52 protein-coding genes (1 of these 52 only partly in view) are annotated in these 56361 nt (G+C 71.0%); 21 read left to right on the forward strand and 31 right to left on the reverse strand.

Features of this window, described 5'->3' with window-relative positions:
- Positions 1–838, reverse strand: partial view of an NAD-dependent epimerase/dehydratase family protein gene (locus tag ABT294_RS12305; RefSeq protein WP_350805439.1) — the 5' portion only. 50 nt of this gene lie to the left of the window's left edge; only the first 838 of its 888 coding nucleotides appear in the window; it begins with the start codon at positions 836–838; its stop codon lies beyond the left edge, outside the window.
- 229 nt (positions 839–1067) lie between these two features.
- On the opposite strand from ABT294_RS12305, the gene ABT294_RS12310 reads away from it, so the two are divergent.
- The 8 genes from ABT294_RS12310 to ABT294_RS12345 all read left to right on the forward strand — a co-directional run bounded on the left by ABT294_RS12310 (position 1068) and on the right by ABT294_RS12345 (position 9562).
- Positions 1068–2039 carry a LacI family DNA-binding transcriptional regulator gene (locus ABT294_RS12310; RefSeq protein ID WP_350805440.1) on the forward strand — a complete coding sequence of 324 codons (972 nt, stop codon included), beginning with the start codon at positions 1068–1070 and terminating at the stop codon, positions 2037–2039.
- Entirely contained in the window at positions 2036–2977 is a 942-nt protein-coding gene (locus ABT294_RS12315; RefSeq protein WP_350805441.1) for an aldose epimerase family protein, read from the forward strand. Before ABT294_RS12310 ends, ABT294_RS12315 begins: the two co-directional genes overlap by 4 nt.
- A 210-nt stretch (positions 2978–3187) precedes the next feature.
- Entirely contained in the window at positions 3188–5560 is a 2373-nt protein-coding gene (locus ABT294_RS12320; RefSeq protein ID WP_502912017.1) for a DNA translocase FtsK, read from the forward strand.
- A gap of 78 nt (positions 5561–5638) precedes the next feature.
- Positions 5639–6385 (forward strand): helix-turn-helix domain-containing protein, encoded by a 747-nt coding sequence (locus ABT294_RS12325; RefSeq protein WP_350805443.1) that lies wholly within the window; start codon positions 5639–5641, stop codon positions 6383–6385.
- Positions 6386–6430: 45 nt separating this feature from the next.
- The gene (gene rimO / locus ABT294_RS12330; protein ID WP_350805444.1) at positions 6431–7840 is read left to right on the forward strand and encodes a 30S ribosomal protein S12 methylthiotransferase RimO; all 1410 of its coding nucleotides are present in this window, start codon (positions 6431–6433) and stop codon (positions 7838–7840) included.
- Positions 7837–8409, forward strand: coding sequence for a CDP-diacylglycerol--glycerol-3-phosphate 3-phosphatidyltransferase (gene pgsA, locus ABT294_RS12335; protein WP_350805445.1), 573 nt, complete (start codon positions 7837–7839; stop codon positions 8407–8409). The genes rimO and pgsA overlap by 4 nt, the downstream gene beginning before the upstream one ends.
- A 3-nt stretch (positions 8410–8412) precedes the next feature.
- The gene (locus ABT294_RS12340) at positions 8413–8904 is read left to right on the forward strand and encodes a CinA family protein (RefSeq protein WP_350805446.1); all 492 of its coding nucleotides are present in this window, start codon (positions 8413–8415) and stop codon (positions 8902–8904) included.
- Positions 8905–9205: 301 nt separating this feature from the next.
- On the forward strand, positions 9206–9562 hold the full coding sequence (locus ABT294_RS12345) for a helix-turn-helix domain-containing protein (RefSeq protein ID WP_350805447.1): 357 nt from the start codon (positions 9206–9208) through the stop codon (positions 9560–9562).
- Here the strand turns inward: ABT294_RS12345 and ABT294_RS12350 are convergent.
- Positions 9559–10338, reverse strand: coding sequence for a DNA-formamidopyrimidine glycosylase family protein (locus ABT294_RS12350; RefSeq protein ID WP_350805448.1), 780 nt, complete (start codon positions 10336–10338; stop codon positions 9559–9561). The genes ABT294_RS12345 and ABT294_RS12350 overlap by 4 nt on opposite strands.
- Before the next feature lie 80 nt (positions 10339–10418).
- Positions 10419–10868, reverse strand: coding sequence for an RrF2 family transcriptional regulator (locus tag ABT294_RS12355; RefSeq protein WP_350805449.1), 450 nt, complete (start codon positions 10866–10868; stop codon positions 10419–10421).
- A 223-nt stretch (positions 10869–11091) separates the two neighbouring features.
- Here ABT294_RS12355 and ABT294_RS12360 point away from each other — a divergent pair, with 223 nt between their 5' ends.
- The gene (locus ABT294_RS12360) at positions 11092–12273 is read left to right on the forward strand and encodes an ROK family transcriptional regulator (RefSeq protein ID WP_350805451.1); all 1182 of its coding nucleotides are present in this window, start codon (positions 11092–11094) and stop codon (positions 12271–12273) included.
- Here the strand turns inward: ABT294_RS12360 and ABT294_RS12365 are convergent.
- Genes ABT294_RS12365 through ABT294_RS12380 form a run of 4 tightly spaced genes read right to left on the reverse strand, consistent with a single transcriptional unit; the run spans position 12263 to position 16921 of the window.
- Positions 12263–13702 (reverse strand): glycoside hydrolase family 3 protein, encoded by a 1440-nt coding sequence (locus tag ABT294_RS12365; protein WP_350805452.1) that lies wholly within the window; start codon positions 13700–13702, stop codon positions 12263–12265. The two genes, ABT294_RS12360 and ABT294_RS12365, sit on opposite strands and share 11 nt — an antisense overlap.
- 23 nt (positions 13703–13725) lie before the next feature.
- The gene (locus ABT294_RS12370; RefSeq protein ID WP_350805453.1) at positions 13726–14577 is read right to left on the reverse strand and encodes a carbohydrate ABC transporter permease; all 852 of its coding nucleotides are present in this window, start codon (positions 14575–14577) and stop codon (positions 13726–13728) included.
- Positions 14577–15584 carry a carbohydrate ABC transporter permease gene (locus ABT294_RS12375; RefSeq protein WP_350805454.1) on the reverse strand — a complete coding sequence of 336 codons (1008 nt, stop codon included), beginning with the start codon at positions 15582–15584 and terminating at the stop codon, positions 14577–14579. Before ABT294_RS12375 ends, ABT294_RS12370 begins: the two co-directional genes overlap by 1 nt.
- Positions 15585–15589: 5 nt before the next feature.
- Positions 15590–16921: an extracellular solute-binding protein gene (locus tag ABT294_RS12380; RefSeq protein WP_350805456.1), complete on the reverse strand. Its 1332-nt coding sequence runs from the start codon at positions 16919–16921 to the stop codon at positions 15590–15592.
- Positions 16922–17056: 135 nt separating this feature from the next.
- On the opposite strand from ABT294_RS12380, the gene ABT294_RS12385 reads away from it, so the two are divergent.
- Together ABT294_RS12385 and ABT294_RS12390 are read left to right on the forward strand one after the other, a co-directional pair.
- The gene (locus tag ABT294_RS12385; RefSeq protein ID WP_350805458.1) at positions 17057–18205 is read left to right on the forward strand and encodes an ROK family transcriptional regulator; all 1149 of its coding nucleotides are present in this window, start codon (positions 17057–17059) and stop codon (positions 18203–18205) included.
- 93 nt (positions 18206–18298) lie between these two features.
- A complete protein-coding gene (locus tag ABT294_RS12390; RefSeq protein WP_350805459.1) occupies positions 18299–18958 on the forward strand; it encodes a M15 family metallopeptidase in 660 nt (219 codons plus the stop codon).
- Here the strand turns inward: ABT294_RS12390 and ABT294_RS12395 are convergent.
- The gene (locus ABT294_RS12395) at positions 18955–19479 is read right to left on the reverse strand and encodes an RDD family protein (RefSeq protein WP_350805460.1); all 525 of its coding nucleotides are present in this window, start codon (positions 19477–19479) and stop codon (positions 18955–18957) included. The two genes, ABT294_RS12390 and ABT294_RS12395, sit on opposite strands and share 4 nt — an antisense overlap.
- Before the next feature lie 105 nt (positions 19480–19584).
- Between ABT294_RS12395 and ABT294_RS12400 the strand changes: the two genes are divergently transcribed.
- Complete coding sequence (locus ABT294_RS12400) at positions 19585–20670, forward strand: carboxylate-amine ligase (RefSeq protein ID WP_350805461.1); 1086 nt, start codon at positions 19585–19587, stop codon at positions 20668–20670.
- Positions 20671–20696: 26 nt separating this feature from the next.
- Here the strand turns inward: ABT294_RS12400 and ABT294_RS12405 are convergent, their stop codons facing one another.
- Genes ABT294_RS12405 through ABT294_RS12415 form a run of 3 tightly spaced genes read right to left on the reverse strand, consistent with a single transcriptional unit; the run spans position 20697 to position 22323 of the window.
- Positions 20697–21143: a hypothetical protein gene (locus ABT294_RS12405; protein WP_350805462.1), complete on the reverse strand. Its 447-nt coding sequence runs from the start codon at positions 21141–21143 to the stop codon at positions 20697–20699.
- Between the two features lie 8 nt (positions 21144–21151).
- Positions 21152–22015: a WXG100 family type VII secretion target gene (locus tag ABT294_RS12410; protein WP_350805463.1), complete on the reverse strand. Its 864-nt coding sequence runs from the start codon at positions 22013–22015 to the stop codon at positions 21152–21154.
- Positions 22006–22323 carry a hypothetical protein gene (locus ABT294_RS12415; RefSeq protein ID WP_350805464.1) on the reverse strand — a complete coding sequence of 106 codons (318 nt, stop codon included), beginning with the start codon at positions 22321–22323 and terminating at the stop codon, positions 22006–22008. Before ABT294_RS12415 ends, ABT294_RS12410 begins: the two co-directional genes overlap by 10 nt.
- A gap of 116 nt (positions 22324–22439) precedes the next feature.
- Here ABT294_RS12415 and ABT294_RS12420 point away from each other — a divergent pair, with 116 nt between their 5' ends.
- Positions 22440–22826 (forward strand): YbaB/EbfC family nucleoid-associated protein, encoded by a 387-nt coding sequence (locus ABT294_RS12420; RefSeq protein ID WP_350805465.1) that lies wholly within the window; start codon positions 22440–22442, stop codon positions 22824–22826.
- Between the two features lie 6 nt (positions 22827–22832).
- Here ABT294_RS12420 and ABT294_RS12425 read toward each other — a convergent pair whose 3' ends face one another.
- The 9 genes from ABT294_RS12425 to ABT294_RS12465 form a co-directional block, all read right to left on the reverse strand.
- Positions 22833–23582 carry a sulfite exporter TauE/SafE family protein gene (locus ABT294_RS12425; RefSeq protein WP_350805466.1) on the reverse strand — a complete coding sequence of 250 codons (750 nt, stop codon included), beginning with the start codon at positions 23580–23582 and terminating at the stop codon, positions 22833–22835.
- Entirely contained in the window at positions 23579–25393 is a 1815-nt protein-coding gene (locus ABT294_RS12430) for a gamma-glutamyltransferase family protein (protein ID WP_350805467.1), read from the reverse strand. The genes ABT294_RS12425 and ABT294_RS12430 overlap by 4 nt, the downstream gene beginning before the upstream one ends.
- Before the next feature lie 16 nt (positions 25394–25409).
- Positions 25410–26375 (reverse strand): ABC transporter ATP-binding protein, encoded by a 966-nt coding sequence (locus ABT294_RS12435; protein ID WP_350805468.1) that lies wholly within the window; start codon positions 26373–26375, stop codon positions 25410–25412.
- A complete protein-coding gene (locus ABT294_RS12440) occupies positions 26372–27337 on the reverse strand; it encodes an ABC transporter ATP-binding protein (RefSeq protein WP_350805470.1) in 966 nt (321 codons plus the stop codon). Before ABT294_RS12440 ends, ABT294_RS12435 begins: the two co-directional genes overlap by 4 nt.
- On the reverse strand, positions 27334–28209 hold the full coding sequence (locus ABT294_RS12445) for an ABC transporter permease (RefSeq protein WP_350805471.1): 876 nt from the start codon (positions 28207–28209) through the stop codon (positions 27334–27336). The genes ABT294_RS12440 and ABT294_RS12445 overlap by 4 nt, the downstream gene beginning before the upstream one ends.
- The gene (locus ABT294_RS12450; RefSeq protein WP_350805473.1) at positions 28202–29161 is read right to left on the reverse strand and encodes an ABC transporter permease; all 960 of its coding nucleotides are present in this window, start codon (positions 29159–29161) and stop codon (positions 28202–28204) included. The genes ABT294_RS12445 and ABT294_RS12450 overlap by 8 nt, the downstream gene beginning before the upstream one ends.
- Positions 29161–30774, reverse strand: coding sequence for an ABC transporter substrate-binding protein (locus ABT294_RS12455; RefSeq protein WP_350805474.1), 1614 nt, complete (start codon positions 30772–30774; stop codon positions 29161–29163). The genes ABT294_RS12450 and ABT294_RS12455 overlap by 1 nt, the downstream gene beginning before the upstream one ends.
- Before the next feature lie 94 nt (positions 30775–30868).
- Entirely contained in the window at positions 30869–31546 is a 678-nt protein-coding gene (locus ABT294_RS12460; RefSeq protein ID WP_350805475.1) for a GntR family transcriptional regulator, read from the reverse strand.
- Between the two features lie 67 nt (positions 31547–31613).
- Positions 31614–36308 (reverse strand): ATP-dependent helicase, encoded by a 4695-nt coding sequence (locus ABT294_RS12465; RefSeq protein ID WP_502912028.1) that lies wholly within the window; start codon positions 36306–36308, stop codon positions 31614–31616.
- Positions 36309–36394: 86 nt separating this feature from the next.
- Between ABT294_RS12465 and ABT294_RS12470 the strand changes: the two genes are divergently transcribed.
- Both ABT294_RS12470 and ABT294_RS12475 read left to right on the forward strand, forming a co-directional pair.
- Positions 36395–36883, forward strand: a complete 489-nt coding sequence (locus tag ABT294_RS12470) for a VOC family protein (protein ID WP_350805478.1) — start codon at positions 36395–36397, stop codon at positions 36881–36883.
- A gap of 249 nt (positions 36884–37132) precedes the next feature.
- Entirely contained in the window at positions 37133–37327 is a 195-nt protein-coding gene (locus tag ABT294_RS12475) for a DUF3046 domain-containing protein (RefSeq protein WP_350805698.1), read from the forward strand.
- Here ABT294_RS12475 and ABT294_RS12480 read toward each other — a convergent pair.
- Entirely contained in the window at positions 37310–37585 is a 276-nt protein-coding gene (locus ABT294_RS12480; RefSeq protein ID WP_350805479.1) for a hypothetical protein, read from the reverse strand. The genes ABT294_RS12475 and ABT294_RS12480 overlap by 18 nt on opposite strands.
- A gap of 429 nt (positions 37586–38014) precedes the next feature.
- Here ABT294_RS12480 and ABT294_RS12485 point away from each other — a divergent pair, with 429 nt between their 5' ends.
- The 3 genes from ABT294_RS12485 to ABT294_RS12495 all read left to right on the forward strand — a co-directional run bounded on the left by ABT294_RS12485 (position 38015) and on the right by ABT294_RS12495 (position 41842).
- Positions 38015–38389 (forward strand): hypothetical protein, encoded by a 375-nt coding sequence (locus ABT294_RS12485; protein ID WP_350805480.1) that lies wholly within the window; start codon positions 38015–38017, stop codon positions 38387–38389.
- 889 nt (positions 38390–39278) lie between these two features.
- Entirely contained in the window at positions 39279–40373 is a 1095-nt protein-coding gene (gene recA, locus ABT294_RS12490; RefSeq protein WP_350805482.1) for a recombinase RecA, read from the forward strand.
- A gap of 992 nt (positions 40374–41365) precedes the next feature.
- Positions 41366–41842, forward strand: a complete 477-nt coding sequence (locus tag ABT294_RS12495; RefSeq protein WP_502912018.1) for a regulatory protein RecX — start codon at positions 41366–41368, stop codon at positions 41840–41842.
- Positions 41843–41883: 41 nt separating this feature from the next.
- On the opposite strand, the gene ABT294_RS12500 is transcribed toward ABT294_RS12495, so the two are convergent.
- On the reverse strand, positions 41884–42921 hold the full coding sequence (locus tag ABT294_RS12500) for a questin oxidase family protein (protein WP_350805484.1): 1038 nt from the start codon (positions 42919–42921) through the stop codon (positions 41884–41886).
- Positions 42922–43465: 544 nt separating this feature from the next.
- Between ABT294_RS12500 and rny the strand changes: the two genes are divergently transcribed.
- Positions 43466–45082, forward strand: a complete 1617-nt coding sequence (gene rny / locus ABT294_RS12505; RefSeq protein ID WP_350805485.1) for a ribonuclease Y — start codon at positions 43466–43468, stop codon at positions 45080–45082.
- Between the two features lie 7 nt (positions 45083–45089).
- Here the strand turns inward: rny and ABT294_RS12510 are convergent, their stop codons facing one another.
- Both ABT294_RS12510 and ABT294_RS12515 read right to left on the reverse strand, forming a co-directional pair.
- Complete coding sequence (locus ABT294_RS12510; RefSeq protein ID WP_350805486.1) at positions 45090–45308, reverse strand: hypothetical protein; 219 nt, start codon at positions 45306–45308, stop codon at positions 45090–45092.
- Positions 45308–45877, reverse strand: coding sequence for a TetR/AcrR family transcriptional regulator (locus ABT294_RS12515; RefSeq protein WP_502912029.1), 570 nt, complete (start codon positions 45875–45877; stop codon positions 45308–45310). The genes ABT294_RS12510 and ABT294_RS12515 overlap by 1 nt, the downstream gene beginning before the upstream one ends.
- A gap of 193 nt (positions 45878–46070) precedes the next feature.
- Between ABT294_RS12515 and ABT294_RS12520 the strand changes: the two genes are divergently transcribed.
- Complete coding sequence (locus ABT294_RS12520) at positions 46071–47030, forward strand: alpha/beta hydrolase family protein (protein ID WP_350805487.1); 960 nt, start codon at positions 46071–46073, stop codon at positions 47028–47030.
- A 130-nt stretch (positions 47031–47160) separates the two neighbouring features.
- Here the strand turns inward: ABT294_RS12520 and ABT294_RS12525 are convergent, their stop codons facing one another.
- From ABT294_RS12525 to ABT294_RS12550, 6 genes are all read right to left on the reverse strand, one after another.
- Complete coding sequence (locus ABT294_RS12525) at positions 47161–49122, reverse strand: serine/threonine-protein kinase (protein ID WP_350805488.1); 1962 nt, start codon at positions 49120–49122, stop codon at positions 47161–47163.
- Positions 49123–49193: 71 nt separating this feature from the next.
- Positions 49194–51020 (reverse strand): S9 family peptidase, encoded by a 1827-nt coding sequence (locus ABT294_RS12530; protein WP_350805489.1) that lies wholly within the window; start codon positions 51018–51020, stop codon positions 49194–49196.
- Between the two features lie 81 nt (positions 51021–51101).
- On the reverse strand, positions 51102–51989 hold the full coding sequence (locus ABT294_RS12535) for an amino acid ABC transporter permease (protein ID WP_350805491.1): 888 nt from the start codon (positions 51987–51989) through the stop codon (positions 51102–51104).
- Positions 51986–52657, reverse strand: a complete 672-nt coding sequence (locus ABT294_RS12540; protein ID WP_350805492.1) for an amino acid ABC transporter permease — start codon at positions 52655–52657, stop codon at positions 51986–51988. The genes ABT294_RS12535 and ABT294_RS12540 overlap by 4 nt, the downstream gene beginning before the upstream one ends.
- A 58-nt stretch (positions 52658–52715) precedes the next feature.
- On the reverse strand, positions 52716–53573 hold the full coding sequence (locus ABT294_RS12545) for a glutamate ABC transporter substrate-binding protein (protein ID WP_350805493.1): 858 nt from the start codon (positions 53571–53573) through the stop codon (positions 52716–52718).
- Positions 53574–53608: 35 nt separating this feature from the next.
- The gene (locus tag ABT294_RS12550) at positions 53609–54364 is read right to left on the reverse strand and encodes an amino acid ABC transporter ATP-binding protein (protein WP_502912019.1); all 756 of its coding nucleotides are present in this window, start codon (positions 54362–54364) and stop codon (positions 53609–53611) included.
- A gap of 135 nt (positions 54365–54499) precedes the next feature.
- Here ABT294_RS12550 and miaB point away from each other — a divergent pair, with 135 nt between their 5' ends.
- Positions 54500–55990: a tRNA (N6-isopentenyl adenosine(37)-C2)-methylthiotransferase MiaB gene (miaB, locus tag ABT294_RS12555; RefSeq protein ID WP_350805494.1), complete on the forward strand. Its 1491-nt coding sequence runs from the start codon at positions 54500–54502 to the stop codon at positions 55988–55990.
- A gap of 37 nt (positions 55991–56027) precedes the next feature.
- Here the strand turns inward: miaB and ABT294_RS12560 are convergent, their stop codons facing one another.
- Positions 56028–56255, reverse strand: coding sequence for a hypothetical protein (locus ABT294_RS12560; RefSeq protein ID WP_350805495.1), 228 nt, complete (start codon positions 56253–56255; stop codon positions 56028–56030).
- Positions 56256–56361 lie beyond the last annotated feature (106 nt).

Here is a 56361-nt window from a genome sequence, read left to right on the forward strand (position 1 = left end):
TCCGCTGGGCCTTGGCCGAGGTGAAGGCGGGGGAGGGTCCGGTGAGGTTCGAGGCGGTCGCGGCGGTTTCCGGGATGACCTGGGGAAGCAGCTCGGCCAGCGGCCGGCGGGCCAGCGCGTCGGCGGCGCCCGCGAAGAACACCTCGCCGTCGGGCAGCTCGGGGAGCCGTTGGAGGAGGACCGCGATCAGGTCGGAGGCGTCCCTGGCGTCGATGTAGTTGAACAGCGAGACACCGGCGATCTCCGGCCGGTCCAGCCGCTCCGCGACGGTGTGGCCCGACTGGGTGGGCGCGCCCGCCCACTCCTCGGGAGCCACCACGAAGCACGGGCGCACCGCCGCGAACCGGGTGGCGGTGGCTGCACGCGCGAACGCCGCCATCGTCTGCTCGGCCACGAGCTTGGACAGGCTGTAGGCGTTCCACGGCGCGGCTGGGTGCTCCTCGTCGATCGGCAGGTAGCTGGGGGTCCAGCCGCCGGGCGCGCCGTAGCCGATGACGGTGGGACTGCTGGCCACCACCACTCCGCCGACGCCGGTGTTGCCCGCCGCCTCGCACACGTTGAAGGCGAGCTGCGTGTTGGTGCGGAAGGTCACGCCGTCGGTGCGGCTGAACGGGGTCGCGATCGCCGCCAGGTGGACCACGGCGTCGGGACGGAAGCGCGCCATGACGTCGTAGGCCTCGCCCAGGTCCGTCAGGTCGGCGGGCAGCGCCACCGCGGCCTCGGCGGGGGTGCCCGGTACGACGTCGACGCCGATCACCTCGTGGCCGGCGTGCGCCAGCGCGGTGACCACGCTGCGCCCGAGCCTGCCGGCGCTTCCTGTCACCAAGGTACGTGTCATCGGATGTTCATCTCCCAGAGGGTCAGATACAGCAACCGGTTGCAGCAACTATCCCGGCGGTGCTTGGAGAGAGTCAAGCGGGCCGCCGTCTCGTCTCAGACCCCCTCTATCCAGAGGGAACGCGGATCGGGGATGATGGTGGGAGGGGCCCGCCGACGGCGGGGAAACGTTTGACGGCACTACAAACGATTGCACTAAAGTACAGGTAGATGGTCGGAGGAGGCCCAGCGTGGCGGTGACGATTCGCGACGTGGCGGCGGCGTCTGGAGTGCATGTCTCCACGGTGTCGCGCGCGTTCTCCGCGCCCCATCTCGTCAACCCCGAGACCCGCACCCGCGTGCTCGCCGTCGCCGAGGACCTCGGCTACCGGCCCAACCGCGCCGCGCGGGCGCTCACCACGGGCCGCACCCAGAACATCGGCCTCATCGTGGCCGACATCGCCAACCCCTTCTTCCCGCCGCTCATCAAGGCGGCACAGGCGCAGGCCAGGCTCCGCGACTACCACGTGTTCGTGGCCGACACCGACGAGGACCCGCAGGTCGAGGAGGACCTGATCCAGACCCTCAGCAAGCAGGTCGACGGCGTGCTGCTGTGCTCACCCCGCCTGACGAACAGGACGATCGAGCGGCTGAGCGAGGAGGTCCCGTTCGTCGTGGTGAACCGGCGGGTGAAGGGGTTGCCGACCGTGCTCATGGACGCCGGCAGGGGGGCCAGGCTCGCGGTGGAGCACCTCATCGGGCTCGGGCACCGCCGGATCGCGCTGGTGACCGGCCCGAGCGGGTCGTGGACCAGCAAGGAGATGCAGGAGGCGGCGGCCGCGATGGCCGAGGTCGACGTCGTCTTCCTCGGTCCCAATCCGCCGACCGAGCTGGGCGGCCTGGCCGCGGCCACCGACGTGATCGCCTCCGGGGCGACAGGCGTGCTCGCCTACAACGACCTGGTGGCCATCGGCGTCATCGAGGGGCTCGTCGAGCGGGGCGTGTCGGTGCCCGGCGACGTCAGCGTGATCGGCGTCGACGACATCGTGTCGGGGCAGCTGAGCCGTCCGAAGCTGACCACCATCGCGATGCCGACCGCGGCCGCCGGACGCATCGCCGTCGACATGCTGCTCCAGTCGGTCGACTCCGGGGCCACCACCGGCGTCACCATGCTCGAGACCAGCCTGATCGTCCGCGAGTCCACGGGAAGGGCGCATACATGATCTTCGGAACGCTGCCGTCGGGGGAGACCGTCGAGCGGGTGGAGCTGGCGTCGGGGCGGCTGCGCGCGTCCGTCCTCAGCTACGGCGCCGTCCTGCAGTCGCTGGAGGTGTCGGGCGTCAACGTGGTGCTCGGGCTGCCCACCCTCGACGACTACCTGACCCGCAGCCGGTACTTCGGCGCGGTCGTCGGCAGGTACGGCAACCGCATCGCGGGCGGCCGCTTCACCCTCGACGGCGTCGAGTACCGGCTGCCCGTCAACAACGCCCCCAACAGCCTGCACGGCGGTGTCCAGGGCTTCGACAAGAAGGTCTGGACGATCACCGGCCGCACCGCCGACTCCGTGACGCTCACCCTGGTCAGCCCCGACGGCGACCAGGGCTACCCAGGGACGCTGACCGCGTCCGTCACCTACACGCTGGCCGGCGACGCGATCCGCCTGGACTACGCGGCCGAGACCGACGCGCCGACCGTCGTCAACCTGACCAACCACTCCTACTTCAACCTCGCGGGCGGCGGCGACGTGCTCGGCCACGTGGTCGAGATCGCCGCGGAGCACTACCTGCCCGTCGACGACGGCAAGATTCCCACCGGCGAGCCGGCCCCGGTCAAGGGCACCCCGTTCGACTTCACCTCGCCGCACGCCGTCGGCGCCAGAGCCGGGGGCGCCTACGACCACTGTTACGTCCTCGACGGCGGCGTCCGCGTCACCGAGCCCGGGTCCGGCCTCGTCATGGAGGTCACCACCACGGAGCCGGGCGTGCAGTTCTACGCGGGCGGCATGCTCGACGGCGAGGCCACCCCGTACGGGCCCCACGCCGGGCTCTGCCTGGAGACCCAGCACTTCCCCGACTCGCCCAACCAGCCCCACTTCCCCAGCACTGTGCTCAGGCCGGGTGAGCGGCGCACCTCCAGCACCACCTATCGCTTCACCGGCTGACCGCTCGGCGAGCCTCCATGCGTTCGGGGGTGCCTCCGCCGTACCTTTGGCATCATGGCCACCCGTCCGCCGAAAAGCGCATCAAAGGGGCCGGCGAAGCGGTCGGCCTCGTCCCGCTCGACCCCCGCCAAGCGCGGTTCCGCAACGCAGGGGCGAACGTCGCAGGGACGATCGGGGGCCAGCAGGTCCGCGTCGGCGCGTAAGCCGAACATGACCCACCCGGACCCGATCACCTGGGTCTTCACGATGATCGGCAAGCTGGTCGTCGGGCTGTGGATGCTGCTCGCCAACGGCATCGGCAGCACCGCCCGCGCGCTGGGCAAGAACGCCCGCGAGCTCGACCCCGCGCACCGGCGCGACGGGGTGGGGCTGGCGGTGCTCGCGGGTGCGATCGTGGTCGCCGCGATGACCTGGCGCGACGCCAGGTCCGGGGTCTCGCAGATGGTCAACACCGTCGTGCACGGCGTGTTCGGCTCGCTGGCGTGGGCGCTGCCGCTGCTGCTCGGCCTGCTCGCCTGGCGTTACCTGCGCCACCCCGACCAGAACGCCGACACCGGGCGGATGGTGATCGGCTGGAGCGCGCTGCTCGTCGGCGTCCTCGGCGTCATCCACGTCGCCAACGGCACGCCCTACCCGGCGGGCGGCGGCAACAACACCATGGACAGGGTGTCGCAGGCGGGGGGCATCGTCGGGTTCGTCGTGTCGGCGCCGCCGATGAGCATCCTGCCGCCGTGGATCACGATCCCGCTGCTGCTGATCCTGTCCGGATTCGGCGTGCTGGTGATCACGGCCACGCCCGTCCACCGGATCCCCGAACGGCTGGCCGAGCTCAGGCACATGCTGTTCGAGCGGCACGCCCCCGCCGCCGAGCCCCGGGCGCAGCCGAAGAAGCGGGTCAGGGGCAAGAAGGCGGAGGAGGGCGGCGACTCCGTCAAGCCGTACGACACGCCGGTCATCTCGGAGGCGGACAAGGAGAAGCGGGAGCACTCGCCGGAGATCGTGCCGGGGCTGGTCGACGGCGAGGAGGAGCCCGCGGTCCCGGCCGCCGCCAAGAGGCCGGAGCCGCCCGAGCCGACGCCCGCGCCGCGCAAGGTCGAGCAGCTCGTGCTGTCGCCGCAGGCCGGGCCGTACCATCTGCCCGACCTGCAGTTCCTCAAGCCGGGTACGGCGCCCAAGCCGCAGACCAAGGCCAACACCACCGTGGTCAACGCGCTGACCAGCGTGCTGGAGCAGTTCACGATCGACGCCCAGGTGATCGGGTTCACGCGCGGGCCGACCGTGACGCGGTACGAGATCGAGCTGGGGCCCGCGGTGAAGGTGGAGAAGGTCACCGCCCTCACCAAGAACATCGCCTACGCCGTCAAATCCGCAGATGTCAGGATTTTGTCGCCTATTCCTGGCAAGTCGGCGATCGGGGTGGAGATCCCGAACGCGGACAAGGACCTGGTCGCGCTCGGCGACGTGCTCAGGGCCCAGGTGGCCCAGGCCGACCAGCACCCGATGATCGTGGGGCTGGGCAAGGACGTCGAGGGCCGCACGATCGTGGCCAACCTCGCCAAGATGCCGCACCTGCTGATCGCGGGCGCCACCGGCGCCGGCAAGTCGGTCTGCGTCAACGGCCTGATCACCTCGATCCTCATGCGGTCCACGCCCGACGAGGTGCGCATGGTCCTGGTCGACCCCAAACGCGTGGAGCTGTCGGTCTACGAGGGCATCCCGCACCTGATCACGCCCATCATCACCAACCCCAAGAAGGCCGCGGAGGCCCTCGAATGGGTGGTGGGCGAGATGGACCGCCGGTACGACGACCTCGCGGCCAGCGGCTTCCGCCACGTGGACGAGTTCAACAAGGCCGTGCGGGCGGGCAAGCTGCAGCCGCCGCCCGGCAGCGAGCGGGTCTACCAGCCCTACCCGTACCTGCTGGTGATCGTCGACGAGCTGGCCGACCTGATGATGGTCGCCCCGCGCGACGTCGAGGACTCCATCGTCCGCATCACCCAGCTCGCCCGCGCCGCGGGCATCCACCTCGTCATCGCCACCCAGCGGCCCAGCGTGGACGTCGTCACCGGCCTGATCAAGGCCAACGTGCCGTCCAGGCTGGCGTTCGCGGTCTCCTCGCTCACCGACTCGCGGGTCATCCTCGACCAGCCCGGCGCCGACAAGCTGGTCGGCCAGGGCGACGCGCTGTTCCTGCCGATGGGCGCGAGCAAGCCCATCCGCATCCAGAACGCGTTCGTCTCGGAGAAGGAGATCAACGAGATCGTCACGCACTGCAAGACGCAGATGCAGGTCGAGTACCGCGACGACGTGGCCGCCGCGCCCGTCAAGCGGGAGATCGACGAGGACATCGGCGACGACCTCGACCTGCTCATCCAGGCGGCCGAGCTGATCGTGACGACCCAGTTCGGCTCGACCTCGATGCTCCAGCGCAAGCTCCGCGTCGGCTTCGCCAAGGCCGGGCGGCTGATGGACCTGCTGGAGAGCCGGAACGTGGTCGGCCCGAGCGAGGGTTCCAAGGCGCGCGAGGTGCTGGTGAAACCCGATGATCTGCCCGGATTGCTGGCCGACTTGCGTGGCGAATGACCCCGATGCATCCCCGCCAGATGATTACTGATTGAATATGGAGCATTACGCATCGTCGGGGGGCGGGAGGCGTTCGTCATGCCGGAACAGAGCATCGGGGCCATGCTGGCGGAAGCCAGGCAGAAGGCGGGGATGACGGTCGCGCAGCTCAGCGAGATCACCCGGATCCGTGAGGCGATCATCTACGCGATCGAGCGCGAGGACTACACCCAGTGCGAGGACGACTTCTACCGGCGGGGGCACGTCAAGGCCCTAGCCAAGGCCGTCGGTCTGGATCCCGAGGCCACTGTCCACCAGTACGACCAGGAGCACGGCGGCGGGCCTCCGCCGATCAGGGCGGCGGCGGTGTTCCAGGCCGACCGCAAGATCAGGCTGCGCGAGCGGCGCGGGCCCAACTGGACTCTCGCGCTCGGCGTCGCGCTGGCCATCGTGGTGGTGTTCGGCGTGGTCAGGGTGATGGGCGGGCCTGACGAGGTCCAGACGGCCGACACCAAGCCGATCCCGGGCCAGAAGGTGCCGCCCGCGCCCGTCAGCAAGCCGAAGGTGGCCAAGCCGAAGGCGCCTGCCGGGGTGCTGGTGCTCAAGGTCAAGGCCAAGCGGACGTCGTACCTCGACATCCAGGACTCCGAGGGCCGCAAGCTCTTCTCCGGGATGCTGCAGGCGGGCCAGACCTCGACGTGGCGGTCCACTTCGGCGGTGAACATGCTGATCGGCGACGCGAGTGCCGTGTCGCTGCAGGTCAACGGCAAGAACGTGGGCAAGCTCGGCGACCGTGGCGAGACCGTGCGCCGTTCGTTCAAGCCTTCCGCGCCACATCCTGGGTAGGCCGTGCATAGGGAGTGGCCAACTCCCGATACCGTAGTGTTCACCATGTCATCCCGCCGAACCGCATCGCTGATCACCCTGGGCTGCGCGCGCAACGAGGTCGACTCCGAGGAGCTGGCCGCGCGACTTGAGGCTGCCGGCTGGCAGCTTGGCGACGACGACCCCGACGTCGTCGTCGTCAACACGTGTGGCTTCATCGACTCGGCGAAGAAAGACTCCATCGACACGCTGCTGGCCGCGGCCGACTCCGGGGCCAAGGTGGTCGCCGCGGGCTGCATGGCCGAGCGCTACGGCAACGAGCTCGCCGAGGCGCTGCCAGAGGCCAGTGCGGTCATCTCCTTCGACGACTACGCCGAGATCGGCGGGCGCCTCGACGACGTGCTCGCGGGGCGGCCGCTCAAGCCGCACACGCCGCGCGACCGCCGCACCCTGCTACCCATCTCGCCGGTGGAGCGTGCCAGCGCGGCCAGGTCCGCCATCCCCGGCCACGGCGACCTGCCCGAGGGCCTGGCGCCCGCGAGCGGCCCGCGCGTGCTGCGCAAGCGGCTCGACGAGAGCCCGGTGGCCTCGCTCAAGCTGGCCTCCGGGTGCGACCGGCGCTGCACGTTCTGCGCCATCCCGGCCTTCCGTGGCGCCTACGTCTCCCGGCAGCCGGACGAACTGCTGGCCGAGGCCGACTGGCTGGCCCACCGCGGGGTCCGCGAGCTGGTCCTGGTCAGCGAGAACTCCACCTCCTACGGCAAGGATCTCGGCGACCTGCGGGCGCTGGAGAAGCTGCTGCCGCAGCTCGCCGCCGTCGAGGGCGTCGACCGCGTCCGGGTCAGCTACCTGCAGCCCGCCGAGCTGCGGCCGGGCCTCATCGACGTGATCGCGGGCACCGAGGGCATCGCGCCCTACTTCGACCTGTCGTTCCAGCACGCCAGCGGCTCGGTGCTGCGCCGGATGCGCCGCTTCGGCGACCCCGAGCGCTTCCTCGGGCTGCTCGAGGCCGTCCGCGAGCGCGCCCCTGAGGCGGGCGTGCGCTCCAACTTCATCGTCGGCTTCCCCGGCGAGACCGACGAGGAGTTCGGCGAGCTGGTCGGCTTCCTGGAGCGGGCCAGGCTCGACGTGATCGGCGTGTTCGGCTACTCCGACGAGGACGGCACCGAGGCGGCCGGCTTCGACGGCAAGCTCGACCAGGAGGTCATCGACGAGCGGGTGCGCGTCCTGACCGAGCTGGCGGAGGAGCTGACCGCGCAGCGCGCCGAGGAGCGCATCGGCACCGAGGTCGACGTCCTCATCGACGACGACCTCGGCGACGGCGGCTACGAGGGCAGGGCCGCCCATCAGGGGCCCGAGGTCGACGGGTCCGTCACGGTCCAGGGCATCGGCCTGGTCAGAGGGCAGATCGTGCGTGCGGTGGTGGTCGACGCCGAGGGGGTTGACCTGATCGCGCGCATCAAGGCCGGTCCATGACCAAGGACGAGCGCCGGGTGGTGAGCCCGTGGAACATCGCCAACGTCCTCACGGTCATCCGGTTGGCGCTCGTCCCGTTCTTCGTCTTCTGCCTCTTCCTGCCCGGCACCGGCTGGCGGCTGGCCGCGCTGGGGGTGTTCGCGGTGGCCTCGCTCACCGACCACCTCGACGGCGAGCTGGCCAGGCGGTACGGGCTGATCACCGACTTCGGGAAGATCGCGGACCCGATCGCCGACAAGGCGCTGACCGGCGCGGCGCTGGTGTGCCTGTCGATCCTGAACGAGCTGCCATGGTGGGTCACGGGCGTGATCCTGGGCCGTGAGCTGGGCATCACGCTGCTCAGGTTCCTGCTGATCAGGCGGGCCGTGATCCCTGCCAGCTATGGCGGGAAGGTCAAGACGGTCCTGCAGATCGCCGCGATCGTCCTGTACATCGTTCCCGGGGTCCCTGACGTGGTCCGCTGGGTGGTGATGGGCGCGGCCGTGGTCGTCACCGTCGTCACGGGCGCCGACTACGTGGTTCGCGCGATCAAGCTGCGCAGCGTGGCCAGGCAAGCACGCGGGGAGTGATTCATGGTCGGGGCGGCGGAGGTGCTCTCCCTGCTGGAGCGGCAGGCCGCGACGGTGGCCGTCGCCGAGTCGCTGACCGGAGGGCTCCTCGGGGCCAGGTTCACGTCGGTTTCCGGCGCGTCCAGGACGTTCAGGGGCGGGGTGATCTCCTACGCCACCGACCTGAAGCACGCGCTGCTGGACGTCCCAGAGGAGCTGCTGCGGCGTGAGGGGGCCGTGCACCCCGATGTGGCGGCGGCGATGGCCAGCGGGGTCGCGCGGCTCTGTGAGGCCACGTACGGGCTGGCGGTGACCGGGGTCGCGGGGCCCGAGCCGCAGGACGGCAGGCCCGTGGGAACCGTCCATCTGGCCGTCAGCGGGCCCGGTGGGCAGATCTGGCGGAAACAGCTGAGCCTTGAGGGGTCGCGTGAACGTATCCGGGTAGAGACGGTGGACGAGGCGGTTGATCTCCTAGCAGGTGTGCTCAAGTCGAACACGAGGGAACATTCCGGGTGATTACTGTGTTACGTCCCCAGCGAACAAGCGGTGCACGATCTGACGCGGTGTCGGTGGATACGGGTACGGTGGAGCTGTGAGTGAGGTCCGTGAGCCATCCGCAAGCAGTCAGCGCCCGGCAGGCGGGCCTAATGAGTCGCGTAACGAACAGTCACGTAACGAATCACGAGCGGCAGGCCAGGGGCTGCGAACCCCGGTGATGACGGCGAGGAGTATGTACGAAGCGAAGAAGAAGGATGGGCGGCACGATCCGATCGCGCGAGGCGTGGTGAATGCATCCGCGCCGGGGAGGGAGCGACAGATGATTCTGCTGCGTCAGCTGCTCGGCGATGTGCTGAGGCGGTTGCGAATGCGGCAGGGACGCACTCTTCGTGAGGTGTCCACGGTGGCGCGTGTCTCGCTCGGCTACCTGTCCGAGGTCGAGCGCGGTCAGAAGGAGGCGTCCTCCGAGCTGCTCGCGTCGATCTGTGGCGCTCTCGGGGTGCCGCTGTCGCAGGTGCTGCGTGAGGTCTCCGACCAGTTCGCGCTGGCCGAACTCCAGGCCGCGCCCGTGCTCGCCGACGTCCCCGAACACGAGCGGCTGCCCCTTGCCGAGTCGGTTCCCGGGTCGATCTCCGACTCGGTGTTCCCCGAAGTCAAGGACATGGTGGCTGCCTAACCAGGCTGGCAGCCGCCGCACCACAGGATCAGCCGTTCCTGTGGCTGCGCCCCCATCTCCCCACGGCTGATGCGCGTGCCGCATCTGCGACAGGGCCTGCCTGCCCTGCCGTAGACCCACGTCTGGTTCGCCGGACGGCGGTCGCCTGTGGTCACCGTGCCCGCATGGCTCTTGTTCGCGTCCAGCAGCCGGTGCGCCAGCGTGACGAGCGCGCCCAGATCCTCGACGTCCCCCACCCGCCGCCACGGCCAGACGCCACGCAGGAAGAGCGTCTCGGCCCGGTAGATCGTGCCGATCCCGGCCAGGTTGCGCTGGTCGAGCAGGGCCTCCCCGATCGTCCGGTCAGGCGCCTGGCGCAGCCGCCGCACGGCCTCGTCCGGATCCCAGTCGGGGCCCAGCAGGTCGGGCCCCAGATGCCCCACCAACTGCTCCTCGTCTGACGTCGCCACCACGTCCACCATCCCGAGCCTGACGCCCACGGCCTGCCACTGCCGGCAGGCCAGGATCAGCCGCACCTGGTCGCCGGGCGGTGGCCGCCGCCCGGACGGCATGATCCGCCAGCTTCCGTCCATGCGCAGGTGCGTGTGCACGGTCACCCCGCCCTCGACCCTGGTGAGCAGGTGCTTGCCGCGCGACACGGTCGTCAGGACCTCGCGCCCGCTCAGGTCGGTCGTGGCGTAGCGGGGGACGCGGAAGTCCGAGCGGGTCAGAACCTGGCCGTCGAGGGCCCCGCGCAGCCTCGCGGCCGTGCGGTGGACGGCGTCTCCCTCGGGCATGCCACCCAGTCTAGGAAGCGGCCCACCCGTCGACCAGGGACGTCAGCTGGTCCGGGGTCGGCGTGTAGGGCGTCGCCGGGTCAGTCCCAGGCGGCGGGGTCGGCGGCGAGTTGGCGGACGCGTTCGGGAAGCGAGCCGGTGGCCACCTGGTCGAGCGTGACCTCCTCGAGGATCGCCCGCTCGGTGGCCCGCAGCGCGATCCACACCTGCTGCAGCGACTCGGCGGGCCCCCGGTAGCCGACGTGTTCGGGCCGCTCGCCGCGGACGTTGGCCAGCGGCCCGTCGACCGCCCTGATCACGTCGGCGAGCGAGATCTCCCCGGCGGGCCTGGCCAGCACGTATCCCCCCTCGGGGCCGCGCTGGCCGCGTACGAGACCGGCCCGGCGCATCTGGAGCAGGATGTTCTCCAGGTACTTGGGCGGCATGTCCTGCTCCTTGGCGAGTTCGCCCACGGTGGTCGGGCCGGCACCTGCAGCGGCGAGTTCGGCGGCGGCACGGAGGGCGTAGTCGACACGAGCGGATAGGCGCATGTTGTCGATTATCCCTCCTGGTCAACACTGGTTAGTCGCCAGGTCGCCCGAACCGGCCGCCGATGCCGGGTCTCCAGGGGCGTGAACAGTGTGCTCAACGATCGGGTACGCCGGTCCGGGACCGAGATGATCATGAGACGTCCTCGTGTTCACCTGCGCTGATAAGCGAGGGCCAGAGCGCTAAACTTCCAACAACCTTTTCGATATGGCGGTGGGATTCAGCGTGGAGCGACGCCCTGGTGTGCCCAGACTGCTCAGGGAGATCAACGACCGGGCCGCACTGGAGTTGCTCCTGGCCACCGGGCCGATGACCCGGGGCCAGATCGGCGACCTGACCGGGCTGTCCAAGGTCACCGCCTCGCAGACGCTGGCCAGGCTGGAGGAGCGCGGGCTGGTCGAGGTCGTCGGCGCACAGGCCGGGGGGCGCGGCCCGAACGCGGCCCTCTACTCCGTGATCCCGTCCAGCGGGTACGTGGCGGGCCTGGAGGTGGGGCCCGAGCTGATCTCCACGGCGGTCGCCGACATCCACGGGCGCACGATCGCCGAGGTGAGCGTCGAACCCAACGGCCACGACGACCCGGTCGCGGTGGTCCACGGCGCGATCGTCAAGGCGTGCCGCAGCGCCAGGGTCAGCCTCGGCAAGCTGCGCGGCGTGGTCATCGGCACGCCCGGCGTGGTCGATCCACGCAGCGGCGACGTGCGTTTCTCCTTCGACCTGCCCGGCTGGCACGAGGGCATCCACGAGGCGCTGGCCGGCGATCTCAAGCGCGAGGTGACGATCGAGAACGACGTGAACCTGGCCGCCATCGCCGAGCGCGTCGACGGGGCCGCCCAGGGGCTCGACGACTTCGTGCTGCTGTGGTCCAGCCGCGGCCTGGGCATGGCCGTGGTGCTCGGCGGCAAGCTGCACCGGGGGCGCTCGGGCAGCGCGGGCGAGATCGGTTACCTGCCCGTGCCCGGGGTCCCCCTGCCCGAAGACATCCGCACCCTGCCGGGGCGGCTGCCGTCGCTGGCGGGCGGCCTGCAGTCGCTGGTCAGCGCCGAGGCGGTGGCCGAGCTGGCGAGGGGGTACGGCTTCGCCGCCGAGAGCGCGGGGGAGTGCGTGCGGGTTGCCGTGGCGGCGGGAACCGGGGGCGAGCCGCTGCTGGACGAGATCGCCCACCGGCTGGCGCTGGGCGTCGCCTCGGTGTGCGTGATCCTCGACCCCGGCCTGGTGGTGCTGGGCGGGGAGGTCGGCCACGCGGGCGGCGACGCGCTGACGTCCCGGGTCGAGGAGGCCGTGGCCCGGATCTGCCCGGTCCGTCCCACGGTCGTCACGACCGCGGTCAGCGCCCCGAACCCGGTGCTGCGCGGCGCCGTCCTCGCCGCGCTGGAGCAGGCCCGGGAGGAACTTCTCAGGCAGTGAGAAGTTCGACGGCGGCCTGAGCGTTGGCCCTGGCCGCACCGTACGTGGCGATGTAGGCGGCGCTGCCGGGACGCCACACGGGCAGCCCCATCTCGATGACCGTGGTGTCCGGACGCGCCGCCACCAGGGCCGCGACCAGCGCGCGCCCGGCCTCGTGCCGGTGCGCGTCCTTGACCACCACGACCAGCGACCGGTCCCTGGCCTTGGCCAGCAGGCCGGGCACGTCCGCATCGGCGGGCTCGACCCGGAGGATCTCCGCGTCGGGCAGCCAGGGGCCGACCCCCCACGGCACGTCGCCGACGGCGATCGTCGGCGGCGTGTCCACCTCGATCACCACCGGCTCCACCAGCGGCGCCGGCGCCCCGGTGAGCCGGACGGCGCGGCGCGCGGCGTGCAGGCCGACCCCGTTCTGCTCGGCGGCGGTCCCGCCCGGCGCGCCGAACCATGCGCGCAGCGCCTCCAGCCTGGACGCGGCCTCCTCCAGCCGCGACAGCGGCAGGCGCCCGTCCTGCACCGCGGTCACGATCTCCGCGATGATGTTCCGCACGTCGTCGTAGGTCGGCTGCGGGCCCAGGCAGATCAGGTCGGTCCCGGCGGCCAGCGACAGCACGGCGCCCCCGGCGAGCCCCACGCCCCTGCTGATGGCGTGCATGTCGAGGGCGTCGCTGACCACCACGCCCTCGTAGCCGAGCTCGCCCCGGAGCAGCCCGGTCAGCGCCGCGCCGGACAGCGTGGCGGGCGTGTCGCCGGTCAGCGCGGGCACCGACACGTGCGCTGTCATGATCGACCTGGCTCCCGCCGCGATGGCGGCCCGGAACGGCGCCAGCTCGCGCGAGCGCAGGACGTCCAGGGAGACGTCCACGACCGGGATGGCCAGGTGGGAGTCGACGCGGGTGGCCCCGTGACCGGGGAAGTGCTTGACGCAGGCGGCCACGTTCACCGACTGCAGGCCCGTCACCGCGGCGACCGTGTGCCTGGCGACGAGGTCCGGCTCGTCGCCGAACGACCTGGTGCCGATCACCGGGTTGTCGGCCTCGGTGTTGACGTCGGCGTCCGGCGCCATGTCCAGGTTGACGCCGCACGCGGCCAGCTCCGAGCCGATCGCCCGGTACACCCGGCGGGTCAGCTCGACGTCGTCCACCGCGCCGAGCGCGGCGTTGCCCGGGTACGGGCTGCCGACGTGGTAGGCCAGCCGTGTGACGTCGCCGCCCTCCTCGTCCAGCGAGACGACGGGCTCGCCCGCGCTCCTCAGCGAGGACGTGAGGGACCGCAACCGGTCCGGGTCGGCGACGTTGAACCCGAAGAGCGTCACGCCCCCCAGGCCCTGTTCCAGCTCGCGCAGCACCCACGCGGGCGCCTCGGTTCCCTGGAAGGCGACGAGCAGCGTGCCGGCCGCGAGGCGGCGCAGCCCCCGATCACTCTGACTCATGGCTCCTCATGTGACGTGCGTTCTCAGCCCTTCACGGCCCCGGCCACCAGGCCGGAGACCATGCGGCGCTGTACCAGCAGGAAGAAGATGACGACCGGGAGGGTCATCATCGTGGAGCTGGCCATGATCGCGCCCCAGTCCGTGCCCCGCTGCCCGAAGAAGTACTGCAGGGCCACGGGCATGGTGTAACCGGACGAGTCGCTCATCAGGACCAGCGCGAAGATCAGCTCGTTCCAGGCGGTGATGAACGAGAAGATGCTGGTCGCCACCAGGCCGGGCGCGACCAGGGGGAACAGCACCTTCCAGAACGTGGCGAAGCGCCCGGCGCCGTCGATCCACGCCGCCTCCTCCAGCGACCTGGGCACGGCGGCGACGAACGTGCGCAGCATCCAGATGCCGAACGGCAGCGTGAGGCCGACGTTGACGACGATCAGGCCGAGCAGCTGGTCGTACAGGCCGAGCCGCTTGACGCTGAGGAACAGCGGGATGAGCAGCGCCTCCGACGGGATCATCTGCACGATGAGCAGCAGGATCAGGAACGTGTTGCGTCCCTTGAACCTGAAGCGGGCCACCGCGGTGGCCGCCAGCAGCGAGAACACCGCTCCGATGAGCACCGTGCCGAGCGCCACGATCGCGCTGTTGCGCATGTACAGCCAGATCGAGTGCCCCGCCACGCCCTCGGTCAGCACCCGTTGCAGGTGCTCGAAGGTGAAGTGCGTGGGGAACGGGACGAAGCTGGTGGTGAAGATCTGGTCGTTGGCCTTGAAGGAGGTGGCGACCATCCAGTAGACGGGGAAGATCGCGAACAGGAACACCAGGACGCCTGTCGCGTTCAGCGCGATCCTGCCCAGCCGCCTGCGCGCGAGCGGGCTCATCACATCTCCTCCTGCTTGACCAGCTGCCGGACGTACACCGCGGTGACGACGAGCAGGATCACCGTCAGCACCATGGCGATGGCCGCGCCGGAGCCCATCTTGGGCGGCGGGCGGAACGCCTCGGCGTAGGAGTACAGCGACAGGTTGAACGCCTCACGGTTGGCCGGGCCGCCCATGAGCACGTACAGCTGGCTGAAGACCTTGAAGTCCCAGATGATCGACAGCACGGTCAGCACGGCGAACACCGGCTTGAGCAGCGGGAAGGTGATCTTCCTGAACGTCCGCCAGGCGGACGCGCCGTCGACCTTGGCCGCCTCGTACAGCTCGGCCGGGATGCCCTTCACGCCCGCCAGGACGGACACCGCGATGAACGGGAAGCCCGCCCAGACGACCGTGATGACCAGCACCATGTAGATCGACCAGGCGTCGTTCAGCCACGGCTCGCCGGTCCAGTCGGCCCGGCCGAAGAGCAGGTTCGACAGCCAGTCGGGCAGCAGGTTCAGCGCCCAGTTGACGATGCCCGCCTCGGCGTCGAACAGCCACTTCCAGATGATGCCCTGCGCGACCGGCGGCACCGCCCAGGCGAACATGATGCCGATGACCACGAACGCGGACATCTTCCTGCCCAGCTTGTTGAGCAGCAGCCCCACCGCGGTGCCGACGACCAGCGTCAGCGTCACCGCGACGACGGCGAAGACGACCGTGTTGCGCAGCGCGGACCAGAAGACCTCGTTGCTGAGGATCCGGTCGAAGTTCTCCCAGCCGACCCAGGTGGCCGGCTTCTTGCCGCTGATCTGGACGAGCCCCACCTTCTGGAAGGCCATGACGGCCACCTGTACCAGCGGGTAGAGCAGGAGCGCGCCGATCACCAGCAGGCCGGGGACCAGCAGCACGTACGGGATGGACCAGTTCGGCAGCCCGCGGGCCTTGGCAGCCGGGCCGCCTCGGCGCCGCCCCGGGGTGGAGGAGCGGCCTCCACGCCGGGGGAGCGTTGACGTGTTCGTCATGCGGGTCAGGACGCGTTGAGGATGTCTTCGAGCTCCTTGTTGGCCTTGGCCAGGGCGTCGTCAGCCGACGACTTGCCCTCGATGACCGAGCGCGCCGCGTTCTGCAGCACCGCCTTGGTCTCGTTGGCCTCCGTCCACTGCGGGTCGGCGGGGAAGGCCTTGGCCTTGGCGAAGGCGGCCGCGAACGGGGCCTGCACCGGGTCGCCGGCGAGGGCCGCCAGGGCGTCGGGGTAGACGGGCAGCAGGCCGCCCTCGGTGGCGTACTTGTCGCCCCACTCCTTGCCGGAGGCCAGCTTCACGAACTCCTTGGCCGCGTCCTTCTCCTTGGCGCTGCCCCACACGGCGATGTCGTTGCCGCCGAGGAAGGACTGCGCCTGGCCGCCGTCCTTGGACGGGAGCGGGAAGAAGGCCAGCTTGTCGCCCTTGAGCTTGCCCTTGCTGTCCTGCTCGATGCCCGCCAGGTCCCACGACGCGGTCAGGTACATGCCGACCTTGTTGTTGGCGAAGCGGGTGCGGATGTCGGTGGTGTTCTGGGTCAGCCGCGACTTGCTCGACAGGCCGTCGGTGACCAGCGAGGTGTACTGGGCGAAGCCGGCCTTGAAGGTGGGGTCGGTCAGCTTGCCGACCCACTTGTCGCCCTCCTTGACGGCGTAGTCGCCGCCCGCCGTCCAGGCCAGCGCGCCGAGCAGGTGGTTGGCGTCGGAGCCGCCGTTGAAGGCGAAGCCGTCGACGTCCTTGCCCTTCTTGGCCTGGATCTTCTTGGCCGCGGCCACGAGCTCGTCCCAGGTCTTCGGGACGTCGATCTTGAGCTCCTTGAACCAGTCGGCGCGGTAGAGCACCGCGCGGGTGCCGCCGCCCCACGGCACGGCGTAGGTCTCGCCGTCGATCGTCTCCAGGCCCATCAGGTTCTTGGGGATCTGGGTCTGGTCGCCCGCCGTCACGATGTCGGTGATCGGCTCCAGGGCCTCCTGGCTCTGCCAGAGGGGTACCTGGTCGTTGCCGATCTCGGTGACGTCAGGCCCGGTGCCGCCCGCGGCGGCGGCCGTGAACTTGTCGTTCACCTGCGGCCACGGGATCCACTCGACCTTCACCTTGGCGCCGGTCTGCTTCTCGAACTCGGCCACCAACTGGTCGGTGTACGCCTGCGCCTTGGGGTTGCTGTCGCCGAGGCGCCAGAAGGTCAGCTGCTTGCCCGCGTACTTGGGGCCGCTGGCCGAAGCGGAGGCCGCCGCGCTCGGCGAGGACGCCGCGGGTGTCTCCGACGAGCCACACGCGGCCACGCCCAGGGCCAGAGCGGCCGTGGTGACCGTAGTGGCGGTGATCTTCGCGATCTTCACAGGTTCTCCCTTCCCGGGTGCCGGCCCACGGTCCCGCACCAGGCTGATCGTCAAGTCGAACGACTGCTGATAAACTAACAAGAAACTTTCTTAAAAGAAACGGACCGTTAGCCGATCGTGACGGAGGCGCCCTCGATGAGCCGAAGCCCGGGAACCCCCCGGCTCCTACGCCGCTTGAACGACCGCTCGGCACTCGAACTCCTCCTGGAGGACGGCCCGCTGACCAGGGCCGAGCTGGGAGAGCGGACCGGCCTGTCCAAGGTGACCGCGGGCCAGCTGCTGGCCCGCCTGGAGGAGCGAGGGCTGGTGGAGGTCGCCGGAGAGCGTGCGGGCGGCAGGGGCCCGCACGCCGCGCTCTACGCCGTGGTGCCCTCCAGCGCCTACGTCGCGGGGGTGGAGGTGCTGCCCGAGAGCCTGACCGTGGGCGTGGCGGACATCACCGGCACGATGGTGACCGAGGTGACGGTCAACCTGTCCGACGGGCGCGAACCGGTCGCGGCGGTGCACTCCGCGGTGCGGCGGGCGTGCAAGTCGGCCGGTGTCGACCGGTCGCGGCTGCGCTCGTTCGTCATCGGTACCAGGGGCGTGGTCGATCCGGCCAGCGGCGACGTGCGGTTCTCCTACGACCTGCCGGCCTGGCACTTCGGCGTGCTCGCCAGCCTCCGCGAGACGCTGGGCGTGCCGGTGACGATCGAGAACGACGTCAACCTGGTCGCGCTGGCCGAGAGCCGGCACGGCGCGGCGGTGGGGGTCGAGGACTTCGTGGTGCTCTGGGCGGGCGTGGGTCAGGGGCTCGGCGTGATGCTCGGCGGCCGGCTGCACCGGGGCACCAGCGGGGGAGCGGGCGAGATCGGCTGGCTGCCGGTGCCGGGCGAGCCGCTGCCCGCCGACGTCTCCCAGCCGCAGTCGGGCTCGTTCCAGCGCCTGGTCGGTCACGAGGCGCTGAGCGGGCTCGCCGCCGCGCACGGGGTGCCCGGCGAGACGGTCGCCGACCAGGTGCGCAGCGGCGGCGAGGCGTACCTGGACGAGATCGCGGCACGGCTGGCGCTGGGGGCCGCAGCCGTGACCGTCGTCCTCGACCCGGGGCTGATCGTGCTCAGCGGCGCCATCGGCAGGGCGGGCGGGCCGCGGCTGGCGGCCAAGGTGGAGGAGGCCGTGGCCCGCGTCTGCCCGAGCCGTCCCACCGTCGTCGTGACCGGCGTGGCGGGCAACCCCATCCTGCGCGGCGCTCTCGTCGCGGCCCTGGACCAGGCCCGTGAACAGGTCTTCTCCGACACGGTGTGATCGCGCGATGTTCCGGGCCTTCCGGTACGGGCGTGCGGCGCGTTCCGTGACCCGCGGGCGGGGAGAGCCCGAGGTGTGTGAGAATTTCTGCCCATGTGGCAAGCGTCGAGCGACATCGTGCTGATCTCCGACCCGCGGGTGGCCGCGATTCCCGTGCGAGAGTGTGGGGAGCCGCTGGCCGACGTGCGCGGGCGGCTGCGCGTGGACTCCCGGATGGCCGACGCCGAGGGCGCGTACGCGCACCTGCGCGCGGGGCTGCTGGCCCGGCTGGAGCGGGCCGAGCGGCTGCTGCCCGACGGCTACCACCTGCTGGTCGTCGAGGGCTACCGGCCGATCGCGACCCAGCGCCGGATCTTCGAGGAGTACCGGACGGAGCTGCAAGCGACATTCCCCGAAATGTCGCCCGACGAGTCATATATCGCGGCCAGCCGTTACGTCTCCCCGGTCGAGGTCGCTCCGCACACCGCCGGAGCCGCCGTCGACCTGACCCTCTGCGCCCCCGACGGCACCGAGTACGACATGGGCACCCAGGTCGACGACAACCCCGAGCAGAGCGACGGCGCCTGCTACACCGCCGCGCCCAACATCTCCGCCGAGGCCCGCGAGAACCGCAAGATCCTCGCCGCCGCCCTGGAACCCGCCGGCCTGGTCAACTACCCCACCGAGTGGTGGCACTGGTCCTACGGCGACCGTTACTGGGCGCTCGCCACGGGGGCGTCCGCCGCGCTGTACGGCCCCACAGAGCTGCCCTAGGTTCCGACGACCCTGGTGCCGCAGAGCCGGTCGTAAAGGGTCCGGCCCGAGCCCAGGAACAGCGTGAGCCCGTACAGGCCGAGCAGCCCGTAGGTGGTGACGGCCAGCGCCAGGTCGCGCGGGCCGAACTCGCCCTTCGGCCACGCGAGCAGGTCCCAGACCATGGTGTGGGCCACCTCCCACGGCAGGAGCACCTTGAGCGCCGTCCGGGCGAGCGCCACCGGCCTGCTCGGGCGGGCGCCCGAGAGGGTCTCCACCCTGAGGCCGAGCAGGCGCTTGCCGGGCGTCGCCTGCCGCGCGGACCACTCCCGCGAGGCCAGCCAGACCGTGACGGGAACGGAGAGGAGCGCCGCCGCGATCACCTGGGCGAGAATTCTGCTCCCGAGGCCGTCGACGACGGGGACGACCATGATCCCCGCGAAGGAGAGCGGGACAAAGACGGCCGCCAGCGCGACCGCGTAGGCCAGGACCAGGCCGTAGTCGATCAGTGTGGCCGCCACTCTGCGCAGGGCCTTGGCCATGCTCGTCTCCAGGGTCGGGGGGTCGCTGAAGGTACCGTATCCGGCGTCACCTCGACTCTGCCCCGATCGAGGGTGATTGTGCGGAAATAGGGGCATATATCACGCGTGACTCCTCTTATCGGGATCGAGGAGGAGTACCTCGTCGTCGATCCCTGGACGCGCCACGTGGTTCCCCGGGCGGCAGAGGTGTTGGCCGCCGCGACAGACGTCCTCGATGTGACTCACGAGATCACCCGTTTCCAGGTGGAGGCGCGCAGCGTGCCGTCCGCCGACCTGAACGAGCTGGGAGTGCGGCTGCGCGCCACCCGCAAGGAGGTGGCCGCGGCGGCTCGCTCGTGCGGGCTGGCCGTGGTCGCCAGCGGCATCCCCGTGCTCGGCGACGTCGTGCCCGCCCCGCTCAGCGACGATGCCCGATACGAGCAGGGCCGGGTCCTCTACCGGGCCTTACAGGACGAGATCAGCATCTGCGCCCTGCACGTCCACATCGACGTGCCCGACGAAGAACACGCCGTCTACGTGGGCAACCACCTGCGGCCATGGCTGCCGACGCTGATCGCGCTGGCCGCCAACTCGCCGTTCTTCGTCGGCCGCGACACCGGGTACGCGTCCTGGCGGGTGATCTCCTGGGGGCGCTGGCCGGTCTCCGGCGCTCCTCCGTACTTCCCGACGTTCGCCGACTACGAGCAGGCGCTGCACGCGCTGTCGCGCTCCGGCGCGCTGATGGATCCGAAGACCGTCTTCTGGGACACCCGTCCGTCGCCCACCCTGCCGACGGTCGAGGTGCGGGTGGCCGACGTCCCGCTGGACGTCAGCGACAGCCTCACCCTCATCGGGCTGATCCGCGCCCTGGTGGTGACCGCGCTCGCCGACGTGGCCCGCGGCGACCGCGGCCAGCCGTACCCGTCGGAGGTGTTGCGCGCCGCCTACTGGCGCGCGGCCAGGGACGGACTGCTCGGCGACAGTCTGGACGTCCGGGAGGGCACGCTGGTGCCCGCGTCCGTGATGGCCGGGCGCCTGCTCGCCCACGCGCGCCAGGCCCTGGACGACTCCGGCGACCTGCCCTTCGTCGAGGAGGGCATGGACCGGCTGCTCAGGCGCGGCTCCGGCGCGGTACGCCAGCGCCAGGCGCACGCCCGCACCGGTCACCTGGCCGCCGTCGTCGACGACCTGATCGAGGCCACCGTCGCCTGAGGCCGCTCGCGCCCCGGGGCCGGACGTCAGTCCGTCGCCTCGGGCCCCGCCGACCACGAGTGGCGCACGAGGCTCAGGGCCGTCTCGCCGTACGCCTCGGGGTTCCAGCCGTCGCGCACGAAGAGCTTCGCCACCACGTCCGAGCAGGCCGCGTCCGCCTGGACGGGCTCGTCGAGGAGTCGCGCCGCCGCGGCGAGGTCGTTGACGCGGACCTCGTATCGGGCCTCCACCCGCACCACGTCCGGCTCGCCGCCCTGCTCGGGCTCGTCGGTCAGGTCGTCCTCCAGATCGCTGAACGGGTCGCCCCAGCCTGTCTGCTCGGCGCACGCCGTCGCGTAGCCGAGGGCGGAGGACCGCAGGCGGTTCAGCGCCGCCGCCACGCGCGGGTAGTCGTCAGGGGTTCCGGTGACGACCCGGGCGTGCTCCTCGATCGCCGCGCTCAGCTCGGCGGCCTTCTGCAGGAGGTCTTCCACCACTTCTCCTACTTCTTGTTGTACGGATAGTGCTTGGTGTGCGAGATCTCGCCGTTTTTGTTGACGTAGTCGACGTGTACATGGTCGCCCTTGGAGCATTCTTCTCGCACCTTGGCACGTCCGCCCCGCTTGGCGTCCTCCTTGGCCTCTTCCAGGGCCTCGTCGCGGCTGCCCCAGCGGCTGGTGCCCGAATTCGACTTGCTCGGAGCGTTCTTACGGAAGATGGGCAGGCTCAGCCCACCGCCGGGCCGCTCCGGCGCGTAGGGATCACGGAGCGGGCTCGACGGCAGCCGACCCGGCCCCCCGGCCGGCACGGGCCCGCCGAGCCCCGGCGCCCTCAGTGAGCCGAGGACGCGCTCCATGGGTTCCCTGACGCGCCCCGCGAGGACCGACCCCAGCCGATTGCCCAGTCCCTCCGACACCTGGCGGTTGATCCGCTGGACCGACCTGCGTGCCGCGTAGATCCTCGCGGCCGCGAGGGCCCCGCCGACGCCCCCCGCGAGCAGGGCCGGGCCTGCCTGGGCGAGGCTCAGCACCTGCGACACGGAGGCGACCTTGCCTGCGGTGACCACCGAGGCGGCGCCCTCCAGGATCGCCGGCGCGGTGCGGGCCGCGGTCGCGGCCTGCTGGAGGTGCCCACCGCCGCCGGTCTCCTGCCAGTAGCCGGCCAGTTCGGCCGCCGAGCGGCCCTGGTAGCCGTCCATCACCTGGTGGACGGTGCGGTCAGAGCCGTCGGTGACCGTGGTGATGTGGTCGCCGACCGTCCGCCACGCGTCGGCGTGGGCGAGCATCTCATCCTCGTCCACGTTCGGAAAGGGGACGCCGATCAGGCTGAACAGCGCGTCGACCTCGGGCGGCACGGTCAGACCCACGTGGCGCCCCCTCCCGGCGCCACCTGTGCGGCATCCGCGTCCTTGGCCGTCTCGGCGGTGTCATGGAGTCCGGCGCCCGTGGCGCCCAGCGCACCGGTGAGTGCTGTGAGGGCGGTGACGCTCGCGCTCATGGCCGCGGTGTAGGCGGCGGCGAAGGCTCCGACGAGGCCGTCGTCCCCCCACGACGCGCCCTCGGCCCCCCTCGACTCCAGAAGGCGCACGGCGGCGGCGAAGTCGCTCTCGTGCCGTCGCATCTGCGTCGAGGCGGTCTCCACTGCTCCCAGATCGAGCTTGATTCCGTCCTGCATCCGCCCGAAGCTACGGTAGACAGCTAATGATCGTTATTGCATCGAAAAATCTGTAAGTGTCGGATGTACGGTGATCGATACGGTGAGAATGCCGGTCTAGGCGAAGGGGGATCGGCATGCGGCCGTCGTCGGCGTCCGAGGATCGGGAGTACCTGGAAGACCTCCTGGAACAGGCCTCCGGCCTGCTGCGCAGCATGGCCGAGGCCCAGGCGAGGCTGAACGGCGTCACCGGCGAGGGCGTGGGTCCGGAAGGGGTCGCGCACGTCGTCGCCGACCGGGGCGGGCGCATCCAGCAGATCACGCTGCTGCCGCGGAGCATGCGGTTGACCGCCGAAGTCCTCTCCGGCGAAGTCCTCTCCGCCGCCCAGAACGCCCAGCAGGACGCGGAGGAGCAGTCGGCCAGGATTCTCAGCGACGTCCAGGCCCGCGCCGACGCCGTCCCGGACCCGCTGGACGAGACCTTCGTTCAGGCGCGGCTCGAGCAGGTCCTCCGCGACCTCTGAGGGCTCTCACCGCAGCGCGAGCACCGCGGCGACGCCCAGCCCGAACGCGACCACCACGCCGCGCAGGACGGCGGGCGACATCAGCCGCGCCAGGCGGGTGCCGAGGAAGCCACCCACCAGGCTGGCGGGCGCCACCACCGCCACCGCCTCCCACCGCACCGGCCCGAACAGCGAGAACGCCACCACCGACACGCTGCTGACGACCAGCGACAGCGCGGCCCTGACGGCGTTGACCCTGTGCAGGTTGTCGTGCAGGAACATCCCCAGCACGGCCAGCAGCAGCACGCCCATGCCGCCGTTGAAGTACGCGCCGTAACAGCCGCCGAGGAACGCCCCGGCGTGCACCCACCTGCTGGGCGGCCGGTCGTCGTCGCCGCCGAAACGCTTGCGCAGCCACGGCTGGGCCAGCAGCGCCAGGCTGGCGAACGCCACCAGCCACGGCACCAGCGAGTCGAACAGCTTGCCCGGTGTGAGCAGCAGCAACGCGCTGCCCGCGATCGCGCCCAGCATGGCCGTGACCGACAGCAGCACCGTCCTTCGCCGCTGCCCGCGCAGCTCGGCCCGGTAGCCGAGCACGCCGCCGAGGTAGCCGGGCCACAGGGCCACGGCGTTCGTCACGGAGGCCGAGATGCTCGGCTGGCCGAGCGCCAGCAGCGCGGGGAAGGAGATCAGGGTGCCGCCGCCCGCCAGCGCGTTGACCGCGCCGGCGAGCAGCCCCGCCCCGGCCAGGAAGGCGATCTCGGTGAGCGGGCTCATCGTCCCACCGCGTAGCCCTGTGCGCCGCGCGGGTTGGCGGCGGCCTTCAGGAAGCCGCCGTCACGGGCGACCGCGCTGAGCCTGCCGAGTGTCCACGGACCCTGCACCTCCACCTGGTGGCCGCGCCGCCGCAGCTCGGCCACGACCGCCGGATCCACCCGGTCCTCCACGTGCAGCACCCCGGGGCGGGAGCCGCGCGGGAAGAACGAGCTGGGGAAGTGCTCGGAGTGGAACATCGGCGCGTCGATGGCCTCCTGGAGGTTCAGACCGCCGTGGACGAGCGCGAGGAAGAGGTTCACGCTCCACTGGTCCTGCTGGTCGCCGCCGGGGGTGCCGAACGCCAGCCACGGCCTGCCGTCCCTGAGCGCGAACGACGGCGACAGCGTGGTGCGCGGCCGGGCGCCGGGACGCAGCGAGGCGGGCAGCCCCTCCTGGAGCCAGAACATCTGCGCCCGCGTGCCCAGGCAGAAGCCCAGCTCGGGAAGGGGGGGGGAACTCTGCAGCCAGCCGCCGCTCGGGGTGGCCGACACCATGTTGCCGTGCCGGTCCACGACGTCCACGTGGCAGGTGTCGCCGCGCACGCTGCCGTCGGCGGAGACGGCCTGCTCGCCGACCGTCGGCTCGCCCACCCCCCGGGGAGCGCGCGCGCCGGAGACGCCCGGCGCGTTGCTCGCGGTGCCGGGCGCGGGGAAGGCGGGCAGCCGCGGCGCGCGCCCGCCGGGCGCGCCCGGACGCAGCTCCAAGCTGGCCTCGGCGCCGACCAGCGCGCGCCGGCCCGCGTTGTACTCCGCGCCGAGCAGGTCGGCCATGGGGACGTCCGCGTCGCCGTACCAGGCCTCGCGGTCGGCGAAGGCCAGCTTCGCCGACTCGATCACCGTGTGGACGTAGTCGGCGCTGAGGTGCCCCATGCCGGACAGGTCGAAGCCCGACAGCAGCGCCAGCTGCTGCAGGAAGACCGGCCCCTGCCCCCACGGGCCCGTCTTACAGACGGTGTGCCCGTGGTAGTCGAAGGTGACGGGCTCCTCGACCGACGCCGTCCAGCCGGCCAGGTCCGCGCCGGTGAGCAGCCCGCCGTGCACCTCGCCCGAGCTGTCACGCCAGGCGGTCTTCGCGCTGAACTCGGCGATCGCCTCGGCCACGAACCCCTGGTACCACGCCTGGCGGGCGGCGGTGAGCTGCCCCTCGCGGGTGCCCGACGCGGCCTGGGCCTCGGCCACCAGCCGGCGGTAGGTGGCGGCGAGCACCGGGTTGGCCAGCCGGCCGCCGGGCTGCGGCACCCGCCCGCCCGGCAGCCAGGTGGCCGCCGAGGTCGGCCAGTCCTCGGTGAAGAGCTGCGCGACGGAGGCGATCGTGGCGGAGATCCGCTCCAGCACCGGGACGCCGTGCTCGGCGTAGTGGATGGCAGGGGCGAGCACGTCGGCCAGCGACCAGGTGCCCCAGCGCTCCAGCATCAGCATCCAGCCGCCGAACGCCCCCGGCACGGTCGCCGCGAGCAGCCCGGTGCCAGGAACGACGTCCAGGCCCAGGTCGGTGAAGCGGTCGATGGTGGCGGCGGCGGGGGCGACGCCCTGCCCGCACACCACCGACACCTTCTGCTCGGCCTCGCTCCACAGCAGGATCGGCACCTCGCCGGCGGGCCCGTTCAGGTGCGGCTCGGCCACCTGGAGCACGAAGCCGGCGGCCACCGCCGCGTCGAAGGCGTTCCCGCCGCGCTCCAGCACGCCCATCCCGGTCGCGGAGGCCAGCCAGTGCGTGCTGGCCACCATGCCGAAGTCTCCGGTCAGCTCTGGCCTGGTGGTGAACAAACTCATTCCTCTCCTTGGACGGTCATCGGCCGGTGGCGTCGGGGACGCCGTCAGCCGTGACCAGGTGGCAGGCGGCCGGATGGCCGCCCGCGCGCGGGTCGGTCAGCTCGGGTTCGTCGGTGCGGCACCGGTCGAACGCGAGCGGGCATCGGGTGTGGAAGCGGCAGCCCGGCGGCGGATCGAGCGGGCTCGGCACGTCGCCGCCGAGGACGATCCGGCGCCGCTGCCGCTGCTTGGCCGGGTCGGCCACCGGGGCGGCCGACAGCAGCGCCTGCGTGTAGGGGTGGCGGGGCTCGGCGAAGATCTGGGCCGTCGGCCCGGACTCGACGATCTTCCCCAGGTACATGACGGCGACCCGGTCGGCCAGGAACTCCACCACCGACAGATCGTGGGTGATGAACAGGCAGGAGAAGCCCATCTCCCGTTGCAGGTCGCTGATCAGGTTCAGCACCGACGCCTGCACCGACACGTCCAGCGCCGACACCGGCTCGTCGGCCACCACCAGCTTGGGCCCCAGGATCAGTGCGCGGGCCAGCCCCACCCGCTGCCGCTGGCCGCCTGACAGCTCGTGCGGGAAGCGCGAGCCCATCTCCGGCCGCAGCCCGACCTGCTCCAGCATGGCCGCGACCCGCGCGCCCACCTCCCGCCTGGTCGCCGCCCTGTGCCGCAGCAGCGGCTCGCCGACGATCTGCTCGATCGTGAAGCGCGGGTTGAGCGAGGAGTAGGGATCCTGGAAGACCATGTGGACGTCCCTGCGCAGCGGGCGCATGGCCCGCCGCGACAGGTGGGTGATGTCGCGCTCGTCAAGGGCGATATTGCCGGAGGTCGGCTCGGTCAGTCGCAGCACACACTTGCCGACCGTGGACTTGCCGCTGCCCGACTCGCCCACCAGGCCGAGCACCTCGCCCTCGCCGATCTCCAGCGACAGGCCGTCCACGGCGCGGACCTGGCCGTAGTGCTTGACCAGGTTGTCGATCCGCAGGATCACGAGTGCCCTCCCGGGTGGAAGCAGGCCGCCAGATGGTGTTCCGCCTGCTGGACGAGCGCCGGCCGCGCCAGCCGGCAGTCGGCCTGGACGCGCGGGCAGCGCGCCTGGAACGCGCACTCGTCCGGGTCCGACAGCGGTGAGGGGACCATGCCGGGGATCTCCGCGAGGCGCCCGTCGACCGCCGCTGACGGCAGTGCCTTCATCAGCCCGGCGGTGTACGGGTGGAGCGGCCGCGCGAACAGGTCCTCGACGGGTGCCTGCTCGACGGCCCGGCCCGCGTACATGACCACGGCCCTGTCGGCGATGTCGGCGACCACGCCCAGGTCGTGCGTGATGAGGATGATCGCGGTGCCGAGCCGGTCGCGCAGGTCGCGGAAGACGTCCAGGACGCCGGCCTGGATCGTCACGTCCAGGGCGGTGGTGGGCTCGTCGGCGATCAGCACGCGGGGCGAGCAGGCGACCGCGATCGCGATCATCACGCGCTGCCGCATGCCGCCCGAGAGCTGGTGCGGGTACTCCTGGACGCGGCGTCGCGGCGCCGGGATGCCGACCAGCTCCAGCAGCTCGACGGCGCGTTCCCTGGCCGCTCCCCGGGTGAGGCCCTCGTGCCTGCGCAGCACCTCGGCGATCTGGTAGCCGACGGTGAACGACGGGTTGAGCGAGGTCATCGGCTCCTGGAAGACGACCGACACGTCCTTGCCGCGCACCTGTCGCATCGCCGGTTCCGGCAGCGTGGTCAGCTCGCGCCCGTCCAGCCTGACCGAGCCCGACAGCCTGGTCGTGTCGGGCGGCAGGAGCCGGGGCACCGACATCGCGGTGACCGACTTGCCGCAGCCCGACTCGCCGCACAGCGCCAGGATCTCGCCCTCGTCCAGGGTGAGCGAGACGTCCCTGACCGCCTGGACGAGCCCGTCCTCGGTGGCGAAGTCGACCGTCAGATGGGTGATCTCCAGCAGGCTCATCGGCCGCTCCTCGGGTCGAGAACGTCGCGCAGGCCGTCGCCCAGCAGGTTGAAGCCGAGCGTGGCCAGCGCGATCATCAGCCCCGGCCAGATCGCCAGCCAGGGGGCGACGTCCAGGTACTGCTGGGCGGTGGTCAGCATGACGCCCCAGGACGGAGTCGGCGGCTGCACGCCCAGTCCCAGGAACGACAGCGTCGACTCGCCGATGATCGCCGCCGGGATCGCCACCGTGGCCTGCACGATGAGCGGGCTCGCGCAGTTCGGCAGCACGTAGCGGAGCAGGATGTGGCGGTCGGTCGCGCCGTCGGCGACGGCCGCGGCCACGTAGTCCATCTCCCTGATGTGCAGCACCTCGCCCCTGGTGATCCGGATGACCGCCGGGAGCTGGGAGAAGCCCAGCGCCAGCACCACGCCCTTCAGCGACGGGCCGATGATCGCCGCCAGCCCGACCGCGAACACCAGGAACGGGAACGCCAGCGTTACGTCCACCAGGCGCATCACGATCGGGTCCAGCCAGCGCCGGTAGAAGCCGGCGACCAGCCCGATCGGGATGCCCACCGCCATCGCCAGCAGCGTCGACAGCACCCCGGCCTGCAACGACACCGTGGCTCCGTGCGCGATCCTGGCCAGCACGTCGCGGCCCAGGTCGTCGGTGCCGAGGGGGTGCGCGCCCGACGGTGCGGCCAGTGTGGCCAGGTAGTCCTGCTGGGCCGGGTCGCCCGTCACCAGCGGGCCCGCCAGCGCCAGCAGCAGGAACGCCGCGACCAGCACCAGCCCCGTCATCGGCATCGGCCTGCGCCGGAAGCGCCGCCACAGCCTGCGCCTGCGGTCGGCCCTGCCGGTCCTGATCGGCACGGTCAGCGTCTCAGCCATGACCGCCTCCCGACAGCCGGATGCGCGGGTTGAGGAAGGCGTAGGCGATGTCCACCAGCAGGTTGACCAGGACGTATCCGATCACCGTGATCAGCACCACGGCCTGGATGACCGGATAGTTCCTGGTGAGCACCGCGTCCACGGTGAGCTTGCCGAAGCCGGGGATCACGAAGATCTGCTCCGTCACCACCGCGCCGCTGATCAGCGCGCCGAGCTGCAGGCCCAGCACGGTCACCACGGTCGTCAGGCTGTTGCGCAGCGCGTGCGCGCCCACCACCTTCGCCTCCGACAGGCCCTTGGACCTGGCGGTGCGGACGTAGTCGGCCGACAGCGCGCCCAGCATGGCCGAGCGGGTCTGCCGCATCAGGATCGCGGCGAACCCCGCCCCGAGCACCAACGCGGGCAGCAGCATCCGCTGCAGGTTGCCGGCAGGGTCCTGGCTGAACGGGACGTACCCGGACGCCGGCAGCCAGCGCAGCGTGACCGCGAACAGCAGGATGCCCAGCAGACCCAGCCAGAAGTGCGGCACCGACAGCCCGGCGAGGCCGAAGCCGGTGGCCAGGTAGTCGGGCAGCCGTCCGCGCCGCACCGACGCCACGATGCCCGCGCCCAGGCCGACCACCACCGCCACCAGCATGGCCAGGGCCGCCAGCTCCAGCGTCACCGGCAGCCGCTCGGCGAGGATGTCGGCCACCGGGATCTGGTCCTGCGTGGACCGGCCGAGGTTGCCCGACAGGGTCTGCCCGACGTAGTCGAGGTACTGCGCGGGCAGCGGCTTGTCCAGCCCGAACTCGTGGCGGATCGCCTCGACCACGGCCGGAGAGGCCTCCTGGCCGGCCATGACCACGGCGGGGTCGCCCGGCAGCGCCCTGATCCCGAGGAAGATCAGGACGCTGGCCAGGAACAGCACGAGCACCGCCGATCCGCAGCGCCTGAGGATGAACCAGAGCATTACGCGGCGAACCCAGCGCTGACGAACCGGGGCAGGCCGTCCTTGAAGTACTGGACTCCGGCGACGGTCTTGTGCATGCCCAGGTAGTACTTGTTGTGGTACAGGTACAGCACCCCGCGCACCTCGGCCGCCTTCTGCATGGCCTTGGCGTACAGCGCGGCCCGCTCGGTGACGTCCGTGGCCGCCGCGGCCTCCTTGATCGGGTCGTCGATGCCCGGCTCGGACATGCCGCCGTAGTTGTTGCTGCCCTGGGTGGTGATCAGGTTCGTCAGGTTGCCGTCGGGGTCCACCCGGCCCGACCAGCCGTTCAGCACCGCGTCGAACTTGCCGGACTTGCCCTGCTCCAGTGTGGCGACGAACTCGGCGGTCTGCACGCTGACGTTGAAGCCCGCCTCCTTGGTCATCTGCTGGATGACCTGGGCCAGCCGCTGGTTCGTGGCGTCGTTCGGCGCGGTCAGCGTGACCGGGATCGGCGTGGGCACACCGGACGCCTGGACGAGCTGCTTGGCCTTGGCCAGGTCACGCTTGGGGCACTGCAGGCCGGCGTCGCGGAACTGGCTGTCCTTGGCGACCGGGAAGCAGTCGGCCTCGTACAGGCCGTTGTAGACCGTCTTGTTGATCACGTCGCGGTCGAGCGCGAGGTCGAACGCCTCGCGCAGCTGCGGGCTCTTGGCCAGCGCGGTGTTGACCGGGCCCGGCTTCTCGGTGGAGCCGCCGGCATTGCCGACGTTGATCGTGATGCCGTAGTAGCCGAGCCCGCCGCCGGACACGACCTTGAGGTTGGGGTCGGCCTGCACGCCCGCGACCGTCGTGGTGGCGAGCTGGTCGGCCACCTGCACGTCGCCGGACTTCAGGTTCGCGGCCCGGACGTTCGGGTCCACGATGATTTTGTATACGATCTTGTCGAGCCTGACCTTGGCGGCGTCGTAGTAGTCGGCCGCCCTCTCCAGCACGATCTGGCTGCCGGAGGTCCGGCCGGCGAACGTGAACGGGCCGACACAGACGGGGCCGGCGCCGAAGTTGTCACCGCCGGCGTCGAGCGCCTTGGGCGACATGATCATCCCGGCGCGGTCGGCGAGCTGCGCCGTCAGCGGCGTGAAGGCCCGCTTGAGGGTGAGTTTCACGGTGGACGCGTCCACGACGGTCACCTTCTCGACCGCCTCCAGGTCGGCCTGGCGGGACGACTTCTCCCAGGTGCGGTGGCGGTCCAGCGACTTCTTGACCGCTTCGGCGTCGAACGCCGTGCCGTCGTTGAACTTCACGCCCTGGCGCAGCTTGATCGTCACCTCCTTGCCGTCGCCCGAGACGTCCGGCAGGGCGGTGGCGAGCTGCGGCACCAGCGTGGACTCGGCGTCGATGTCGAAGAGCTTCTCGCACATGTTCGCGAACACCTCGCGGCCCACGAGCGTGGTGGAGCTGCTCGGGTCCAGCGCGTCGGGATCGGCGTTGAGCGCGACGTTCAGCGTGCCGCCGCCCTTCACCGCGCGGTCGTCCGCCGAGGCGTCGGCCACGGACGGGGGAGCGGACGTGCCGCTCGAACCGCTGCCGCCGCAAGCCGTCAGTGCGAGTGGGAGTACGGCGAGCGCCGCGACGAGCCTGGGGGACGGTCTCATGGTGCCTCCGAAGGGGGGAAGGTTTGGGAGACTGTATACAAGACCTTACATTTCAGTGGTGTTTCCAGGCCTCATGTTGTTATCTGAGTGTTTTCTAATCGTTCGGGTGTTTTGTTGTACGGCCGATGGCCGCGAGGAACGATCGCCGGGCCGCGGCCACGTGCGCGACGGCCCTCGCCTGCGCCTCGTCCTCGTCGCCCGCCGCGATCGCCTCGCACAGGCTCAGGTGCTCCGTCCACGAGTGCGGGCCGCGCACGGCGGCGGTCTGGCTGAACACCCACTGCGCACGCTGCAGCATTGGCGTCATCATCAGGTTCAGGTACGAGTTCCCCGCCACCTCGCCCACCGCCAGATGGAAGGACGTGTTGAGATCGGCCACCTGCTCCAGCCGCCCGTTCTCGACGGCCTCCTTGGCCGTCTCCAGCACCCGCCGCAGCCGCTCGGCCCCCTGGGGCGTCCGCTTACGCGCGGCCAGCCGGGCGGCCAGCCCCTCGATCGCCATCCGCACGTCGAACAGCTCCTCGGCCTCCTCGGCGGACAGCCGGGCCACCGTCGCCCCGATCCGGGGAATGACCTGCACGAACCCCTCGGCAGCCAGCACCCGGATGGACTCGCGCACCGGGTTGCGGGAGACGCCGAGCAGCGCGGCCAGCCGATCCTCGATCAGCCGCTCGCCCTGCGCGAGCTCGCCGGACACGATGCGCCGCCGTATCTCCGCGGTCACCTCGTCGCGCAGGGTGCGATGAGTCCCGCCCAGTGTCAGATCAGTCATTTGACCGCTAATTGTATACAAACCCGCCCTTGGTGAGCGCCACAGCCGCCCACGGCAAGGAGGGGCGTCAGGCGCGGAGTCGTAGGCCTCGCGGGGTCGGGTGGAAGCCCGCCGCCTCCAGCGCCGCCGCCAGCGGGGACCCGACGATCGAGGCGCCGTCGGCCCGTTCCACCGTCAGCTTGCCGAGCGCACCGTCGCGGACGGCCAGCGCCAGCGCGTCGACCGACGGCTGCAACCGGTCGCCGTCGGTGAACGACAGCAGCGTCTTGCCGCCCCGCTCCACGTACAGCACCAGGAACCCGTCGACCAGCACCACCAGCGACCCCGCCTTCCGGCCGGGCTTGTGCCCCACGTCACCGGGATGGGACGGCCACGGCAGAGCGGCCCCGTACGGATTGGCCGGATCGGCGGCGGCCAGCACCACCGCCCTCCGCGCCCCAGCACGATCGGCACCCGCGCCGAAAGCCTCGCCACCACCGGGTGCGCGCCCCCGAAGGCCGCCAACCACCCCTTCACCTGGCACACCCGGCACCAGGCCGCCCGGACCACCGGGGCCGGCTGCACCGTGCGGCCCGCCTGGCGTCGGCGCGCTCGACCCGGCGATGCCCGGAGCCATCGCGCGCATCCGGTCGACGGCACCCGGCAGGGCGAACTGGGCGCCGCCCAGGCCCTCCACGAAGTAGCCCCGGCGGCACCGCCCGCTCTCCTCGTACGCCCGCAGCACCTGGTACACCGGCGTGAACCCGCCGGGAAGCCGCTCCGACGTCACCGCCCCGCGGGTCACCACCCCGTGCCGCTCCAGCAGCACCTCCGCCTGGGCCTGGGCCCGCAGGGTCGCGTCGGCCGCCGGGGAGGGCAGCAGCCACCACCGGCCGCCCACGGTGGGCGGCCCGCTCCGGCTCGGCAGCACCGCCCGCCGGCGGCGCGTGGTCGCCGGCCGGTGCGCGGGACGTCCGGAGCCGAGGGTCGCCCGCAGCGGCGCCAGCGTGTCGCCCGACACCCGCCCCGACCACACCAGATCCCACAACGCCGAGGCCAGCGCCGCGTCGTCGAGCGAGCCGAGCTGGTCGGACAGCCCGCGGAAGAACAGCGCGCCACCCCCGCCCAGGACCTCCAGCACCCGCTCGTGCACCGGCGTCATCGTGATCTCGCCCGGCTCGGGCATCAGCAGCGGCGCGGTGTCGGCGAAGTACAGCGACACCCATCCGTCGCCGCCGGGCAGCGACCCCTGCCCTGCCCAGATCACCTCGCCGGACGAGGTCAGCTCGTCGAGCAGCGCCGGATGGTAGCCGGGCACCCGCGACGGCAGCACCAGCGTCTCCAGCGCCGACGCGGGCACCGCCGCCCCCTGAAGCTGCTCGATGGAGCGGACGAGCGCGTCCATCGCCCGGGCCGCCCCGGCGCCGCCCGCGCCGTGAGCACCCGCGCCCGACGAGGGCCCGGTGACGCCGTGCCAGGCGGACGCGAACAGCGCCAGCGTCTCCGGCGCGACCGGCTCGACCTCCTTGCGCAGCCGGGCCAGCGACCTGCGCCGCAGCATCCGCAGGACACCCGCGTCGCACCACTCCTCGCCCCTCCCGCCGGGCCGGAACTCGCCGCTGACCACCCGCCCGGCGGCCGCCAGCCGGCGCAGCGCGTCGGTCACCACCGCGACACCGAGCCCGAACCTGGCCGCCGCCGTTCCGGCGTGGAAGGGCCCGCGCGTGCGGGCGTGCCGCGCGACGAGGTCGGCCAGCGGATCGGCCACCGGCTCCAGGAACGCGTGCGGGATTCCGACGGGCAACGGCACGCCGAGCGCGTCGCGCATCCTGGACGCGTCCTCGATCGACACCCACTGTTCCTCGCCCGCGATCCGCACCCTGATCGCCCTGCGCGCCCGCTCCAGCTCCTCCAGCCAGGCCGGATCGCCGCCGCGCACGCTCACGTCGGGCGCCAGCAGCGGCCCGTGCGAGCGCAGCAGGTCGGCGAGGTCTTCGGCGTCGCGCAGCGGACGGTCGAGCCTGGCCAGCTCGCGCTCGCTGTCGGAGATCACGTCGGGGTCGAGCAGCTCGCGCAGGTCGGCCTGGCCGAGCAGCTCGGCGAGCAGCGCGGTGTCGAGCGCCAACGCCTGCGCGCGCCGCTCGGCCAGCGGCGCGTCGCCCTCGTACATGAACGCGCCCACGTAGTGGAACAGCAGGGACGCGGCGAACGGCGACGCCTGCGACGTCTCGACCTCCACCACCCGCACCCTGCGCGCGGCGATGTCACGCATGAGCTGGACCAGCCCCGGCACGTCGAACACATCCTGGAGGCACTCGCGCATCGTCTCCAGCACGATCGGGAACGAGGCGTACTGCGAGGCCACGCCCAGCAGGTGGGCGGCCCGCTGGCGCTGCTGCCAGAGCGGGCTGCGCCTGCCCGGAGTCCGGCGGGGCAGCAGCAGCGCCCGCCCCGCGCACTCCCTGAACCGCGACGCGAACAGCGCGGAACCGCCGAGCTCCTCGGTGACGATCTGCTCGATCTCCTCGGCGTCGAACGCGGCCACGTCGGAGGGCGGCTCGGCCAGCGTGTCGGGAATGCGCAGCACGATGCCGTCGTCGGAGTGGACGGCCTGCACGTCGACGCCGTAGCGTTCGCGCAGCCGCCGGTTGATCGCCAGCGCCCACGGCGCGTGCACCCGGGCCCCGTACGGGGAGTGGATCACCACGCGCCAGTCGCCCAGCTCGTCGTGGAACCGCTCGACCAGCAGCGTGCGGTCGTCGGGGACGTACCCCGTGGCCTCGCGCTGCTCCTTGAGATAGGCCACCAGGTTGCCGGAGGCGTACTCGTCGAGCCCGGCGGCCCGCATCCGGTCGGTCGAGTCGTGCCCGGCCTGCTCGCGCAGGAACCCGCCGATGGCCCTGCCCAGCTCGGCCGGACGCCCCGGGGCGTCGCCGTGCCAGAACGGCAGCTTGCCCGGCTGGCCGGGAGCGGGGGAGACCAGCACCCGGTCGGCCGTGATGTCCTCGATCCGCCAGGAGGTCGCGCCGAGCACGAACACGTCGCCGACGCGCGACTCGTACACCATCTCCTCGTCGAGCTCGCCCACCCTGGACGCCTTCTCGCCCACCAGGAACACGCCGAACAGCCCACGGTCGGGGATCGTGCCGCCGTTGGTCACCGCCAGCCGCTGCGCCCCCGGCCGCCCGCGCAGCGCGCCCGTCACGCGATCCCAGACGATGCGCGGACGCAGCTCCGCGAACTCCTCGCTCGGGTAGCGCCCCGCCAGCATGTCGAGCGTCGCCTCCAGCGCGGCGCGCGGCAGCGTGGCGTAGGGGGCGGCCCGTTTGACCACGGACTCCAGCTCGTCGACAGTCCACTCGTCGAGCGCGGTCATCGCCACGACCTGCTGGGCCAGCACGTCGAGCGGGTTGCGCGGGTAGCGCAGCTCCTCGATCTGGCCGCTCTTCATCCGCTCGGCCACCACGGCCGTCTGCACCAGGTCACCCCGGTACTTCGGGAAGATCACGCCTTTGGACACCGCGCCCACCTGGTGGCCGGCCCGCCCGATGCGCTGCATCCCGCTGGCCACGCTCGGCGGCGCCTCCACGCAGGCGACCAGGTCGACGGCGCCCATGTCGATGCCCAGCTCCAGGCTGGACGTGGCCACCACGGCAGGCAGCCGCCCCGACTTCAGCGCCTCCTCGATCTGCGCCCGCTCCTCCTTCGACACCGACCCGTGGTGCGCCCGCACGATCTCCGTGACCACGCCCTTGCTGGACCCGGCCTGCGCCATCATCTCGGCGGGGGTGCGCATCGGCCCGGTGTCCTCGTGGTTCTCCGGAGCGCTCTCCCAGATCGCCAGGTCGATCGCCTCCAGGCCCTGCCGGCGGCCGTAGGCCAGCTCGTTCAACCTGGTGCAGAGCCGTTCCGCGAGCCTTCTGGAGTTGGCGAACACGATCGTCGAGCTGTGCGCCTCGATCAGGTCGAACAGGCGGTCTTCGACGTGCGGCCAGATCGACCGGTTCGCGGGCTCCGGCGCGAACTCCTCCTCGGCCGGCTTGCGGGCCTCCAGCTCGGTCATGTCCTCGACGGGCACGACCACCTCGATCTCGATCCGCTTCTCCGACGGCGGCTGCACCACCGTCGCGGGACGGACCCCGCCCAGGAACGCCGCCACCTCGCTCACCGGCCGCACCGTCGCCGACAGCCCGATGCGCTGCGCGGGCCGGTCGAGCAGCGCGTCGAGCCGTTCGAGGCTCAACGCCAGATGCGCGCCGCGCTTGGTCGCGGCCACCGCGTGCACCTCGTCGACGATCACCGTCTCCACGCCGCGCAGCGCCTCCCGCGCCTGGCTGGTGAGCAGCAGGAACAGCGACTCGGGCGTGGTGATCAGAATGTCGGACGGCTTGGCCGCGAACCGCCGCCGGTCTTCGGCCGGGGTGTCGCCCGACCTGATCGACACCGAGATCTCCGGCACGGGCAGCTCCAGCCGCCGGGCCGTCTGCCTGAGCCCGGCCAGCGGCGCCCGCAGATTGCGCTCGACGTCGACGGCCAGCGCCTTCAGCGGTGACACGTACAGCACGCGGGTGCCCGTGCGCTCCGCCAGCTCGGCGGCGAGCCGGTCGAGCGACCACAGGAACGCCGCCAGCGTCTTGCCCGACCCGGTGGGCGCGACGACCAGCGTGTTGTCGCCGCGCGCGATGGACTCCCACGCGCCCTCCTGGGCGGACGTGGGAGCGGCGAAGGCTCCCGAGAACCATTGCCTGGTCACCTGGGTGAAGTGGTTGAGCGCGCTCACCAGCACATACTGCCTCGCCCCACCGACAGAAAACGCAATCGCGCCTCCGCGAGAGGTTGAGCCGGGCCGCAGACGGACATACAGCGACCGTGACCATTGACAACGTCCCCATCGAGGCCCGCCACGAGGACATCAAAGGGCGCTACCTCTTACCGCACCGGCCCTCCAGCAGCGCTCGCGGCCTCCACCACTTCGCCCTGGTCTCCTCCGACATGGAGCGGACGATCCAGTTCTACCAGGAGCTCCTGGAGTTCCCCCTCACGGAGATCTTCGAGAACCGCGACTACAAGGGTTCCAGCCACTTCTTCTTCGACATCGGCAACGGGAACCTGCTCGCCTTCTTCGACTTCCCTGGCCTGGATCTCAGCCCGTACCAGGAGGTGCTCGGCGGGCTGCACCACGTCGCGATCTCCGTCGACCCCGCCACCTGGGAGAGGCTGCGCGGGAAGCTGGAGATGGCCGGCGTGCCGCACCAGATCGAAAGCGGCGCCTCCATCTACTTCAAGGACCCCGACGGCGCCCGGCTGGAGCTGCTCGCCGACCATCTGGGTGAGATGTACGGCTCGCGCGTGCTCTGACCGCGTTGTGACTATCGGCGCGAGGCCCTGCGCGTCCTCGGCCTGCCCGCACGCGGCTCCTGCCGGACGTCGGCGTGCCTTTCCGATCTCTCGGCCTTCTCCTTCTGGACCGTCAGACGCTGCGCCAGACGCAGATGGCGGCGCTTGACGCGATTCGCCTTCGTCTTCGTGCTCTTCGGGGGCGCGGACTTCGGGGTCTTCGGCATGTGGACGTCCTACCCACACCCCCGGCGGTTCCATACTTGGGACATGCGCCTGACCGAGTTCTGGAGACGGATGCGTGAACATTTCGGCGACACCTACGCCGAGTCGTGGGCGCGCGACTACGTGATCGCACCGCTGGGAGGCCGCACCGTGACGCAGGCGCTGGCCGACGGCGAGAGCGCCAAGGCCGTCTGGCGAGCGGTCTGCCAGGTGGAGGACGTCTCACCCCGGCTGCGCTAGCTCCAGCGTCTCCCGCAGCGTGCGGGCCGCCCTCTCCGGTTCGTCGGCCTTGCCCTGGCCGCCGGGCGACCACAGGAAGAGCCAGCCCCGGTGCGAGGGGGTGGCGAAGACGAGGGTCTGCCGTCCGGTATGCGGATGCCAGACCCACAGCACCGGGTCGTCGGCGCCGATCATGCGGCTCGCGAGCCCCTGGCCCGGCAGACGCGCGGCGAGAGCCTCAAGATGCGAACGTCGTTCTCCGGTGTACGTGCTCGCCACGTCGCCGCCTCCAACCTCTCAACCAGAGTCTCCCCAGCTCACGAGGCGTGACAACACGTGTGGGGCGACGCGCGTCCGGCGATCGCGCACCGGAACCGGACGACCACGCGGGGCGGCGTTCCGGCGCGCGGACGCGCACGACGCTCCGGCGCGACCACCGACGGCTCGGTCCGCGCGCCGACGGTTTGCCTGTGTGACGACGCTTCGGCCCGTGCCGAGGGGCTGGCTCGTGAGTCGACGTTCTGACTTGTGCGCTGATGTTTCGGCCTGCGCGCCGCTCGTCGTCACCTCTGGAGGAGCGGACGCGACCGTGCGCATGACTTGACCAAGCCTTGCCCCAACACGTCGATCACGTCGGGAATCTGGATGATCACGATCCGTAGCATGGCTGGCCGACGCTCATCCACCATCGAGAGGAGAACGCCCCCGATGCGTCAGACATCCGCGATCGTCGCGCTCGCCATGGCGGGACTGGTCGCCGGGGTGGCATCACCCGCCCAGGCCGACACCTGCAACCTGGCCGCCACCGTCAACCCCGGCGCCGAGATCTTCCTCACGCCGGAGCTCAAACCCACTGCGGCCTACCGTGGGAGCGTCCTGGTCAGGCTCGAGCAGAATCCGTCCCCCGTCGAGATCAAGATCAGCGACTGTCAGGGGCAGTACCTCGGAGCCGTGTCCATCCCGGCGAACGACCACACCGCCTACGCGGCCGCCCAACTCACGGCCGTTCCGCCCTGCATTCGATACCTAGTGAAGAACCCGGGGGCCATGTCGATCACCATCTCCGGGGTCGGCTATTACTGAGGCTCCCATCCGGCGCGGGCGCGGGTCCGGCCCGTGCCCCGAGCCAGGAGGCCGAGCCGGGCGTCCGCCTCCGCGACGGTCACTCGCCCGGCGACGCCCCCGCGCCCTCCGGTGACGCCAACCAGCGACGCCCTCTCGCCTGGTGGCCTCCTCCCACCTGACGACGTTCCTCCCTCCTGTCCGTCCTTCCGCCTGTCAGGGTCCTTCCGCCTGCTCACTCTTCCTCCCGATCTGTCCGCGTTCGCGATTCCGCGTGCCCCCTGACCGGCGTGGTGTGCGAACGCACCAGCCGTCGCCCTTCACCGGCGATGTACGGCATTTCCGCACCCGGTGCCCACGCGTCCGGGGCGGAACGGACGCAGCTCTGTCCCAAGCCTTGGGCGCCAGGCGAGTCACGACCGGTCCGTTTGGTCGGCGTCCGCGAGTGCCCGGCCCGAGACGTCGCCGCGCGACCGGGCCGCTCCACGCGGTCAGGACTGCTCCACGCGACTGGAACCGCTTCACGTGACCGGGAACGCCCCGGGCACGGCCGAGACTGCTTCGCGGGGCCGGGAGCGCCTCGGGAGAGCAGGACCACTCCACCCGAAGCAGGGCCGCTCTACGTGACCGGACTGCCCTGGCGCGGCTGGGACCGTTTCGCCTGCACCAGGACCGCCCCGCGCCTGTGACCTGGACCGATGTCGATCAAGGATTCACCGGCGAGCGCCCGAGCTCCGCCGTCACGGGACAGTCGGAGTGTCACGCGGTCGTTGGCGTGTTCGGGTGTGATCGAACAGTCGTTCGGCTACCATGGGCACACGTCTTTCCCTGACAACGCGGAAATTGTCGGTGGCAGGCCGTAGCTTTCACTCGACTGACCCGACCACACAACTCTCCAGAGGGAGTTCCCATGGCTATCAACGACCGCGAGAAGGCCCTTGAGACCGCCCTCGCTCAGATCGAGCGGCAGTTCGGCAAGGGCTCCGTGATGCGCCTCGGCGACGACGCCCGAGCTCCCATCGAGGTGATCCCGACGGGCTCGATCTCCCTTGACGTCGCGCTCGGCATCGGCGGTCTGCCGCGCGGCCGGATCGTCGAGATCTACGGTCCCGAGTCCTCGGGTAAGACCACGATCGCCCTGCACGCCGTGGCCAACGCCCAGCGCGCCGGCGGCATCGCGGCCTTCATCGACGCCGAGCACGCCCTCGACCCCGAGTACGCCAAGAAGCTCGGCGTCGACACCGACGCGCTGCTGGTCTCCCAGCCCGACACCGGTGAGCAGGCGCTGGAGATCGCCGACATGCTGATCAGGTCGGGTGCCGTCGACATCATCGTCATCGACTCGGTGGCGGCCCTGGTGCCCAAGGCCGAGATCGAGGGCGAGATGGGCGACAGCCACGTCGGCCTTCAGGCCCGCCTGATGTCCCAGGCCCTGCGCAAGGTCGCGGGCGCCCTCAACAGCACCGGCACCACCGCCATCTTCATCAACCAGCTGCGCGAGAAGATCGGCGTCATGTTCGGCTCGCCCGAGACCACGACGGGTGGTAAGGCGCTCAAGTTCTACGCTTCCGTCCGTCTCGACATCCGCCGCATCGAGACGCTGAAGGACGGTACCGAGGCGGTCGGCAACCGCACCAGGGTCAAGGTCGTCAAGAACAAGATGGCTCCGCCTTTCCGCGTCGCCGACTTCGACATCCTGTACGGCGTGGGTGTCTCCCGCGAGGGCGGCCTGATCGACATGGGCGTCGAGCACGGCTTCGTCCGCAAGTCCGGCGCCTGGTACACCTACGAGGGCGACCAGCTCGGCCAGGGCAAGGAGAACGCCCGCAACTTCCTGAAGAACCACCCCGACATGGCCAACGAGATCGAGAAGAAGATCAAGGACAAGCTGGGCGTCGGCGCCCGTCTCGACGCGCCTGCCGAGCCCGCGGCCGCCCCGGCCCCGGCGGCCGCCTCCTCGGGCCGCGGCTCCAAGTCCGCCACCCCGAAGCCTGGTGACGTCTGATCGGCGACAGCATGACTGACGCAGATCCGCCGCAGGCGCCCCACTCACACGACTGGGGCGCCTGGCCCGACCTCCCCGGTGCCCAGCGCACCCGAAACACCCCGCCCACCCCCTCTCCACGGCCAGACCAGCCACTAGAGGGCACCCACCGCACCAACGCCCACGGCCCCCACACGAGCCCCCAGCCGGACACGCCACCAGGCACGCCGTCTGACCTGTCACTAGGCACGCCACCTGGCACGCCCAACGACGGGCGGCCCCCATCCGCTGCCTTGTCACCGCCCCGTGGCTCCGCGTCGACCCCGGCGCGGGCCTGGCCCACCCTTGACGAATGGCGCAACCGCACCCGTCCTTCCGCTGACCGCGAGGCCCCTCCCACCGACAGCGGGCCGCACCTCGCATCCCCCGAAGAAGACACCCGTCTCCAGCACGGCGACCGACCAGAGAGCGAACGCCACCTGGCCCGAGGCGACAAGGAAGCAGGCCTCGACCAAGAAACCGGAGAAGCACGCCCTGCTCATGACGAGCCCTGGGCGCAGCCGAGGCGAGGCGGGTCGCAGACGGAGCCTGCGCCGGGCGGGTCGCGTTCGCAGCCGGGTCAGGGGCGGCAGCGGGTGGAATCTGGGCATGACAGGTTCGAGGCGCAGCCGGGGCAAGGCTGGCCAGAAGCCGACTCTGGCCAGGACGGGGTGCACGCGTGGTCAGGATGGGACGGGTCGCGGGCGGAGCCGAGTCGCGGCCGGTCGGGAGCCGACTCCGGTCAGGACGGGGCGGGAGCGTGGCCGGGGTGGGGCGAGTCGCAGGCGGAGTCTGCTCGGAGCGGGGAACCCGCTCAGGGTGAGGGGCGGAAGCGGTCGGGCAGGGGCGGTGGAGGTGCACGGGCTGGGCGGGCCGGGAGAGGTGGCCGGGGACGTCGAGGGAGCGGTTGGCTCCCCGACGGGCCCGACGCTGAGACGCCCGCCAGCGCGGGGCCGCCGGCTGACCCGGAATCGGTGGCCCGAGCCATCTGTCTCAGGCTGCTCACGATGGCCCCCAAGACCCGAGCCCAGCTCGCCGAGGCGCTGCGGAAGCGCGACGTCCCCGACGAGGCCGCCGACGCGGTGCTCGACCGGTTCTCCGAACTCGGTCTGATCAACGACGAGGCGTTCGCCGAGGCCTGGGTCGACTCCCGCCACCATGGCCGCGGCCTCGCCAAACGGGCTCTCGCCGCCGAGCTCCGCCACCGTGGCGTCGACTCCGACACCGTCAACGAGGCCGTCGACCGTCTCGACTCCGACCAGGAGCTCGAAACGGCCAGACGCCTCGTGGAGCGCAAGCTCCCGTCCACCCGCAACCTCGACCCCAAGGTCCGCACCCGCAGGCTGGCCGGAATGCTCGCCCGGAAGGGCTACCCGCCGGGGTTGTCGTTCCGCGTCATCCGCGAGGCTCTCGAACAAGAGGGCGTCGAGGTCGAAGAGGACTTCTCCTAGGTGTACTGACCACAGAGGTCGAGTACACCTTGGGCTTCTCGTCAAAGCTCGTCGATCAGCTCGGTCGCACGGATCACTGCGGCGAGCGCGTCGGGGTGGCCCGTGCGTTGGTGGACGTCGAGGCAGGTGTCTGCGAGTTTGATGACGTGTTCGTCCTGGTGTCGGACGGCGAGGGCGAACACCTCGTCCGCTGACTCGGGGGCGGTGGGCAGGCTGTGCCGGGGTGTGGGCGTGGCGGGGGTGTAGGCCGCGGTCACGGACGCGCTGGCCGCCCAGGCCGCGTGCAGGCTGCCGACCCACTGGGTGTGGGGGAGCGCGGGCAGCGTGCGCAGGACGGCCATGGGGGCGGTCGCGGCGTGAACCAGCATGATGGCCGAGCCCTGCGCGTTCGGGAGGTAGTGAGAGGTGGCGGCGGTCGTCAGTTCGGCCAGCAGGTCCCGGGCCTGCGCGGCGTCGTTGGCGGGTCTCAGGGCGGCGAGCGCGGCCGACCAGCCGGTCAGGCCGGTGAGCTGGTTGAGCCGATGGTTGATGCCTGCGGTCTGGTCCGGAACGCGTGGCAGACCGGCGAGAGCGGATACCGGGTCAGCGGCTCCGGAGGGGGCGGCGAGGGGGACCTGCTGCCAGCGCGCTGCCCAGTAGCCGAGGGCTTGGCCGAGCTCGGCCAGGCGTGGGCCGTCTTCGTGGTCCAGCAGGGCGTGAACCGCGTGGCCGGTACGGATCACCCCGTGGGTGGCGCCGGCCGCGATGCCGGGCAGAAGCCGTGGCCACCACGTTTCCAGAACCGCACGCCAGGGTTGCTCGATCACCTCGCGTTCGAAGAACGCCAGCCAGTCACCGAGACGATGAGGGTCCCCCAGCGCGGCACGCCAGCCGTCGGCGGTGATGGGTGAGGTGCCGCGTGGCAGATCGTCCAGCCGCCGCATGTAGCCGTCCAACCAGCGGTGGACCTGTTTCGCGTGTCCGCGTCTGACCATGGACTCCACCGCCATCGGACCGTGATTGGTCAGCCAGCCTTCGAACTCCGGTCCGGTCCGATGCAGTCGTTCGTAAGCCTCGTCGAGCGTGCCGTCGATGTTCATGCGACCTGACGCTAATCATGCGCGGATGTGCGGTCATCGGCCCAGGGGCCGAGACCTGCCCCGACGTTGGCCTTAGGACCTGCCTTCGAAGTGCCAGGGCAGGGTCCCGGCTGGTCGGGTGCTGGCCGTGATCGTGGAACGTTGGCGCCGGATGGTGGACGGTCGTGTCGGGTGTTCGCCCTTTACGGCAGATCTGCGGGGTTTCCGGCAAGGAGCAGGTATCTGGGCAAATCTGGAGTCGCACCCCCGTAAGACACGCTTGACGAGTCGTTTGCTTGCTCGTGACTTGTTCGACGCATAACCTCGACGGCAGTGAGGAGTTACTCCGCGCAGTGCGGATTGCCATACCGGTGAACGACGGACCAGCGAGCTTGGTTGATCGAGGCGGGCAAGGTGTCGGCTATGTCAGTCGCCGCCGGGTCAGTCCTGGCTTGATATCGGTCGTGGTGGAGCCGCCGATCGGGCATTCCGTGCCGCGCATGTGACCCCTCCCGAACAGAGGCCGCGTATGGAGTTCTGACGACGCGAGGAGGGCGGGGCGCACATGGGGCCGCTTGTGGTGGTGCTGTCGGTGGCGGTGCTCCTGCTGGCTTTCGGGATGATCGCCGCGCTCCTCATCGTCGTCCGTCGTACCTCGGGCCATGTTCCAGGAGCGTCCAGGCCGACGCCTGAGCAGTTGGCGGCCGTCCATGGCGAGTTGGAGCAGGCTCGCCAGGAGGCCGGGGCGATCCGTGACAAGGCGGAGTCCGACGCCGAGGAGATCCTGCGGCGGTCGGAGGCGTCGGCCGAGGCCGCCGCGCGGATGCGGCGCGAGGTCGAGGAGGAGAGCCGGATACTCAAGTCCGAGCTCAAGGAGCTGAGAACCGACCTCGAACGCAGGGAAGCCAGGCTGGCCGAGCGCGAGCAGCGGCTGGACGAGGAGGCCCGACGGCAGGCCGAGCGCGACCGCAAACTGGCCGAGACCGAGATCCAGCTCGCCGACCGGCGCGAGGAGCTCCTTCAGGTCGAGGAGGAGCGGCGGGTCATCCTGGAGCGGGCTTCGGGGCTCACCGTCGATCAGGCCAAGGCCGACCTGGTCAAGGAGATCGAGAACCAGGCCAAGCGCGAGGCCGCGCTGATCGTCAGGGAGATCGAGGGAGAGGCTCGCAAGGAGGGTGAGAAGCGGGCCACCAAGATCGTCACGCTGGCGGTGCAGCGGGTGGCGGCGGAGCAGACGGCGGAGTCCGTGGTGAGCGTGCTGCACCTGCCCGGCGACGAGATGAAGGGGCGGATCATCGGCCGTGAGGGCCGCAACATCCGGGCCTTCGAGTCCACGACCGGCGTCAACCTGATCATCGATGACACGCCTGAAGCGGTGCTGCTGTCCTGCTTCGACCCGGTTCGCAGGGAGACCGCGCGGCTCACGCTGGAGAAGCTCGTCCTCGACGGACGGATCCACCCGCAGCGGATCGAGGAGGCGCACGACCGCAGCCGAGCGGAGGTGCAGGACCTGTGCGCCAGGGCCGGCGAGGACGCGCTGGTCGAGCTGGGCATCACGGACATGCACCCCGAGCTGACCCTGCTGCTGGGCCAACTCCGGTACCGCACGAGTTACGGGCAGAACGTCCTGAAGCACCTCATCGAGTCCGCGCACATCGCCGGGATCATGGCCGCCGAGCTCAAGATGAACCAGACGCTGATGAAGCGGTGCGCGCTCCTGCACGACATCGGCAAGGCTCTCACCCACGAGGTCGAGGGCAGCCACGCGCTGATCGGCGCGGAGATCGCCCGGCGGTACGGCGAGCAGGAGGACGTGGTGCACGCCATCGAGGCGCACCACAACGAGGTCGAGGTCCGCACCGTCGAGGCGGTGCTCACGCAGGCGGCCGACGCGATCAGCGGCAGCCGCCCCGGAGCGCGGCGCGAGTCGCTGGAGGCGTACGTCAAGCGGCTGGAGCGGCTGGAGGAGATCGCGCAGTCGTACGAGGGCGTGGAGAAGGTCTTCGCCATGCAGGCCGGACGCGAGATCAGGGTGATGGTCAAGCCGGACGCGATCGACGACATCCAGGCGCAGGTGATCGCCCGCGACGTCGCCAAGCAGGTGGAGGAGGAGCTCACGTACCCGGGGCAGATCCGGATCACGGTGGTGCGCGAGTCGCGCGCCACCGAGTTCGCCCGCTAGTGCCGCATCAGGCAATGTTCGCCCTGTTGGCGACCTCGCGTAGGTCGTAGGCGGCGAACAGGTGCCTGACCCGTGCGGGCGGGTGTTGGCCGCCCGTCGCCGGGTCCGGGTTCTCGGTCGGGGTCCTGGTGCTTTCCGCCGCGCTCGGTTCACTGCCGCCCGGGGTGGGGCTGGAGGTCGAGCGGGCCGAACGGTCCCTCGCCGTATACGGGCTGACCGCCGACATCAGGATGACTGCGGTCGCTGTAGTCCCCGAAGGAGCAGTTCGACCAGTCGGCGCGGGTCATAGCGGGGATCGCTGTCACGTCCGATGCAGAGGTTGCCGATGCCGCGCATCAGTTCGTAGGCGTGCGTACCGGGCCTGATTTCGCCGGCGTCGGCTGCGGCGTCGAGCAACTGCGCGCAGACGGGCACCAACCGGTCGAGGAAGTAGGTGTGTAGCGCGTCGAAGCCGCTGTTGTCCGATTGCAGCGCCTTGGCGAGTCCGTGCTTCGTGACCAGGAAGTCAACGAAGAGGTCGACCCATTGACGGAGAGCTGCGAGCGGGGAGTCGGCACTGTCCAGCAGGCGCGGGCCGGCCTCGGCGCAGGCCTCGACCTGATGGCGGTAGACGGCGACGACGAGATCCGCCCGAGTCGGGTAGTGGCGGTAGATCGTCCCCATGCCGACGCCCGCTCTGGCCGCGATCTCACGGACTGGCGCATCGACGCCGGAGGTGACGAACACCGCAGCGGCGGCGGCGAGCAGCGTCTGCTGGTTGCGCAGCGCGTCGGCCCGCTTGCCTCGGGCCGGCATCTCCCCGGACTGGCTTCTGGTGGGCACCACGCTCTCCTTCCGACGGCTGTTGACGAAGCGGAACACTGCTCCGTATATTAACCGGAACGGCGATCCGTTTTCAGCCTAGCTGAAGCCGGACGCCTCTGACCGCCTCACCCGCTGCCGGCCCGAATGAGACCGGCGCAGAGGCCATGGAAGGGACATACACACCATGAGTGAATCGACTTACCCAGCCGACGCCGTCGGCTCGCCCACTCCCGTCCTCTCGGTCAGTCCGGTGGTGCTGTCAGCTCCCGGCCGAGCCGTGGACCTGGAGGTGCGAGTCTCCGCGCCCGTGACCGGGAGCGACCTGCCGGTCATCCTCCTCTCGCACGGTCAGGGCTTCTCGAACAACCTCTCCTCACTGAACGGCTACGCCCCCCTCGCCAACTTCTGGGCGGCGCACGGCTTCGTCGTGATCCAGCCCACCCACCTGAGCTCCACGACGCTGAGCCTGGATCCCGCCACCCCCGGGGCGCCGATGTACTGGCGATCACGGGCCGAGGACATGAAGCGCATCCTCGACCAGCTCGACGTGGTCGAGGCCGCCGTCCCGCAGCTCCTCGGGCGCCTGGACCGAAGCAAGGTCACCGTGGCCGGGCACTCGATGGGCGGGCACACCGCGAGCCTGCTGCTGGGCGCCAGGCTCACCGATCCGCACGACGGAACGGAAGTGAACCTGGCCGAGCCCCGGATCAAGGCGGGTGTGCTGCTTGCCGCGCCCGGCAGAGGGGGCGACGCCCTCACCGAGTTCGTGGCCGAGAACTTCTCCTTCCTCTTGACCACGGACTTCTCCGAGATGACGACCCCCGCGCTCGTGGTCGCCGGCGATAAGGACGCCTCTGCCCACCTGACGGTTCGGGGCCCGGACTGGCACGCCGATCCGTACGTCCTCTCCCCGGGTCCCAAGTCCCTGCTCACCCTGTTTGACGCGGAGCACGGGCTCGGCGGGGTCTCTGGATACGACGTCGCCGAGACCACGGACGAGAACCCCGAGCGAGTGTCTGTGGTCCAGCGGCTCACCTGGGCCTACCTGCGCACCCAGCTCTACCCCGGGGATTCCGCCTGGCAGGCGGCGCGTGACGCGCTGACGGCCGGCCCCGACCCGCTCGGACGGGTCGAATCCAAGTAGGCCGAAGAGCGCGGACCAACCGCACGAGACGGTCGTCGCACCGACCCGCGCCACGCCAGCGGCTGCCGCCGAACGCCGGCTCCGGTCACCACGCGTTCGATGTCGGCAATGCCCCCTGACGCGGCACTGGCTACCGGCTCGCCTCAGGGCTTTCCAGCCCGCCGCTGAACGCTCCGCCCGTCGGCTTCCACCGCTCCCTGGCCACGTACGGCTTCCCGACCACCGCGGACGCGGTGACCTCGAACCATTCGCAGGTCACCATCTCACCCTCGCGGCCGAAGACCTTCACGCCGCACGTCCTCGGGACGCTCACGGTCGTGTCCGTCCGCGAGTCGTACAACTCGATCGACAGCTCGACGCCCATGCCGACCGGGCCGCGCGCCCGCGCCTGGACGTAGACCCTGTCGGAGGCGATCTTGATGCACGGGCTCATCGAGACCCCCTTGTAGGGCGTCGACCAGGACCTGCACCCGCCGCGCTCGACAGGTTCCGGCTTCGTGGAGACGACGGGGTCGTGGCTGGGGGTCGGGGTCCGTCTCGGCCGCTTCGGCTCCACGGTGGGGGACGGGGTCGTGGGGTGCGGTTCCGGGGTCCTCGTCACCGCGTGGGTGGTGCTGGTCGACTTGCGCACGGTCTTCTGCGCGTTGGGGCCGGGCGTCTGCACACTGCTCTTCGGGACGGACGACGTCACCGTGGTGGGACGCGCGCCCGAGCCGGTCGTGGACGCGTGGGAGGGCTGCGCCACCGGGGAGGTCTGCGCCACCGCGCCGAGGGCGGACCGCGTCCCGGTCGTCTCGGAAGCCCTGCTCGGCAGCCACATGAACACCCCGGCGATCACGGCGGCCGTCAGGGTGCCTGCTCCCACGGCCACCCACGTCCGGCGGCGGGGCGTCCCGGCCGGCGGACCCGCCGGTCCCGGTGCGGCGGCGGCCGAGTGGGGCGGATGCGTGCGGTCCCCGAAGGGGGCGTTGGAGTAGGGCGGCTGTGTGGGGTCCGCGAAGACGACGTTCGGCTGAGGCAGGTGCCCCTGGTCCGTGAAGGGGGCGTTCGGGTGCGCCCGGTCCGCGAGTACGGCGTTCGGGTGGTTTCGGTCCGCTAAGTGCGGCTGAGGCGGGTGCCCCTGGTCCGCGAAGGGGGTGTTGGGGCGGGCGGGGTCTGCGGGGGTGGCGTTCGGCTGGGGCGGCGACGTGGCGTCCACGATGGGGAGAGCGATGGCGTCCGCGGCGGGGACGGCCGTCTCCGACAGCGGCGCGTCCCTGGAGATCCGGGGCAGGCGCGGCGCGTCCTGCTCCGACGCTGCGGCGGCCCGCAGCGCGGCGCTCACCTTCGCCAGCGGCGGGCGCGCGGCCGGGTCCTTGGCCGTGCAGTCGGAGATCACCGTCCAGAGCGACGCCGGCATCCCGTCGAGCCGCCGGGGCGCCATGTGGAGGGCGGAGTTCAGCGCGCTCAGCCCGTGCCCGCCCGCGAACGGCGCCCGGCCCGCCAGCAGCTCGTACAGCAGCATCCCGAGCGCGTAGACGTCGGCGGCGGGGGAGGGGCGCTCGCCGCGCAGGATCTCGGGCGCGATGTAGACGGGCGTGCCCGCGACGGTCCCCGTGGTGTTGAGGGTGGTGGTGTGCAGGATGCGGGAGATCCCGAAGTCGGTGAGCTTGAGCGCGCCGGTCTGCTCGTCCACGAGCACGTTGGACGGTTTGACGTCGCAGTGGACCACGCCCTGCTCGTGCGCGTGTGCCAGCGCCTCCGCCAGCGAGGCGGTCATCGCGGCGGCCCTGCCGGGCGGGAGCGTCCCCGATCGCCTGACCAGCTGGCCGAGGTCGCCGCCGGAGACGAGGTCCATCACGATCGCGATCCGGTCGCCCTCCAGGACGAAGTCGCGGATGGACACGATGGCCGGATGCCGCAGCCGCACCAGAACAGTGCGTTCCCGGACGAACCTGGCCACGACGTCAGGTTCGGCGCCCAGCCGGGGGTTCAGGAGCTTTGCCGCCACCTGCTCGCCGGTCCGGCGGTCGAGGGCCCGCCACACGGTGCCCATTCCGCCTTCGCCCACGATCTCTACCAGGCGGTACGCACTGCCGAGCGAATCGTCCATATTCCGATCATGATATCCATAATTGACCCGCTGTCGGGGGCGATAGGCACACGGTGACGGCCCGCCGGAGGCTACCCGAAGACCTGCTGGTAGAAGGCCAACTCGGCGGCGAGCGCGGTGGCGCGCGTCTCGGTGCGCCGGAAGCCGTGCGACTCCCCGTCGAACGCCAGGTACGTGCACAGCACGCCGCGTTCCGACAGCGCGTCGGCGAACGCCGTCGACTGCTCGGGCGGCACCACCGGGTCGTCCAGCCCCTGCAGGAGCAGCATCGGGCAGGAGACCCCGTCGGCCAGGGCGAGCGGCTCGCGGGCCGCGTACACCAGCGGGTCCTCAGGGCCGACCAGCCATTCCACGTAACGGGACTCGAAGTCGTGGGTGTGCGCCCGCAGCGGCGCGAGCGCGCTGACGCCGTAGTAGGACACGCCGCCCGCGAACACACCGGACCGGCAGCAGGCCGCCATCACGGTCCAGCCGCCCGCGCTGCGGCCGCGCACCGCGATCCGGGACGCGTCGGCGAGGCCCTCGGCCGCCAGCCATTCGGCCGCCGCGACCGTGTCCTCGACGTCGACCAGCCCCCACTGGCCCCGCAACCGGTCGCGGTAGGACCGGCCGTAGCCGGTGGAGCCGCCGTAGTTGACGTCCAGGGCGCCGATGCCGCGCGAGGTCAGGAACGCCTTCTCCAGGTCGAGCGCGGCGACGGCGTGCGCGGTCGGCCCGCCGTGCGCGAACACCACGTACGGCGGGGTCTCCGAATCCGCCACCGGGTTCGACGGCGGGTAGAGATAGGCGTGGACCCTCCGCCCGGACCGGCCGGGCAGCTCCACCGGCCGGGGAACGGGCAGATAGGCGAGGTCCGGCAGCGCGCCGCCGTCGCGCCTGAGCTCTTCGGCCGCTCCCGTCGCCGTCTCGACGCGGACGACCGCTCTCGGCTCCGCCGCGCCGTACGCCACACCGACCAGCCTCGTGCCGTCGGCGGCCAGCGCCGGATCCCAGCCGGAGCGGGCCACGCCGAGCTCGGTGAGCTGCCCCGATTCCGGATCCAGCACGCCCAGGCGCAGGTCACCGCGCCCGTGCAGCACCGCGAGCCGCCCGTCGCCCAGCACCGCGTACGGCTGGCCGCCCAGGGTCCACGGCGGCGCGGCGAACTCCTCCTCCGCCGGATGCAGCGCCCGGGACGAGCCGCCGTGAACGTCGATCTCGTACAGGTTCCACCAGCCGGACTGGTCGGAGACCAGGTAGAGGCGCGAGTCGTCCTTCCACTGCGGGGCCAGCACCGACTCGGCGGGGCCGCCCTTGACGGTCCACGAGTGGCCGTCGGCCAGGCGGGTGACGCGCAGCTCGGTGCCGGTCCACGGCATCTGGGGGTGGTTCCAGCAGACGTAGGCGAGATGCCGCCCGTCGGGCGACACCGTGGGAGAGGCGTAGAAGTCGTGGCCCGTGACCAGCTCGCGTTCCGCGCCCGCGCCGAGCGGCACCGCGACGATCGACCGCGTGACCTCGCCGTCGGCGTGGCGCTCGCGCACGCACCACACCTCGTCGCCGTGGACCAGCAGGTCGGCGTACCGGCGGTCGCCGTCGCCCGGCGTGATCGGGACGGGCTCGTCGCCGTGCAGGTAGAGCCGCTGGTCGCTGAAGTGGGCGAAGACCACCTGGCCGGCGGGCGTGACCACGTAGGGGCGTCCGCCGTACTCGTGCACGCGGGTGCGCGCGTTCCACGGCGCGGGCAGCAGTTCACGGCGGGCGCCGTCGGCGGCGCGATGCACGATCGTGGTGCGCCCGCCCTCGTCGGGACGGTCCTCGGTCCACCACACCTGCTCGCCGAGCACGCTCGGCCAGCCGAGGCGGAGCCCGGAACGGGCGACGTCGGAGGTGGAGATGGGGGACGGCCAGAAGGGCATAGCCGAATCCTGCCGGAAGATCGCCGAACGCGAGGGGCGGTCACCAGACTCCGGTGACCGCCTCTTTCCCGCTGACGTCTGTCAGGGTGGCGGTGCCCCGCCGCCGTCGACGCCGACGAACGCCACCGGCTCCAGCGGCTTGGCCGACGACTTGCGGCTGCGGCGGCTGCGCTTCTCCAGCCAGGTGGCGAACGAGCTGAGCGCCATCGCCATGGCGATGTAGATGACGCCGATGACGATCGCCGACACGAGCTTCGTCCCCGGATACACGGAGGGCAGGTTCTTGAAGCCCATGTTGAGCAGGTCGACGTAGACGATGAAGTACCCGAGCGCGGTGTCCTTGAGCAGCACCACGAGCTGGCTCACGACCGCCGGCATCATCGTCGTGATGCCCTGCGGCAGCAGGATCAGCCGCATGACGCCGCTCTTGCGCAGCCCGATCGCGTACGCCGCCTCCGACTGCCCGCGTGGGATCGCGTTGATGCCGGCCCTGACCACCTCGGCCAGCACGGACCCGTTGTAGAGCGTGAGGCCCAGGACGATCGCGAACAACGCGTAGTCGCCGCCGCCGAACAGGTTGGGGGACAGGAACCAGATGAAGAAGATCAGCAGGAGCAGCGGGATGGCCCGGAACAGCTCCACGACCGCTCCGGCGGGAATCCTGACCCAGCGGTGGTCCGACAGCCGCGCGATGCCGAAGACCGAGCCGAACAGCAGCGCGAAGACCGCGCCGAGCACGGCCGCCGTGAGCGTGCCCTGGAGACCGGGGATGATGAAGTTCACCCAGGTGTCGGCGGTGAAGAACGGCGCCCAGAGGTCGGGGTTGAGCTGGCCCTTGTCCTTCAGCTTGAGCACGACCCAGGCGAGGACCGCCAGCAGCACCAGCGCGGCCACAGCGGTGACCAGGTGGTTGCGGAGGCGTCCGCGCCGCCCGGGGGTGTCGAAGAGGACGGATGCTTGCACGGTCACCGGGCCACCGCCATTCGCTTCGCCAGCCACCCGGAGAAGTAGCCGATGGGCAGGATCAGCACCACGAACGCGGCCACGATCCCGAGGAAGATGGGGATCGACACGCCCGTGGTGTCGAACGTGGTCTTCATGACGTTGGCGACGTCCACGGTGTAGCCCGCGGCGGCCACCACCGTGGTGTTCTTGATCATCGCGATGAGCACGCTGCCCAGGGGGGCGATGACGGACCTGGTCGCCTGGGGGAGGATGACCAGCCGCAGCGACTGGAAGAAGGTCAGCCCGATCGCCCGCGCCGCCTCGGCCTGGCCCATCGGCACCGTGTTGATGCCGGCCCGCAGCGACTCGCACACGAACGCCGCCGTGTAGGCGGACATGCCCAGCACGGCCAGCCAGAACGAGTTGGTGAGCGGCTCCTCATGGGAGAAGATCAGCCCGAGGGTGTCGCTGAGCCCGAGGTAGCAGAAGGCCAGGACGAGCGTCAGCGGGGTGTTGCGCACCACGTTGACGTAGGCCGTGCCCGCCGCACGCAGGACGGGGGTGGGCGAGACCCGCATGGCGGCCAGGATCGTGCCGACGATCAGCGAGAAGACCGCGATGACCAGGGAGAGCTTGAGGTTGTTCAGGAACCCGACAGCCAGTTCGGGCCCGTATGTGATGAGTTCGTCCACGGTGCTCCACTGATAAGAGCGACGGCGGCCGGATCACCGGCCGCCGCACGCGTGAGGATCAGGCGCAGCCCTCGGCCGGCGGGGCGGAGGTGGGGAGTTCCAGACCCGTCTTGCCGAACCACTTCTGGAGCAGTTGCGTGGCGGTGCCGTCCTGCCACATCTTGGCGACGGCCTTGTTGACCGCCTCGCAGGTGGTCTTGTCGCCCTTCTTCAGGCCGATGCCGTACTTCTCATCGGTGAAGGGGTCGTTCAGCAGCTTGTACTTGCCCGGGTCCTGGGAGGAGAAGCCGGCCAGGATCAGGTTGTCGGTGGTGACCGCGTCGAGGTTGCCGCCGCTGAGCTTCTGCACGCACTCGGAGTAGCTGCTCGCGCCCACGAGCTTGGCGGGCAGGTTCAGCTTGCCGTCCGGCGGCGGGTCGGTGATCCGCTTGTAGGAGTTGGAACCCTGCGCCTGGCAGATGCGCTTGTCCTTCAGATCGGTCGCCTTGTTGATGTTCGCCACGTCCGCGCGGACCATGGTGTCCTGGTGGACGACCACGTACGGCCCGCCGAAGGTCACCTTGGGCTTGCGCGCGTCAGTGATCGAGTAGGTGGCCACGACCATGTCGACGGTGCCGTTCTGGAGCAGCGCCTCGCGGTTGGACGAGGGCGACTCCTTCCACGTGACCTTCACGTCCTGGCCGCCGGCCAGTTCCTTCACGATGTACTTGGCGATGTCGACGTCGAAGCCCTCGGGGTCGCCGCCGCCCTTCTTCAGGCCCAGGCTCGGCTGGTCCCACTTGGTGCCGACAGTGATCTCCTTGGCACCCTTGATCTTCTCCATGACGTTGGCGTAACTGCCTCCGCCGCCACAGGCGGCCAGGCCCACCGCGAGGGCCGCGACGGCGAACGCGGCTCCCGTACGACGCATCTGCATAGTCGTTACCTCAATCTTTCTCAGGGGTGTCGGCTTCAGTGCGTGAGGATCTTCGAGAGGAAGTCCTTCGCCCGGTCGGTCTGGGCATTGGTGAAGAACTCGTCAGGGGTGTTCTCCTCGACGACCTGGCCGTCAGCCATGAACACCACACGGTTGGCGGCCCTGCGCGCGAAGCCCATCTCATGGGTCACGACCACCATCGTCATCCCGTCGCGAGCAAGGCCGATCATCACGTCCAGGACTTCCTGCACCATCTCGGGGTCCAGTGCGGACGTCGGCTCGTCGAACAGGATCATCTTCGGATCCATGGCGAGAGCTCGGGCGATGGCCACCCGCTGCTGCTGCCCTCCCGAGAGCTGCGCCGGGTACTTGTCGGCGTGCGCTGCGATGCCCACCCGCTCCAGCAACTCCATGGCCCGCTTGTCGGCGGCGTCGCGCGCCGTCTTGCGAACCTTGACGGGGCCCAGGGTGACGTTCTCACGAATCGTCTTGTGCGCGAACAGGTTGAACGACTGGAACACCATGCCGACTTCGGAGCGGAGCCGAGCCAACGCCCTGCCTTCTTCCGGCAAAGGCTGGCCATCGAAAATGATCTGCCCGCCGTCGATGGTCTCCAGCCGGTTCATCGTCCGGCAGAGGGTGGACTTGCCGCCGCCGGACGGGCCGATCACGACCAGGACCTCGCCACGGGAGACGGTCAGGTTGATATCCCTCAGGACGTGATGCGCCCCGAAGTGCTTGTTGACGTGCTCCAACACTACCAGTGGAGTGGCGTCCCCGTTCTCCGTCATGGATAGCAACCTAGGGGGCGATAGGACGACGGTCACTAACCAGGTGGTACCGATCCGATTACATCCTGCCACCGAGCTGGACTTTTAGAAGGGTGGCGAGTCGGGATCCGGACAACGACTACCCTTGAATGTGCGATGACTGTGACCCAGGAGAGCGCCCGCACGTACGAAGTGCGCACATACGGGTGCCAGATGAACGTGCACGACTCCGAGCGCCTGTCAGGGCTGCTGGAGGACGCCGGTTATGTGCCCGCGCCCGACGGCGAGACCGCCGACGTGGTCGTGTTCAACACATGCGCCGTGCGCGAGAACGCCGACAACCGCCTCTACGGCAATCTCGGCCACCTGCGTCCTGCCAAGGTCGGCAACCCGCGCATGCAGATCGCCGTCGGCGGCTGCCTGGCGCAGAAGGACCAGGGCGAGATCGTCCGCAAGGCGCCGTGGGTGGACGTCGTGTTCGGCACGCACAACATCGGCTCGCTGCCGGTGCTGCTCGAACGGGCGCGCATCCAGGGCGAGGCGCAGGTCGAGCTGAAGGAGTCGCTGGAGGTCTTCCCGTCGACGCTGCCGACCAAGCGCGAGTCCGCCTACGCGGCCTGGGTGGCGATCTCGGTCGGTTGCAACAACACGTGCACCTTCTGCATCGTGCCGTCGCTGCGCGGCAAGGAGAAGGACCGGCGGCCCGGCGACATCCTCGCCGAGGTCGAGACCCTGGTCGGCCAGGGCGTCCTGGAAGTCACGCTGCTCGGCCAGAACGTCAACACCTACGGCGTCGAGTTCGGCGACCGGCTCGCGTTCGGCAAGCTGCTGCGCGCCTGCGGCAGCGTCGAGGGGCTGGAGCGGGTCCGCTTCACCTCGCCGCACCCGGCCGCGTTCACCGACGACGTGATCGCCGCCATGGCCGAGACCCCGAACGTCATGCACCAACTGCACATGCCGCTGCAGTCGGGGTCCTCCCGCGTGCTGCGGGCCATGCGGCGCTCGTACCGGGCCGACCGCTACCTCGGCATCATCGAGCGCGTCCGGGCCGCCATGCCCGACGCGGCGATCTCCACCGACATCATCGTCGGCTTCCCCGGCGAGACCGAGGAGGACTTCCAGCAGACCCTCGACGTCGTCCGGCAGAGCCGCTTCGCCAACGCCTTCACCTTCCAGTACTCCATCCGCCCCGGCACGCCCGCGGCGACGATGCCCGACCAGGTCTCGAAGGAGGTCGTCCAGGAGCGCTACGAGCGCCTGGTCGCCCTACAGGAGGAGATCTCGTGGGAGGAGAACAAGAAGCAGGTGGGGCGGACCCTCGAGGTCCTGGTCGCGGAGGGCGAGGGCCGCAAGGACGACGCCACGAACCGCCTGTCGGGTCGCGCGCCCGACAACCGTTTGGTGCACTTCGCGGTCGGCGAGCACGCGCCGCGCCCCGGTGACATGGTGACGGTGGAGGTCACGTACGCGGCTCCGCACCACCTCGTGGCCGACGGGCCGGTGTCGGAGGTCAGGCGCACCCGCGCGGGCGACGCCTGGGAGGCCCGTCAGGGGGCTCCGGCCAAGGGCTCGGGAGTTCTGCTGGGGATGCCCACCATCGGCCGCCCGGCGACCGTGCCGGCCGCCGGCGGCTGCTCGACGGGCTGACCACCCTGGCCGCGCGTCCTGGCGAGGGCACGCGCGGTCAGCGGGTGAGGCCGTCGAGGAAGCGGTAGCAGTAGTCGCGGCGGAAGTCGCGCATGGTCGCGCACGGGTCGGGGCTGAGGCGGGCCGGAGGCGTGTCCGCAGTCGCCCTTGGGTGCGGGGGCTGTACGGGGGCGCCGGGCTCGGGCGTGGGGTTCTCGGACGCCTTGCTGCTCGTGGGAGTCGGCTGATGCTCGCTCCGGCGGTTCTCCGTGTCGGGGGCGTCCACCAGTCGCGGGGAACTGACTGCCTCCGGGGCGCCCGCCGCCTCAGGAGTGCTGATCGCCTTCGGGGCGCTGACCGCCTTCGGGGCCTTTGAGGGACCGGCCGTGTCC

The organism is Nonomuraea sp. NPDC000554 (genome assembly GCF_040300065.1).
Lineage (GTDB): Bacteria > Actinomycetota > Actinomycetes > Streptosporangiales > Streptosporangiaceae > Nonomuraea.

Bases quoted from the DNA above. Each gene is read 5' to 3' on its own strand.
- ABT294_RS12320 (WP_502912017.1), top strand. From the start codon at position 3,188: ATGACCCACCCGGACCCGATCACCTGGGTCTTCACGATGATCGGCAAG.
- ABT294_RS12520 (WP_350805487.1), top strand. From the start codon at position 46,071: ATGAGTGAATCGACTTACCCAGCCGACGCCGTCGGCTCGCCCACTCCC.
- ABT294_RS12315 (WP_350805441.1), top strand. From the start codon at position 2,036: ATGATCTTCGGAACGCTGCCGTCGGGGGAGACCGTCGAGCGGGTGGAG.
- ABT294_RS12440 (WP_350805470.1), bottom strand. From the start codon at position 27,337: ATGAGCCTGCTGGAGATCACCCATCTGACGGTCGACTTCGCCACCGAG.
- ABT294_RS12500 (WP_350805484.1), bottom strand. From the start codon at position 42,921: ATGAACATCGACGGCACGCTCGACGAGGCTTACGAACGACTGCATCGG.
- ABT294_RS12460 (WP_350805475.1), bottom strand. From the start codon at position 31,546: ATGACTGATCTGACACTGGGCGGGACTCATCGCACCCTGCGCGACGAG.
- rimO (WP_350805444.1), top strand. From the start codon at position 6,431: ATGTCATCCCGCCGAACCGCATCGCTGATCACCCTGGGCTGCGCGCGC.
- ABT294_RS12365 (WP_350805452.1), bottom strand. From the start codon at position 13,702: ATGAGTCAGAGTGATCGGGGGCTGCGCCGCCTCGCGGCCGGCACGCTG.
- ABT294_RS12340 (WP_350805446.1), top strand. From the start codon at position 8,413: ATGGTCGGGGCGGCGGAGGTGCTCTCCCTGCTGGAGCGGCAGGCCGCG.
- ABT294_RS12350 (WP_350805448.1), bottom strand. From the start codon at position 10,338: ATGCCCGAGGGAGACGCCGTCCACCGCACGGCCGCGAGGCTGCGCGGG.
- ABT294_RS12420 (WP_350805465.1), top strand. From the start codon at position 22,440: ATGCGGCCGTCGTCGGCGTCCGAGGATCGGGAGTACCTGGAAGACCTC.
- ABT294_RS12415 (WP_350805464.1), bottom strand. From the start codon at position 22,323: ATGCAGGACGGAATCAAGCTCGATCTGGGAGCAGTGGAGACCGCCTCG.
- ABT294_RS12455 (WP_350805474.1), bottom strand. From the start codon at position 30,774: ATGAGACCGTCCCCCAGGCTCGTCGCGGCGCTCGCCGTACTCCCACTC.
- ABT294_RS12530 (WP_350805489.1), bottom strand. From the start codon at position 51,020: ATGCCCTTCTGGCCGTCCCCCATCTCCACCTCCGACGTCGCCCGTTCC.
- miaB (WP_350805494.1), top strand. From the start codon at position 54,500: ATGACTGTGACCCAGGAGAGCGCCCGCACGTACGAAGTGCGCACATAC.
- ABT294_RS12510 (WP_350805486.1), bottom strand. From the start codon at position 45,308: ATGTCGGCGGTCAGCCCGTATACGGCGAGGGACCGTTCGGCCCGCTCG.
- ABT294_RS12545 (WP_350805493.1), bottom strand. From the start codon at position 53,573: ATGCAGATGCGTCGTACGGGAGCCGCGTTCGCCGTCGCGGCCCTCGCG.
- ABT294_RS12515 (WP_502912029.1), bottom strand. From the start codon at position 45,877: ATGCCGGCCCGAGGCAAGCGGGCCGACGCGCTGCGCAACCAGCAGACG.
- ABT294_RS12385 (WP_350805458.1), top strand. From the start codon at position 17,057: ATGAGCCGAAGCCCGGGAACCCCCCGGCTCCTACGCCGCTTGAACGAC.
- ABT294_RS12345 (WP_350805447.1), top strand. From the start codon at position 9,206: ATGATTCTGCTGCGTCAGCTGCTCGGCGATGTGCTGAGGCGGTTGCGA.
- rny (WP_350805485.1), top strand. From the start codon at position 43,466: ATGGGGCCGCTTGTGGTGGTGCTGTCGGTGGCGGTGCTCCTGCTGGCT.
- ABT294_RS12485 (WP_350805480.1), top strand. From the start codon at position 38,015: ATGCGTCAGACATCCGCGATCGTCGCGCTCGCCATGGCGGGACTGGTC.
- ABT294_RS12425 (WP_350805466.1), bottom strand. From the start codon at position 23,582: ATGAGCCCGCTCACCGAGATCGCCTTCCTGGCCGGGGCGGGGCTGCTC.
- ABT294_RS12355 (WP_350805449.1), bottom strand. From the start codon at position 10,868: ATGCGCCTATCCGCTCGTGTCGACTACGCCCTCCGTGCCGCCGCCGAA.
- pgsA (WP_350805445.1), top strand. From the start codon at position 7,837: ATGACCAAGGACGAGCGCCGGGTGGTGAGCCCGTGGAACATCGCCAAC.
- ABT294_RS12325 (WP_350805443.1), top strand. From the start codon at position 5,639: ATGCCGGAACAGAGCATCGGGGCCATGCTGGCGGAAGCCAGGCAGAAG.
- ABT294_RS12390 (WP_350805459.1), top strand. From the start codon at position 18,299: ATGTGGCAAGCGTCGAGCGACATCGTGCTGATCTCCGACCCGCGGGTG.
- ABT294_RS12370 (WP_350805453.1), bottom strand. From the start codon at position 14,577: ATGAGCCCGCTCGCGCGCAGGCGGCTGGGCAGGATCGCGCTGAACGCG.
- ABT294_RS12525 (WP_350805488.1), bottom strand. From the start codon at position 49,122: ATGGACGATTCGCTCGGCAGTGCGTACCGCCTGGTAGAGATCGTGGGC.
- ABT294_RS12550 (WP_502912019.1), bottom strand. From the start codon at position 54,364: ATGACGGAGAACGGGGACGCCACTCCACTGGTAGTGTTGGAGCACGTC.
- ABT294_RS12395 (WP_350805460.1), bottom strand. From the start codon at position 19,479: ATGGCCAAGGCCCTGCGCAGAGTGGCGGCCACACTGATCGACTACGGC.
- ABT294_RS12430 (WP_350805467.1), bottom strand. From the start codon at position 25,393: ATGAGTTTGTTCACCACCAGGCCAGAGCTGACCGGAGACTTCGGCATG.
- ABT294_RS12450 (WP_350805473.1), bottom strand. From the start codon at position 29,161: ATGCTCTGGTTCATCCTCAGGCGCTGCGGATCGGCGGTGCTCGTGCTG.
- ABT294_RS12475 (WP_350805698.1), top strand. From the start codon at position 37,133: ATGCGCCTGACCGAGTTCTGGAGACGGATGCGTGAACATTTCGGCGAC.
- ABT294_RS12375 (WP_350805454.1), bottom strand. From the start codon at position 15,584: ATGACGAACACGTCAACGCTCCCCCGGCGTGGAGGCCGCTCCTCCACC.
- recA (WP_350805482.1), top strand. From the start codon at position 39,279: ATGGCTATCAACGACCGCGAGAAGGCCCTTGAGACCGCCCTCGCTCAG.
- ABT294_RS12445 (WP_350805471.1), bottom strand. From the start codon at position 28,209: ATGGCTGAGACGCTGACCGTGCCGATCAGGACCGGCAGGGCCGACCGC.